A 57,671-nucleotide genomic window follows, 5' to 3' on the forward strand; every position below is an offset into this window, starting at 1 on the left:
GCCTATGGAGGGTGTTGTCCTTGCAGTTGGACCGGGTGCTCGCGATGCTCAGGGGAATCTTATCCCTCTTGACGTTAAAAAAGATGATCGTGTTCTCTTCGGTAAATGGTCCGGCACAGAGGTTTCTGTGAATGGTGAAGAGCTCGTGATCATGAAAGAAAGCGATATTATGGGAATTCTGGGTTAATTGTAATTTCTAAAAAGTCGTTATTCTTTCATTAGTTTATTATTTGTTGGAGTTGGTTTGATATGGCAGCTAAAGATGTAAAGTTTGGCGCAGATGCGCGTCAGCGTATGTTGCGTGGTGTGGATACACTTGCGAATGCAGTAAAGGTAACTTTAGGACCAAAAGGTCGTAATGTTGTTCTCGAAAAGAGTTTTGGAGCGCCAAGGATTACGAAAGACGGTGTTTCTGTTGCGAAGGAAATCGAACTTGCAGATAAGTTTGAGAATATGGGAGCGCAGCTTATTCGTGAAGTCGCTTCAAAAACGAATGACATTGCGGGCGACGGGACGACAACATCAACCGTTCTAGCACAAGCAATTATTCGTGCTGGCGCAAAAAGTGTTGCTGCTGGTATGAATCCGATGGATCTCAAGCGTGGTATTGATATTGCCGTTTCTACAATCGTTGAAGAGTTAAAGAAAAACAGCAGTAAAATTTCTGGTACAGCAGAGATTGCTCAGGTCGGTACGATTTCAGCGAATGGTGAAAAAGAAATTGGCGAAATGATCGCTAAAGCCATGGAAAAAGTTGGTACAGAGGGCGTTATTACTGTCGAGGAAGCCAAAGGACTTCATACTGAGTTGGATGTCGTTGAAGGTATGCAGTTCGATCGTGGATATATCTCACCATATTTTGTTACGAATAGTGAGAAAATGACAGCGGATTTAGATAATCCTTATATCCTTATTTATGAGAAAAAACTTTCTTCCTTGCAACCAGTTTTGCCACTTTTAGAAAGTGTTGTTCAGTCTGGTCGTCCGCTTTTAATCATTGCAGAAGATGTTGATGGTGAAGCCTTAGCAACGTTAGTTGTTAATAAACTTCGTGGTGGCTTAAAAGTTGCTGCAGTTAAGGCTCCAGGTTTCGGAGATCGCCGTAAAGCGATGCTTGAAGATATTGCTGTTTTGACAAAAGGTCAGGTGATTTCTGAAGATCTCGGTATTAAGCTTGAAAATGTGAAATTGGATATGCTTGGAACAGCTAAAAAGATTCACATTGATAAGGAAAATACGACAATTGTTGAAGGTGCGGGTGAAGAATCTGAAATTAAAACACGCACAGCACAGATTCGTCAGCAGATCGGAGATACAACATCTGATTATGACCGTGAAAAGCTTCAGGAACGTTTAGCAAAACTTTCTGGTGGTGTCGCTGTTATCCGTGTTGGCGGAAGCACAGAAACTGAGGTGAAAGAGCGTAAAGACCGTGTTGATGATGCCCTTCATGCAACGAGAGCAGCAGTTGAAGAAGGTATCGTACCAGGTGGTGGTGCTGCATTAGCGCGTGCAAGTGTTGTTCTTTCCTCTTTAAAACTCTCTAATGAAGATCAGCAAGCTGGTGTAGAAATCGTTCGTCGTGCGGTTCAGGTTCCTTTGCGTCAGATCGCAGAAAATGCAGGCGAAGATGGAGCTGTTGTCGCTTCTAAAGTGTTGGAAAATGATAGCTATAGCTTCGGTTTTGATGCTCAGAATGGTGAGTATAAAGACCTTGTCGCTGAAGGTATTATTGACCCTACGAAAGTTGTTCGTGCAGCACTTCAGGATGCGGCATCTGTTGGTGGTTTACTTGTCACAACAGAAGCAATGGTTGCAGATCTTCCTGAGAAAAAAGCAGACATGTCAGCTGCGCCAGATATGAGTGGTATGGGCGGCATGGGCGGAATGGGTTTCTAACCTAAACGCACGTTATGTTGTTAAAGAACCTCTTCTCAGAAATGAGAAGAGGTTTTTTTGTCAATCATGTCAGTTTAAAAATGCTTTAATGTGTTCGGTTACTTCTGAAAGAGATAGTTTTTCGATTTGGATTTCTTTAGGAAGCGCTTTTAGGATACGTGAGGGAGTTCGTCTATCTAAGATAACGAAAACCCCTTTATCTTTAAGATTGCGAATAAGCCTTCCAAAGGCCTGCCGCAAACGTAATGCGGCTTCTTCGTCTTCTAAGCGAATGCTTTCTTTTTGCTTTACATCTTGTTTGCGTTCACGATGGAGGATATCGCTCCGTGGCCAAGGCACTTTATCCATAACAACGAGTTGGAGAGAGGAGCCTACGATATCAATTCCATCTCTCATAGCATCTGTTCCCAAAAGGCAGCTTTTTTTATTTTGTCGGAATGTATCTACGAGCTGTGCATTATCAGCGCTACTAATATGCTGAGCATATAAGTCTATGTGATTTTTCGAAAGTTTAGGAAAAATATATTGATAAACTTCGCGTAATCGTGAGATCGCCGTAAACAATCCTAAAGCTCCCCCCTCAGAGGCTAGAAATAGTTTTGTATAGGCCTCGGCTACTTCTCTGTTAGAGGGGCCAACATCGTTTACGACATAGATTTTAGCCTGTGTTTCATAATTAAAAGGACTTTTTTGAAAGTCTTGAAGTATCTTACCCGATAGATGTTGACTACCTGTCCGTCTTTTCGCTGCTTGCCAAGAGAGATTATTTCCTTCTTGGGATTTTTTGATTTCCGGCTCCTTATAAGGCCGAAAGGTTCCAGAGACATAAGCAATTCCAAGAGCCTGCTTTTTAAGAAGCGTGGACAGTGGAACGGTCGGATCAATCCAATGTTCGCAAAGCCTTACTTTCTGCCACTTTAGATGCGGGTTCTCATCATTGTCCCAATCTCCGCGAATAATACGGATCCATGGCGTTTTTGAGTTTTCATCAGGAGAAGAGAGGGGCGTTAGGAGCGATATCCATCCATTTAAGGCCGGAAAAATATAATAGTTAAGACGTTTGGAAACGATTTCTATCCCTTTGCTTGTTTCAGAATCTTTCTCTTCTGCTTGTAGAGGGAGGTTGGTTAATATGCCTTTTAGGATTTTGATTTTCTCGAATAGGGTTTTGAATTCACTTAAGAGCAAGGATGAAGAAGTTTCCGTTTTAGGCGTTGCTGGATAGAAATCACATTCCCTTTCAAAAAATGAGCTATTGCTGTCACTTAGGCTATAAAGATCAAGTTGAAGGGCAATATTTTGAAAAAAAGTAAGTGAAGTGAAGCTGTTTGTTTTTTCTTCCTCTTTTGAAAGAGAGAAGTTTTTTTGGAACTCGATCGAAGGAAGTGTTTTTTTTGCAATTATTTCTACTTGATTAAGAGCATCTTCCAGTTGAGAAAATTCTATAAGAGCTGTTTTTAGGTAGTGACGTAAGCTTTTAAATTTACGTTTTTTTGTTTGTTGGCTACTTCCTAGAAGTCTATTTCGGAATTCTGTTAAGGCCTTTGAGGAAAGTCTAATAGAAAAAACATTATCAGCAGCCTGTTGCAGATGGTGGCTTTCATCAAAAATGAAATGTCGAGCAGGCATGGATGAAGTTATTTCTTTATCTGCATTTTGAGCCAAACGAATGAGTGTTAAGGCATGGTTAGAGATAATTAATCGAGCATTAAGCGATTTTTGGTTAATACTTTCGAAAAAACAGCGTTGGTAAAACAGGCATCCTGTATGAAGACATTCTCCTTCTTTGTCGGTGAGTTGGAATATATGAGAATATCCGTAAAGGTGGTTAAACCAGCCTGGTAGGTCACCTCCTTTTATGTCACCATCTTTACTTTCTTTTGCCCAATTAAGAATGAATGCAAATGGAATATTGTTCGGGTAAGAAATGTTTGGATTATTTTGTATATGAAGAAAAATTGGAAGGAGTGTTTCTTGTAGCTTGAGTAAACATAAATAATTTTCGCGCCCCTTTAAAACAACAGCCTTTTGATTGCGTTCTACCGGGTCTGGATAAAAACGAGAGAGTTCATTTTCAACTTGCCTTTGGAGGTGCTTTGTATATGTGCTTATCCAGACACAACCTTCATTTTTTTCAGCCCAACGATACGCAGCAGCAACATAACCAAGTGTTTTCCCTGTACCTGTTTCAGCCTCTGCTAGAAGGACGCGAGGAGATTCTTTTTCATTTGTAGGTAGTGAAAAAATGTCTCCAATTTTTTCAGAAAAATTTTCTTGAGAAGAACGGCGGAGCTCATTTGGTTTTAAAAACTTAATGACTGCTTCTTTTGCTTCATTTGGTTGGAGTGGTTTTAGACTGGACTGAGGTTGGTGTGAATCTTCTGACCATTCTGGAAGTGCCTTCCATATTTGTAAATCGTTCCAAACGCTTTTTTTTTCAGAATCCGTTATTTCTCCCAGAAGATGTGTTACAGTGGGCGCCCAGTGCCAATTCCCAGATTTTATGAAATAAAGAAGTTGGCGTAAAAATTTTCCTTTAGAAGTTGTTTTCGTACGTTCAATTTCAGATAGAAGAAAGTCTGCGATTTCGTATAAAAAATCTGGTGTCTTCTTAAAAGAAAGGTTAAGGGCCTGAGAGAGTCCTTCAGGAGTTGGAGAATAGAGGGGTTTGCCTGGGTATATAAACAAAAATAAATCAAGTAGATCTAGCCAAGGTCTAGGAAGGGGAGGAACAGTAAATCCGAGCCTTTCATAACAAAGAACACCATGTACCAAGAGAATGGGAGAGGACGAATTTAAAAACTCTAAAAGAGTATTTCCTTCAAGAGTTACAAATTCTCCATCTTCAGTTAAAATTAAAGCTTTAGTCCCTTGTACAATTAGGGCGGGCGGTAAAAAAGGGGAGCGAGAGATAGGACAACGTATCCTTGGGTTAACTTAATTATTGAGGTGACAGAGAGCGTTAAAGCCTTCCTGATCTTATTATGACAAATAAATCAACATCATTACATTCTTTAGATAAAATTTCTTCTCAATGGCCTTTTATTGAGGCTGCTAAATTAGCAAAAAAGGTTGAGAATCGTCCTCTAGATGAGGCAATTCTTTTTGAAACGGGATATGGCCCTTCTGGCGTTCCACATATTGGCACTTTTGGCGAAGTCTTGAGAACAAGTTGGGTACGTCTTGCTTTTGAAAGGCTTACTGGACGAAAAACACGTTTGTTGGCGTTTTCAGATGATATGGATGCTTTAAGAAAAGTACCAACAAATGTGCCAAATCAGGAAATGCTCTCTGAATATATCGGAAAACCGCTGAGTAAGATTCCAGATCCTTTCGGCACGCATGAAAGCTTTGCTGCGCACAACAATGCGCGTTTATGCGCATTTTTAGATAGATTCGGATTTGACTATGAATTCGCATCAGCAACTGCATACTACACAAGTGGTTATTTTGATGAAGCCCTAAAACGCGTTCTTGAGGAGTTTCCTAAGATTATGAAAGTTGTCCTCCCAACGTTGCGAGAGGCACGGAAGACAACTTATTCTCCAATTCTTCCTATTCATCCAAAAACAGGTGAGGTTATGCAGGTGCCTGTTGAAGTGTTGGATTCTGAAAAAGGTATGATTCGTTGGCAAGACGATGAAGGAGAGATTTTTGAGACGTGTGTGTTTGGTGGCGGAGCAAAAATGCAGTGGAAGGGAGATTGGGCCATGCGTTGGTACGCGCTCGGCGTGGACTATGAAATGGCAGGTAAAGATCTAACGGATAGCGTTAAGCTTTCGTCTAAAATTTGTCGAATTTTAGGAGGTGTTCCGCCTGTTAATTTGATTTATGAGTTATTTTTAGATGCAGAAGGGCAAAAAATTAGCAAATCTAAAGGTAACGGCCTGTCGTTAGAAGAGTGGCTACTATTGGGGCCAGAGGAATCTCTCTCTCAATTTATGTTTCATCAGCCACAAAGAGCAAAACGTCTTCATAAGGGTATTATCGGTCGTTCTATAGATGATTACTTATCTGGTATGGAACGATTACAGTCTTCTGAAAAAGCGCCAGAAGAGCATATTGGATGGTTTCTTCATAAAGGGGAACTTCCAATTTGGGAGGGGTCTCCTGTTTCTTTCTCCTTGCTTTTGAATTTGGCCACCGCTTTGGGAGCTAAGGATGAAGAAACATTATGGAAATTTTTAAGGCGTTATGACGAAACACTCAGTGCTGAAACACATCCCTTTTTAGCGAGTTTATTAGGGTATGTTCTTGAGCATGTGAAAGAACAAGAAAAGTCTGGCGCAAGAAAATGCCGTAAACCAAAAGAAGTCGAACGTCTTGCGATTGAAGAATTAAGAAACTCATTGAAGAGCTTAACTTTAGAGAATGAGGAAAAATCTATTGCGGAAATCGTGCAAAATCTTACTTATAGTGTAGGAAAAAAATATTTTGGGCAAGAAGGTCTGAGGGGATGGTTTTCTTGTTTGTATGAAGTTCTTTTGGGGCGCTCTGAGGGGCCGCGGTTCGGTGTTTTTGTAGCGCTTTATGGGATTCCTGAGGTGGTTGCTCTTATGGATCAAGTTCTTAGTTCGGATGAAAGTCTTTAGGCATGTTTAATAAAAAAGCGGAAATCCTTTGATTCAAAAAGTGAATAATAAAAAAGAGAAAGGCGTAAATTTTTTTCTCAAGAGAAAGAATTTAGGGGCGTTCGCATTACGTGCGCTCCCATTCTTGGTTGCTGCGATTTTAGTTGTTGTTGGCGGTCTTGCTCTTTTTCGTGAAGCTTCGCATTTTTCTATTCATGAGGTGAAGCAGGCAGTTACCTCTCTCCCTGCGTCTTCTTTATTGAAGGCTGCCTCTGCTACTATTTTAGCTTATTTTTTATTATCTTTTTACGATTATTTTGGGGCATGGTACGCTCAAGATCCTCAACCTTGGTTTAAATCAGCTCTTGCGGCCTTTTGCTCGTACGTTTTTGCTCATAATTTAGGCTTTACAGCACTTTCTGGAGCCGCCGTTAGGTATCGTTTATATCGTGTTTGGGGAATGTCGACCGCAGATATTGCTCGCGTCGTCATTTTTTGTACATGGGCTTGCAGTCTTGGTATTTTCTTTTTAGTTGGGATTGCACTTTTGTCCCAGCCGAATGCAGTCCCTATTACCTGGGTAAAGGCTTGGATTACGATCCCTTTGGGCATTATCTGTTTGCTAGTGGTTTTACTTTATCTTCTTTTATCTCTGCGAGGGGGGAAGGTGAAAATTAAAAATTGGGAGTTAGTAATGCCAACTCCTGCCTTAGCACTTGGACAGTTATTGACGAGTGCTTTGGATATGGGAGTGACCGCCCTTATTCTTTGGTGTGTCTTGGGTGAAATGCATATATCTACTTTTCCTCCATTGACTTTTTTTGGATTTATAGGAATTTACCTCACTGCTTATATGGCAGGATTGCTATCAAGCGTTCCAGGAGGTGTTGGTGTTTTTGATGCTTTTCTTCTTACGATGCTTTTGCCGTGGTTTAATACGCCTCAAATCGTAGGGGCGTTGGTTGTTTTTCGTGCTTTTTATTATTTAATTCCTTTACTCTTGGCGGGAGTTCTTTTTTCAGGGCACGAATTTTTTTTAAGGATATCGAAAAAAAAGGAAACTTTTCTCTCAAAAGATGGCATTCATTTTGCTGAAGGAGATTTTACAACGCAGATTGGTTCATTTTTAGAACTTATTTTTGCTTTATGCCTTTCAACTTATGCTTTGTTGGGTCTTCCCTTTGGAAATACGTTATCCTTGAGAGGAATTCTTCTTTTCTTCTTAGGTGCTTTGATCGCAGGTTTGTCTTTTGCTCTTGGACAAAAGGTATTTGCCGCATGGCGAGCATCTGTTATCGTTCTGACAACACTTTTACCGATCCTTTTGTTTTTGAAAGTTGATCGTTTTCTTTTCTTTTTTAACTTATTGGCTCTTTTTATTATTTTGCCTTTTCGGCGTTATTATTATCGGCAGGCGCATATCGTCGCATTTCCCAATGTTCCGAGGACTTTAGCAACCTTTTTATTGATATTAGGGATTTTTTTTGCAACAGTTTGGGCTGCTTTGGGGCGTCGTTCTGGCGAGGTTTTATGGATCTCAAAAGAGACGATTTCATTCGCCCTAGCTGCATCTGCACTTCTTTGTCTTTTTGCAATTTTCTTTTCTTTCCGGCGAACAAGAGTGCATTTATTTGAATGGAAAGATAGTGAAGTGGCGCATTTTTATGCCGTTCAATCTTTTATTCCAGAAGGTTATTTAGTTGAAGCTTCAGGAAATGCTTGGGGGCCATGTCTTCGTTTAAATTTAAAATGGGACGAACACACACTTTTAATGTTAGGTGGGCCTTATGGAGATGAAAAGTATTTTTCTGCTGTTATTTGGCGGATGAGAGATTTTGCAGTTCAGGATGGTCGGAATCTTGCTTGGCTTATAGAGAAGAACAATAAGGGGCAGGTGGATGAAAAAATTTTGAAAAAACTCGGACTGGAAGCTGTTTCTGAAGATAACTGGGTATTATATGCCTCTCCGTCACAGATATCGACCTTATTGCATTTTTTTAACAATAGAGGATATGATTAACCATTCATAAAAAGCGAAAAAGGCATTTTTTAGAGAGGGGCTCAAGAGGGATAAAAAGGAGATATTTCGTATTTTATTTAAAAAAGAAAGTTTTCTGCTATGATGATGCTGTTTATCTGTGAAAAGTAGGAATTGGGAAATGAATTTTAATCAAGATTTTCAATATAATGGCCAGCAAGGTCAAACAGATGAGGCTGCGTTAGATCTGGGTTTAAGAAGTTATCTGCGCACCGTCTATAACTGGATGGGGTTAGGTCTGGTTATCACTGCGATTGCAGCTTGGACGGTTGTGCATACATCGTTATCAATGCTCTTTTTCCATATCGTTGGAGGACAGTTGCAGTTAACAGGGCTTGGTTGGGCTGCGGCCTTTGCTCCACTTATTTTTGTATTTGTATTGTCTGCAGGGATTAATCGGCTTTCTCGTTCTACGGCTGCTGCCTTATTTGTTGTTTTCAGCATTTGTATGGGGATTAGTTGCTCAAGCTTGCTCTTTGCCTATACAGCTTCTTCAGTTGTGCGGACTTTCTTAGTTACCTCGATTATGTTTTTAGGGCTGTCTCTCTTCGGTTATGTAACGAAACGTTCCTTAAGCGGTTTAGGAACTTTCTTATTCATGGCCTTGATTGGTCTTATTGTTGCGAGCGTAGTTAATCTTTTTTTGTCATCTGATAATTTAGATTTTGCAATTTGTTTTATTGGTATTTTGATTTTTTCAGGGCTTACTGCTTATGATACACAGCGCATGAAGGTTTCTTATCAGCAATATCTTACTTGGATGCCACAGGAAGCAGTCGCTAAGCAGGGTATCTATGATGCTTTGTCTTTGTATTTAGATTTTATTAATTTATTTCAGTTTCTTCTTCGTTTTCTTGGAACAAGTAGGAATGATTGAAATATTATAAAAAAGAGCTCCCTTTAAAAGGGAGCTCTTTTTTTATACTCTATTGTTTATAGTGTGTGCGGGTTAGGGGAAAGTAGCTTTTCTTTATTTGGCTTTCCGTTCCATTCTTCTGCGTCAGCAGGCGCTTGACCTTTTCTTGTAATATTAGGCCAAGATTGGGAATATTTTGTATTGATATCGAGCCATTCCTGAGCAGTATCGTCTGTATCTGGGAGGATAGCTTCAGCAGGGCATTCTGGCTCACAAACCCCACAGTCAATACATTCTTCTGGATTAATAACAAGAAAATTCTCTCCCGCGTAAAAACAATCAACGGGACAAACCTCTACGCAATCCATGTATTTGCAACGGATACAATTTTCTGTGACCACATAGGTCATTGTTTTTAACTCTCCTGCTGTCCGGTTATTCAGGTAAACTGAGTAGATAAGGATTATCTCTGGAAACTCTTTATTGTGCGAAATGCTGATATGGAGTCTTCCTATGCTTCTAGACTGTGATAATTCGTTGATTTTATCAAGGCAAGTTTTTTAGCTGAAAAAGAGAACTTTTCCGCCAAAAATAGGCAACAAGACTTCCCCAGATAACTTGTGGTATCAGTAAAAGAATTAGACTTATGGAAAGTGGAAGAAATAACTCTATGATTCCCCCCCATATGGCAAAGCTCCATTGAATAAGAGTGACATAAAAGGGGGAGAGAAAATTTGATCGCACTGCCAGTTGGTATAGATGTGTGTTATGGGCTTGCGTTATAGGATCTTTTTTTAGACTTCTTATGACTAAAGTTATAAAGACATCAAAAAGCATTCCATTTAAGAGCGCTGGTAAAAGAAAGATAATCCTGAGGTGATAAGATTCAGAAAATTGCGTATGGTTTTTTATGAGTATATTAGCGATTAAGCACAGAATAAGTGCGCAGGTCTGACTGCCAACATCTCCCATAAAAATATGTGCCCTTGGAAAATTCCAGGGTAGAAAAGTGAGAAGTGCTCCAGATAAAAGATAACACAAAACATTTGGCGCGCCTGCGAAGGCAAGAATAAAGGAAGAGATGACGATTACGCCAGAAGCTAATCCATTTAATCCATCCATGAAGTTAATTGTGTTTAAATAGATTACGTTAAGTAACGTAAAGCCTGTAGTGTATGTGCTTGAAACTCCAAGGCTCTCAGTAATAAGAAAACTAGAAAGAATTTGTACAATCAGTTTTAACCATACATTTTGTGATTGAATATCATCAATTAATGAAAAGATAGCTAAAGTAAAAATTCCAGTGAATGCGTACAAAGTATTAAATGGAAGCAGTAGCGCTGGGTTAATGAGGCGCCAAATTAGAAACCCAAAGCAAAAGGCAAGGATAATTGCAATACCGCCACCCTTAGAAATAGGAAATTCATGTGCGCTACGTGCTTGAGGAATATCGAGTATGTTGAGCTTTGGAATAAAAGCAAGCCCGATCCCGCACAAGCCTATGGTGAGTATGTATGGAAGGGATTGTATGAAGAGAGTAGACAGAAAAACTATCCAATTTTATTATACGTTAACTTAAAAAATTGCTTTTTATATTTTTAGACGTTGATTACAAAGATCCATCAACGCCTTCAAGGTGCTATGGCTTGTCATACTAGGATACTATTTTCCCTTGCTATTAAATTCAAATGATTCTGTTGCTCATAAAAATGCCCATTTAAAAACGGTTTTTTTGAACAAGAGAATTTTAATTACAGGTGCGGGGGGATCGATAGGAAGCGAGATTTGTCGAGTTGTTGCTTTATTTTCTCCATCAGAGCTTATTTTATTAGATAATAATGAATATTTTTTATGGAAAATTAGAATAGAGCTGTCTGAAAAATTTCCTCATTTAAATTTTACGATTTTTCTAGCAGATGTTTCTTCATTTGCTCGAATAGAGAATATATTTCAGGAAAAAAAGCCACATATCGTTTTTCATGCTGCAGCTTTAAAACACGTTAAAATGGTCGAAGAAAATCCTTGTGAAGGTTTTTTGACAAATGTTATTGGCACAAAAAATCTTTCAGAAGCTGCGCTTAGGCATGATATTGAAAAATTTATTTTTCTATCAACAGATAAGGCAGTTAATCCAAGCAGTAGAATGGGGGCTTCAAAACGTATTGCTGAACTTTGGTTACAATCGTTGCAGGCAAACTCACAGCAGACTGTTTTTAATATATTACGCTTTGGTAATGTTTATGGATCGGTTGGATCTGTCATTCCACTCTTTCGACATCAAATTTCTCAAGGTGGTCCTTTGACGCTTACACATGAAAGCGTCAGCAGATATTTTATCACACATGAAAAGGCCGTTATGGGCTTACTAGAAGTATGTTTTCAAAGTGAATTACGCCAGCAGACATGTACTAATATGCTGTATATTTTAGAAATGGGGCAACCAGTTAAAATTATGGACTTGGCGAAAAATCTTTTGATGCATTCCGGGCAAAAAGATAACATCGAAATTAAAATAGTAGGGCTAGCGAAGGGCGAGAAAATAGAAGAGGCTCTTTTGTATGATGATGAGAGTCAAGAATCTATCCTTGGAACAGATTTATTAGCTGTTCACTCTAAAAGACAGATTGTTAATTTAGAGAGTATAAAAAATCATCTTGAGAAGATAGAACAGGCTTGCCGGCAAAGTGATGCAGGAGAGTTGTTGAAGATAACGTTAAAAATGTTACCAGAATTTTCTTGTTCAGAAACTTATGTTGGGGATTGAAGCTTTGAAGACACGAATAAGCAAAGACTTAGCTGTTAAAATGTTGGATTTAGAAAAGCAGCGTGAGTATTTGGGGGGACGGATAGAAAAAGCTATAGAAGGCGTTTTACGTCATGGTCATTTTGTTGGTGGCAAAGAAATAGAACTTTTTGAATCTTGGCTTGTTGAACATACGGATTTTGAATTTGCTATTGGTGTTTCTTCGGGAACAGATGCTTTAATCATAGCTTTGATGGCTGATGGGGTAAAAGCAGGGGATGCTGTTTTTTTGCCTTCTTTTACCTATGTCGCAACAGCAGAAATTGTTATCTTGTTAGGAGCAACTCCTGTTTTTGTTGATGTCGATCCAGAGACTTATCAAATCTCTGCGCAAGATTTAAAAGAAAAAATTAAACTTACTATAAAGTTAGGCAAGTTAAGGCCTGTCGCAATTATCGGTGTTGATCTTTTTGGACAGCCAGCACCGTGGTCTGAATTGGTTGATATTGCAAAGACATACAGATTAAACCTGTACGCAGATTCTGCGCAATCTTTTGGTGCCACATATAATAACAAAACCTCTGGCAAATTAGCACGTGCAACGATTTTATCCTTTTTTCCAGCGAAGCCTTTGGGTGCTTATGGAGATGGTGGTGCTATACTGACAGATTCTGTGGATTTGGTTGAAAAATACCGTTCAATACGTTCTCATGGAATGGGGGAAAATCCCTATGATATTATTCGAGTAGGTTTGAATGCCCGATTAGATAGCTTACAGGCGGCTATTCTTCTAGCAAAAACGGTTTCATTTGAAGAAGAATGTCAAAAGCGACAAAGGAATGTTGAACTTTATAATAAATTTTTACCAAGTATTTATAGGCGTCCTTCTTGTTCAACAAATGGAAAAGGGGCTTGGTCTGTATATACCATTTTACTTCCAAAGTGGATGGATCGCAAAAAGTGCTCTCAATATTTATCTCAAGCGAATATTCAGCACGCTATTTACTATGAAAAGCCTTTGCATCTTCAGGATGCTTATAAAAAATTTCATGATAAATCATCCTCTTTGATCGTTTCCGAAACTTTATCAAAGCATGTTCTTGCGCTTCCTGTACATGCTTATCTAGCTCAGAATGAACTAGATAAAGTTATTTTGATTTTAGAAGAGTTTTCTAAACAAGAAAGTCCATTATAAAGGGACAATTCCTTTTTATTTATGAGATTTTTTCGTATATCTTAGAACTCTTCATAAAAAGGTCTTTAAGGCCTCTTTGTAATTTTATTTTAAGTAGGAAGTTTTAGCGTGGCTATTGAACGTACACTCTCAATTATTAAGCCAGATGCGACACGTCGCAATCTCACAGGAAAAATCAATGCGATGATTGAGGATAAAGGTTTTCGTATTATCGGACAACGTCGTATTCGTTTAAGTAAAGAGCAGGCAGGGGCATTCTATGAAGTTCATAAAGCGCGTCCATTTTACCAGGATTTGGTCGCTTCAATGACTTCTGGACCTGTTGTTGTGCAAGTTCTTGAGGGTGAGAATGCGGTTGAAAATTATCGAAAATTGATGGGTGCTACAAATCCTAAAGAGGCAGAAGCTGGTACAATTCGTGCAGCATTTGCTGAAAACATTGAATCAAACAGTGTTCATGGATCAGATTCACTTGAAAATGCAGAAAAAGAAACGGGATTTTTCTTCTCTGCTGTTGATATTCACCAATAAGGATTGTGGGCCATGTCAGGAATTATTTTAGATAGAACAAAAAAGTTTTTTTGTTCTGGATTTATGCTTTTCTCTTTTGCTGTTGCTTCGTCTCTTTGTCAAAATGCGAATGCAACGAATTCTGCTATGGAAAAGCCTCATGAAAATATTTCTGATTTGGCCTCTTCTCTTGTTCGTTATCATGAGAATGGGCAGTATTTACGTGATTTTGATAAAGTAGTTCATCAAGCGACTAAATATTTAGAGAAGAATGCTAAACTTTCTAAGAAACAGGCAATTGTCCTTGATATTGATGAAACAACTCTCTCTCAATGGGAGGTTATAAAGGCAAATCAGTTTGCATACTTTAAGAGTGGGGGATGTCATCTGCCCAGTGGCCCTTGTTCTGAAAAAGGTTGGATTAAAAAAGAAAGGGCTGTTGCTTTCGACTCAACGAGATCTTTAATTGAAGAAGCTCAAAAACGACATGTTGCAGTTTTCTTTATTACGGGCAGATCTGAAAAATATCGTTCTCATGTTATTAAGAATCTACATAAAGAACATATAAATAATTGGACCTCCCTCTATATGCGGGGCATTGGTGATGTCCGTTCAGCCATTGACTATAAAACACCTTTACGCAAAAATATTGAAGCTCAGGGATATCAAATTATTCTAAACATGGGAGATCAACCGACAGATCTAGTCGGTGGACATGGAGGGAAAACTTTTCTTCTTCCAAATCCTTTTTATAAAGTCCCTTAATTTTAAGAAATCCAGTCAGGAAGCGTTTCGTTTGATAAAATATCTTCAATCGTTTGACGTTTCCTGATGATGTCCCATTTCCCATTATGGGCAAGAAGAATAGGGCTCAATGGATGACTGTTATAAGAAGAACTCATAACAGATCCATAGGCGCCAGTGTCCAAAATAGCTATATAATCTCCTGGAGATAGCTGAGGGAGGGTATAATTTCTCCTAAAGAAATCGCTGCTTTCACAAATGGGTCCAACAACTTCATATTTATTATTTGGCGTATTTTCTTTTTGTTTAAGAGGTAGAATTTCGTGTTGAGCGCCATAAAGTGCAGGACGAAGCAGGTCGTTCATACCAGCATCTAAAATTAGAAATTTTTGTGATTCTGTTTGTTTAATTTCGATAACACGAGAAATTAATATGCCTGCCGGACCACTAATGTAACGGCCAGGTTCAAAGCGTAGCATAACATTAAGAGGAGATAGAATCTTGTGAATGATTTTTCCTAATTTTCTAAGATTTAAAGGCTCTTCATTGAAAGAATATGGAATTCCAAAACCGCCACCGCAATCTAAACTATCAATTTTAAGTCCTTGATTTTGCCAAGTTTTAATGAGTTGTGCGATGCGTTGATAAAAATTGAGAAATTTCTTTTCATCAAGAATCTGGCTTCCACCATGAACGGCAATGCCTTTTAGTTGGATGTTAGGCATCTCTTCTGTAATTTTCGGCCAAAGAGAGAGAATTTCATTCCATGGAATTCCAAATTTGTCTGTTTTATTCCCTGTCGTGATTTTCTTATAGGCTCCATAACCGAGGTCAGGATTAATTCTTATAGCGATAGGGGCGACCATATTTGCTTGGGAAGCAATTTTGTTAAGGCGCTTTAATTCCCCTAAGGATTCAATATTAATTTGGGCAATATTTGATTGAAGAGCAAAGTTAAGTTCTGAATCTGTTTTTCCAACACCAGAAAATACAATTTTATGAGTTGGGAAGCCAATATGTAAGGCTCTGGAAAGTTCTCCAGAGCTCACAATATCTAGACCAAATTCGATATTTTTTAAAATTTTGAGAATGGCAACATGATCTAAAGATTTAACGGCAAAGTGGCAATTTACACGAGGACAGCTTGTTTCAAGCATTTGATAAAATTGCATAGCACGATACTTGAAGGTATCGGCACCAATGACCCATGAAGGAGAATCAAGATATTTAGTTAGATAAGGAAGATTCACGCCATCTAAGCAGAGATCTCCAGAAGCGGAGTAGGCTAAGCCTCGAGAGTTAAGAATATCAGTAGGAAGAGAAAGAAATTTTTTCATAATAGCCATACGAAACGCATCAAGCCCAATTTGAGAAGTATATGCGATTTATGGGAATGGTGCACCCGAAAGGACTTGAACCTCTAGCCTCCTGATTCGTAGTCAGGTGCTCTATCCAGTTGAGCTACGGGTGCTTATGTAAGTGGTGCACCCGAAAGGACTTGAACCTCTAGCCTCCTGATTCGTAGTCAGGTGCTCTATCCAGTTGAGCTACGGGTGCTTACAGGGAGTTTTATATGGGGTATTTTCTTTTCATGCAACTCCTAAAATAATTTTCTTTTGAAATTACCATCTTCTCAAAGTGATATGAGCTCGGCAACGCGGTGTGGCATATACACCTTTTATTGTTGCGCCATCCGGCCATCCGTTAAAGAGCATGTGAAAAGGCTGATTGTCCATGCCCTGTTGTGTTAGGCTAAGGATAAAATGTGTGTCTTTTTTGAGATGTTTTCCATGGAGGATTAAGGGACCATTGGCTGCGGCAAACACCATGTCCTGTCCGTAAATGCGTAAAGTAGAGGGCGAGTTAGTTGGACAAAACCCTTCATCTGTCTGCAAGGTTCCAAACCAAGTTCCGTAAGGGTCAGGCATGGCAAGATCTGGGCCACAGGCTGAGAGAACAAGAAAAGAAGATAATAAAAACGTTCTTTTATCCACAGTGTTGATTGTTCCAGATGTGTTCAATAAGCGGTTATAGGATTTAATTTTTAGTCTTTTCGTGAAAAAAAGATAGGAATTATCTATTTGTTTTTCTATTTTGCTAGTAACTGAATAGTTTTAATTTATTTCATTGTAATTTTTGAAGGTCTTATACTCTCGTGAACCAGTGCAATGCATCCCTTTCGACTGCTGAGGAATCCAAATTTAGTGATTCTATATTAATTCTAGATTTTGGTAGTCAATTCACACAGTTAATTGCGAGGCGAGTGCGAGAGTGTGGCGTCTATTGTGAGATATGGCCTTACAATGCAAGTTTAGAAAAAATTAAGTCTTTTGCACCTAATGGGATCATCCTTTCGGGAAGTCCTGCAAGTGTTCTTGATGCCAATGCTCCTAAGCTGAAGAAGGAAGTATTTGATTTAGAAATTCCTTTTTTGGGCATTTGTTATGGGCAACAAATTATGTGCCAGATGTTTGGAGGAAAGGTAGAAAGCCATCACCATCGTGAATTTGGAAGTGCGGAAATTAAAATTGAACAAGAGTCTAAATTCTTCCCAGAAAGTTGGAAAGACGGAACAACGCATGAAGTTTGGATGAGCCACGGAGACAGGGTGGTTGCTATTCCTTCAGATTTTAAAACTTTGGCAGCTTCTGAAGGGGCGCCTTTTGCTGTTATTTGGAATGAAAAACGTCGTTTTTATGCGGTTCAGTTTCATCCTGAAGTCGTTCATACTCCAGATGGAGCGGTGCTTTTACGTAATTTTGCTTTGAATATTTCCGGCTGTACTGGCAAGTGGAGTATGGAAGTTTTTAGGGATGCTGAGATTAAACGCATACAGGATAAGGTTGGTGAAAATGCTCGGGTCATCTGTGGCTTGTCGGGTGGGGTTGATAGTGCTGTTGCTGCGAAATTAATTTATGAAGCAATTGGGGATCGCTTAACCTGTATTTTTGTGGATACAGGATTGTTGCGTGAGGGGGAGGCAGAAAATGTCACTCGACTTTTTAGAGATGACTTTCATATTCCGCTCATTCACTGTCAAGCGGAAAAGCGTTTTCTTTCTGCTTTAGAAGGGGGGCGGGATCCAGAGACTAAAAGAAAAACGATAGGTAAACTCTTTATCGATATTTTTGAAGAAGAAGCTAAGAAAATAGGGGATGTAGATTTCCTAGCACAGGGAACGCTTTATCCAGATGTTATTGAAAGTGTGAGCTTGGTTGGCGGAAATGAAGTTACTATCAAATCTCATCATAATGTTGGCGGATTGCCAGAACGTATGAATTTGCGTTTACTTGAGCCTTTGCGGGACCTTTTTAAAGATGAAGTGAGGCTGTTGGGTCGTGAGCTTGGCTTGTCCGATGCTTATGTTGGCCGTCATCCTTTCCCAGGGCCAGGATTGGCCATTAGGATTCCAGGGAATGTTACATCCGAAAAGCTAAGTTTACTTAGGAAAGTAGATGTTATTTTTCTAGAGGAAATTAGAAAAGCTGGTTTGTACAATAAAATTTGGCAGGCATTTTCTGTCTTGCTCCCTGTGAAAACTGTTGGGGTGATGGGGGATGCCAGAACGTATGATCAGGCGTGTGCTTTAAGAGCTGTAACAAGTTCTGATGGTATGACGGCACGTATTTATCCTTTTGAAATTTCTTTTCTTGAAAGAGTGGCAGGTCGAATCATTAATGAAGTTCGTGGAATTAACCGTGTTACATATGATATTACATCTAAGCCACCAGGTACGATTGAATGGGAATAAGGGAAACTCCTTGAGATGATGGTAAAAACACAAAGCTTTTTTCAAGTTCGCTTTCCTTATTATTTGTTGTCTTTGTTTATCCTGTCTTTTGTATCAGGACTTCCCTTGTCGGCTTCAGCATCTCAAAAGGATTCGGATAGAGAATCTTCAATAAATTCAAAATCATCGCATGCTCTGAAATCAAAAAAATCTCATAACTCAAAGACACAGGGTAAAAAGATAGAGAAAAAAGAGAGTTCAAAATCAAGCGTATCTTTACCACCTGCGCCAATCGCAGCTGAGGAAACTTTTCAGCCGTATTTCGCCGCGTTGAGGGGGCGAAAGGTTTATATGCGCCGTGGGCCGGGCTCTAATTACCCTATTGATTGGGTATATTATCGCAGAGGGCTTCCTGTGAAAGTTTCAAGAAAGTTTCAAAATTGGTGTCAGGTGGAGGATAACTTTGGAGAAAAAGGATGGATGCATCAAGCAACATTGCGGTCTTCTCGCAATGTTGTTGTTTTATCTTCTTCAAAGAATAAGGAAGAGCCTAAATTAGATGCACCTTCTCCAAAAAACAAAGCAGATTCAGAAAGGCAGTATGATTCTCATGTGGTGAGTTATTGTTCTTCTTTTGATAATAAGTGTGCTTTGGGAAGCTTTCCTATATACTCATCTCCAGACTCCAAAGGGCGTCCTGTTGCTTTTTTGTTGCCAGGTGCTGTTGGGCGGGTCTCAAAATGTGGTGGGGAGAAATGGAAAGCATGGTGTGAGGTTAATATTGCTGGCTATAAGGGATGGATTGAAAAATCTCATCTCTGGGGAGCAGTAGATGAAGACTCAGAACCAAAATAAAGTCGAAAGAAAACGTAGAAAAACAACAATACAGAACATTTTAAAAATGTTTGTTTTTTTAAGGATTAATGTGAATGGATATTCGCTTTCGAAATACTAAGATTGTGGCTACGGTAGGCCCTGCTACTTCAGGATCAGATAAAATTGAACGTCTTGCACGCACAGGCGTTAATGTTTTTCGTTTAAATTTTTCTCACGGAACACACGAGGATCATCAAGCTCGTTATAACGATATCCGCGCTGCGGAGAAGACGTTAGGTCGTCCTTTGGGTATTCTTGCCGATATGCAAGGGCCTAAGTTACGCGTCGGACGTTTTGAAAATTCTTCTATTATCTTAGAAAATGGACAAACATTTACGCTGGATTTGAATGAAGCTCCTGGAACACAGGAACGTGTTTGCCTTCCACATCCAGAAATTATTGCAACGGCTAAAATTGATAGTCGTTTGTTGCTTGATGATGGAAAACTTGTTTTAAAAGTTACAGGAAAAACGGATAATTCCATTGAAACAGTCGTGGTTGTTGGTGGAAAGCTTTCAGATCACAAAGGTGTGAACGTTCCAGATGTCACGCTTCCTATTCCTATTTTGACAAAAAAGGATAGAGCAGATCTTGATTTCGCACTTTCATTGGGTGTGGATTTTATTGCAATTTCTTTTGTTCAGACAGCCAAAGATGTTCAGACCGCACGTGATATTATCAAAGGGCGAGCTGCTATCGTCAGTAAAATTGAAAAACCTCAAGCACTAGAGGAAATTAGTGGGATCGTTGCTCTCTCCGAGGCAATTATGATTGCGCGTGGTGATCTTGGTGTTGAATGCCCTGCTGAAACGGTTCCATTGAGTCAAAAGAGGATTTTGAAAGAAGCTCATAAACAGGGGCGTCCTGTCATTGTTGCAACTCAAATGCTCGAAAGCATGATATCTTCGCCATCACCGACACGTGCAGAAGTTTCAGATGTTGCGCAGGCTGTTTATGACGGTGCTGACGCAACAATGCTTTCTGCAGAAAGTGCTTCTGGGAGTTTTCCATTTGATGCTGTTGCAACGATGGATCGTGTTATTCGCGAAGTTGAAACAGATTCAGAATGGCGTGATCGTATGAAGACACTTCGTCCTGAGGCGGAAGAGACAGCTGAAGGAGCATTGCTGGAGGGAGCTGCTAAAGTTTCTGACGTTTTTCCACTATCTGCGATTGTAACAGAATCAGACGATGTGAAGTATGCAAGACTTCTTTCAAACAAGAGGGTTTTGTCTAAAATCATTTCTTTTACTTCTCCTGAAGAAGCTCGGCGTTTATGTCTCTATTGGGGAGTTTGGGCGCAGTCGAAGACTGTTGCGCAGTCAGTCATCCGTGATTTCTCTATTGAAAAATGGTTGAATGAAAAACTTAAAAAACAAGTTATTCAAGGAGCAGCTCTTTATCTTGAAGAAGAAAAAAAGCAGCTTTCTGGATTTAAAATGATTAATAACTGATCGTTTTGAAATTTGAATAAAAGGCTCGCAGCAAAATTCATTTTTGTTGCGAGTTTTTTATGAGTTGTCTAATTTCCCAGAGTAAAAGGATTGGGGCTCCAATAAAAATTTCTCGTCCACGGCGTAAAAGCGAGAGAGAAAAGCTTACCTCGGCAGGTACGCCAAAGAGATATCCTAAACTAATATAGGCTCCTTCTTGAATTCCAATGGAGGTTGGGACAAAGAAAAAGGTAGAAATAATCCCGCAAGAAATGCCTTCGAATATAAAGCAATCCTTCCAGGAAATAGGCATTTTAAGCAGATGTAAGGCGGTCCAAGTTAAAAAAGCACTATATGTCCATGCAATATAATGAAGGAAAATACCTTTTAAAATATTGTGTGGATTTTTCCATATTTCTAAAAATTGATAATTTAATTGAGAAATTTTTTCTTTTAAGAGATTCTTCCATTTTTTAGATGTGATGTATTTATTTAAGAAGTTCGTTGTTGTTTGTAGGTTTCTTTGTATTAAAATAAAAAGGTAAAGACCTAAGCTTAATAAGAGAGCGCTAACGCCTACTGTTTTAAAGTAAACATCTCCATTTTGATGCGATATAAGTAAGAGGAAGAGAGCCGTAAAGATAAAAAGGACTTGAGCGATGGCTTCTAGGGTTACATCCATTAAATTGGATGTTGCTGCTAAATTTTCTTTTTCAGCGTCTGTTAGTTCATGTGCCTTCTTTTTTTGGAAGAGTGTAATTGTTGCGTATGTGCCGATTAAAATACCGCCAATTTGAGAGAGTGGTAGGCATGAACCTGCTGAATCCCTTATCATTCTTGATAGAATAATTTGAAAGAAATTAAGTTTTTTTGAAATGCTTTTCCAAGCTAATGCAAGAATTAGATAGTTTATTAAACTTAAGAAAAGAAGAAAGAAAAAGCCTAAAAAACCTACTCGTAATAAGGCTTTAAATATGGCATTAATATTATTGTTTATTGCTAAAAAAATAAAACATGCGGAGCCTATGGCAAAGAATAATGGTGGGAGTGATTTTTTCAAAAAAGGCTTCTCGATAAAATAAAAGAAATTATCCATAATTAATTGGGATAATGTTTTAAAAATAGCCTGTTAGAATTTAGATATAAATAATTTTTTGCGAAAAAAAAGAATTTCTTTTGATAAATTTTATTTCGTTAAAATTTCATTGGGGTTGTAAAGGGAAGAGAGTGAATGGAAGATAAAAAGCCCTTAGCCTTGATTACAGGTGCCACAGGATTCGTTGGTGCGGCTGTTGCAAGAGCCCTTCAGAAGCAGGGATATCCTTTGCGGATTTTAGTTAGGCCTAATTCTAATCGACAAAATATTCAAAATATTGATGCAGAAATTGTTGAGGGAGACCTTTTAGACCTTTCTTCTTTGGAAAAAGCAATGGTCAATGTTGGCGGACTGTTTCATGTTGCCGCGGATTATCGTCTCTGGGTTCCTGATCCTGAGCGTATGAATAAAGTGAATGTGATAGGAACGAGAAATATTATTCGAGTGGCATTGAAGGCTCATGTTAAAAAAGTTGTCTACTGTTCTTCTGTTGCTACGATGCCTACAGCTCTTAATGGGAGACCGACAGTTGAAACAGATAACGTTTCTTTGAATAAAATTGTTGGTGCTTATAAGCGCTCCAAATATCAGGCGGAGCAAGCAATTTTAAAGATGATTGCTGTTGAAGGGGCGCCTATTGTTATTGTAAATCCATCTACACCTATTGGTTGGGGTGATATAAGGCCAACGCCTACAGGGCAGGTTATCTTAGATTGTGTTAGAGGAAAAATGCCGGCCTATGTGGAAACTGGATTGAATGTAGTTGATGTTGACGATGTAGGGAGAGGGCATGTGCTTGCCTTTGAAAAAGGTAAAATCGGGGAGCGATATATTTTGGGTGGAGAGAATATAATGCTCGGGGATTTGTTTTCATTGGTAGCTCGAAAATCGGGGCAGAAACCTCCTAGATTTTGTGTTTCAGCTACAGCGCTATATCCTTTTGCACTTCTTTCTGAGCTTGTTGCCAGAATATCTGGAAAGACGCCTAGGTTGCACCGCGATACATTAGCGATGGCGAAAAAGCTTATGTATTTTTCTTCTGAAAAAGCTTGTGAAGAACTAGGTTATAAACCTTCATCTGCTGAACAGGCTGTTTCGTCGGCTGTTTCCTGGTTTAAACACTTTCCAAGATAATAATATTTGAGGACATTTTATGCGTTGGTTATCCTATGCAGTTTTAGGAATATGGAGTTTTTTAATCACCTCTTGGGGCAAGTATTGGATAGGAGGCCCTTGGCTTTCATATACAAACGAAAATTTTTCTGAGAGTTTACCTGATGTTTTGATTGTTGTCCCAGCACGAAACGAAGAAGAACACGTTTCTATTAGTTTGAAATCATTGTTGAATCAGGATTATTCTGGAAAGTATACTGTTTTACTTGTTGACGATGAAAGTACTGATAGGACAAGAGAGTTAGCAAATTCTATTGCAAAAACGAATCCTTCTTTGAAGGTACTTGCTGGAGATCCTAGACCGGAAGGGTGGAGTGGAAAGTTATGGGCTTTGCATCAGGGATTGGTTGATCCTGATATCAATTTGTCTGAAGATGCGCTTGTGTTGTTTACGGATGCAGATATTTTACATGCATCTGATCATATTTCTTCGCTTGTACACAAGGCTAGTCAGGATAATTTAGATCTTGTTTCAGAAATGGTTATGCTTCAGTGCAATAGCTTGCTTGAGAAAACATTTATTCCCGCTTTTGTTTACTTTTTTGCTCTTTTGTATCCATTTAGAAAAGTAGCAAATCCTGATTCATTTATTGCAGGAGCTGCCGGAGGAACTGTTCTTTTGAAAAAGAGAACATTAGATCGCATTGGTGGTATCGCATCTATTCGAGGGGCATTGATTGATGATTGCGCTTTAGCTGCGAGAGTTAAAAAAATGGGGGGGAGATTATATTTAGGCTGCAGTAAGCAGGCATGGTCGTTGCGTAAATATGAAAACATAAAAGACGTTTGGAATATGATTTCCAGAACGGCTTATGTTCAGTTGCATTACTCAATAATTTTATTGTTCTTTGTCCTATGCGGTATGATGCTCATTTGGTTTGCTCCGCTATTTTTTATGTTGAGAGGACGTGGACGCACACGTATTGCTGGCGGACTAGCATATCTCATGGCGTGTTGCAGTTATTTCCCAACTTTAAAATGGTTCGGCTTATCTCCTTGGAGGTCTTTACCATTACCTTTAATCGCTTTTTTTTACAGTTTAGCGACAGTAGGATCAGCTTATAATCATTATTTCGGAAATGGTGTTGAGTGGCATCAACGTACATATAGTGAGAATTAATGAGGTTCACTTACGTCTGTCGTCTGTGAACCCAATGAAATCCTAAATTGGAGAGGGAATCTGTGTCATCCATGAATAAGCCGCTTTCTAGAGACAAAAAGAGTGAAAATTTTCCGGTTGGATCTTTTTTAATTTCCTCTAACTTTCGTAAAGTTATTCATCTTTACTATCATTTCGCACGCATCTCAGATGATATAGCAGACGATAAGATACTTTCGTCTGAAGAGAAAATATCTCGATTATTCGGGATGGAAAAGGCTCTGACTTCTGGAGTTTTTTCTATTGATAGTGAAGCCGTTGCCGCTGATTTAGGGCGAGTACTTTCAAAGAATAAAATTGAACTTTCAGTTGCGAGCGATTTGCTAAAAGCTTTCAGGCAGGATGCAGAAAAGCAGCGCTATGATAATTGGAAGCAATTAATGGATTATTGCAGATATTCTGCAGCGCCTGTTGGGCGTTTTCTACTCTCTCTTCACAACGAAAAGGAAGATACCGTAAATGCATCGGATGCTTTGTGTGCATCTTTGCAGATTTTAAATCACTTGCAGGACGTTAAAGTAGATTTAAAAAAACTTAATCGATGTTACATTCCACAAGATTGGATGCAAGATGCAGGTATCTCTATAGAAAATTTCTTAGAACATCGCTCTTCTAAGGGTGTAAGGCACATTTTTAATCGTATACTTGATCACGTGGATCTTTTAAATAAAGAAGCAAGTTCTCTTCCTAAGAAAATTAAAAACCCACGTCTAAAAATGGAAGCTGCTGTTATTGTGAGCATAGCACATTCCTTGGCCAAACGACTGCGGAATGAAGATCCTTTGGAGAAACCCGTCTCCTTAAGTTCGTTCGATAAAATAAAAGCGCTTACTCATGGTATTTTAGAAAAATTTTCATATTCTGCACATGAGACAAAAGTACATTTAGATGGCCTGCCTTGTTCTTATAAAGATATTGAAGCAGTAGAAAAAATTGTCATTCTATCTAAGACCTCCTTTTATAAGGGTATGCGTATTCTTCCGCGCGCACGAAGAGAAGCAATGTATGCGCTTTACGCTTTCTGTCGAGAGTTAGATGATATAGCTGATGGAGACAGTTCTGCTGGTCGTGATATAAAGAAGTCTCTTACATTACTGAATCACTGGTCTTCTAGGATTGATCATCTTTACGATGGAAATGCGCAAGATGCTTTGGAACGTGTTCTCTTGGCTGCAATTAGGACTTATGGTCTCAATAAGGTGGATTTTCAAGAAATTATTGAGGGTATGAGGATGGATTTGGAAGGGCCGATTGTTTTTCCAGATGAACAAATTTTAGATCTTTATTGTGATCGTGTCGCATCTGCTGTTGGACGGATTTCGGTAAGGATTTTTGGTGCAAGAAGTAAAAATGCAGATCAAGTTGCCTATTACTTAGGAAGAGCCTTGCAACAGGTTAATATTTTAAGAGATTTAAATAGTGATATATCTTTAGGGCGTTGTTATCTTCCTAAGCAGCTGGTCGGTCGATTTCAAATTTCTACAAATATTCACTCTCTTTTGGAATCAGATGATATCGGAAGTATTTGTAAAATTTTAGCAGAAAGAGCTAAGGATAATTTTAAGAGTGCAGAATATTATATGGGTCTTTGTCCAACAGAGGCAATGAAGCCAGCGCGCTTAATGGCCGCTTCCTATAAAGCAACCTTAAAGTCATTAGAAAAGCAAGGGTGGAAAAATTTCAAAACACCTCTAAAAAAATCCTTAGCTTGGAAAATCATTTTCTTCACAAAGGCCCTGATTGGGAAATGAGTAGAGTTCATATTATTGGAGGAGGGATTGCTGGCCTCTCTGCGGCTGTTGAGCTAGCTCCTCAAGCAGAAGTTTTTTTATATGAGGCTGCATCTATTGCTGGTGGAAGGGCTCGTTCTTTTTATGATTCCGCTCTTGGCTGCAAAATTGATAATGGTAATCATCTAGTACTTTCAGCCAATAAATACCTTTTGCGATATGTTGATCTTATTGGTTCACGAAGTAGGTTACGTATCGCGCAAAGACCACTTTTCCCATTTTTTAATTTAAAAACGCAAAAGCTTTGGAAATTATCTCTTTCGTCTGGAAAAGTTCCTTTTTGGATGTTTTTTAACTCTCGTCGTCCTCCTAATATGGGATTAGCAGAATTATGGTCTTTTTATAGTTTTTTAAAGGCGGATGAGAATACGACAGCCATTGAATGCTTGAAATCGGGGGGACTCACAGAGTTTTTACTGAAGCCTTTGATCATTTCTGCTCTGAATACAAGTGTTGAGTCTGGGAGTGCAAAATTATTTGCTAATATTATAAGGGAAAGCCTTTTGCAGGGAGGGAGAGGGTGTCATCCAATTTATCCTTTGGAATCTTTAGAAAATGCTTTTGTTAATCCAGCACTTTCTTACTTGGATAAATTCAAAGTTCACATGAATTTTAATATGCGTATTCGAGAAATTATTTTTGAAAAAGGGCGTGCTGTTGCTTTGAAAACAAATCACGATTTATTGCACTTATCTCAAGATGATTTTGTTATTCTTGCCACTCCAAGCTCCATAGCTAAGGGGTTATTGCCAAATTTAAATGCGCCAGATGAGTATGAAAGTATTTTAAATATACATTTCCATCTTCCGTTCATGCCTTCGCTAAGGGGTATCATTCAGAAAACGGGTTTTCTGGGTGTAAATCTTGGGATTTCAGAGTGGATTTTTGTAAAGGATAGAGTCATCTCAGTTACGATCAGCGCTGCAAATAGGTACGCTTCAATCTCAAAAGAAAGGCTTGTTTCGCGAGTGTGGCAAGAAGTTGTATTGGCTTTAAGAAAAAATTTATTAGAGAATATTTCTCAATTAAAAATGCCAGAATATCGTTTAATTAATGAAAAGCGTGCTACTTTTGCCGCGACATCTTCACAGAATGCGAAGCGGCCAGGGACAGCAACGCAATTTTTAAATTTGGTGTTGGCAGGGGATTGGATTTCTACGGGGCTACCCTCGACCTTAGAGGGGGCAGTTCGTTCTGGATTAGCTGCCGTTGGTGAGCTGGGATTTCGTTCAGCTATTTCACAAGGCTATTTGCCAATCAATAATTGAATCTAATTGTTGAATTAATATTGTCTAAAAGGGTTTTAGTAAAAAAATGTCTATTCTAAGAGAAAAAGAAGCTCATAAGCTTGGAAATGCATCTTTAAAAATTAGCTCTTTTAGTGAGTTATTAAACGCCAAACTCCAAGCCGCACAAAAGGCGCTTTTTCAGCTCCAGAATGAAGATGGTCACTGGGTTTTCGAATTGGAAGCAGACGCTACCATTCCTGCAGAATATATCTTATTGGAGCACTATTTAGATAGAATTGATCCTCAGAAAGAAGAGAAGATTGGGGCTTATCTTCGCAGGATACAGGGAGAGCATGGCGGTTGGCCCTTATATTATGATGGTAACTTTGATTTATCTGCGAGTGTGAAGGCTTATTATGCCTTAAAAGCTCTTGGAGATTCTCCTGATTCTCCTCACATGAAAAAGGCTAGAGAGGCTATTCTTCAACATGGTGGTGCTGAAAGAACAAATGTTTTTACCAGAATTTTGTTAGCCTTATTTGGCCAGGTTCCGTGGGATGCTGTTCCTATTATGCCTGTAGAACTGATGCTTTTGCCTCGAAAATCATTAGTCTCCATCTGGAATGTATCTTATTGGTCTCGTACGGTAATTGCTCCATTGCTTGTCTTAGCAGCCTTAAGACCTTTGGCAGTCAACCCGAGGGGTGTTCATATTGAAGAGCTTTTTAGAACACGTCCCTCTAAAGTAAAAGATTGGATTCGTGGGCCGTATCGCTCTTATTGGGGATATTTTTTTAAGGGATTGGATGTTCTTTTACGAAAGGTTGAACCATTCTTTTCACCTCGTTTGCGTCGCAAAGCAATTGCTAAGGCAATTTCTTTTATTGAAGCGAGATTGAGTGAAGGTGGTCTTGGTGCAATATATCCTGCAATGGCTAATGTTGTGATGATGTATCGTGCGCTAGGTGTCAGTGATAAGCATCCTTTAGTGCAGGAAGCATGGCAAAGTATCCAAGATTTATTAATAGAGACAGACAAAGAGACTTATTGTCAGCCCTGTGTTTCTCCTGTTTGGGATACAGGATTAGCCAGTGTTGCATTGATTGAAGTGCTTGACGGGGATCAGGAAGATTTAAAAAAACAAACACGTCATCAGCTTGAGCTATCAGCAGATTGGTTGAGGAAGTATCAAATTCTTGATGTTAGAGGAGATTGGGCGATAAATGCCTCCGATGAAATAGAACCTGGCGGATGGGCTTTTCAATACGAAAATCCTTATTATCCAGATGTAGATGATACAGCAGTTGTCGGTATTTTTCTGCATCGTCTTGATCCAGTAAAAAATGCCTTTTCAATTGAACGGGCAAGAAAATGGATTATAGGCCTTCAATCAACAAATGGCGGTTGGGGCGCTTTTGATATAGATAATGATTTAGACATTCTTAATCAGGTTCCTTTTGCAGACCATGGGGCATTGTTAGATCCGCCAACCGCGGACGTTTCGGCGCGATGTGTGTCTTTTCTTGCCCAATTGGGGAATGCAGAAGATAGAGATTGTCTTCGGAAAGCGGTCAATTATCTCCGTGCAGAACAAGAAGAAGATGGTTCTTGGTTTGGGCGTTGGGGGACAAATTATATTTATGGAACATGGTCTGTTTTGTCAGCCTTTAATGCACTTAATATATCCTCTACGGACCCTGCTATAAAAAAAGCTGTTAATTGGTTAAAGCTCGTACAGCGTGAGGATGGCGGTTGGGGAGAAGATTGTGCAAGTTATGAAGGTGCTAAGCCAGGGACTTACAGGCGCAGTCTGCCAACGCAAACAGCTTGGGCTTTATTAGCCCTGATGGCTGCTGGAGAAATTAACTCTAAGGCGGTACAGCGTGGTATTGATTATTTAATCTTAGAACAGAATGAGAAGGGGGAGTGGGAAGAAGGTTTCCATAATGCGGTTGGTTTTCCAAAAGTATTTTATTTGCGTTATCATGGTTATAAACATTTTTTCCCACTCCTCGCTTTGTCACGTTTTAAAAATTTGAAAGAAAATGGCCGAACAAGAACATCTTGGGGTATGTAGAATTTATGATGGGGATTGTCACAGGATTAAAAGCAGAAGCGGATCTTGCTCGCCATTTTTTTCCAAATGCAATGATTGCTATGAGCAACTCAACGCACCAAGGTGCGATTCAAGCCGTTGATTATTTGAAGGAAAAAGGGGTTACGCAGCTTTTATCTTTTGGTTGTGCTGGTGCATTAGCTTCCGAATTAAAAGTTGGTGATATTTTGTTACCAACAACGATTATCGTTGACGGAGAGAATGTTGGCGTCTCCCTATCTTTTCCATCTGCAATCATTGAAAAAAAGAAACTTTCTAAAGAACCGCTACTCGCTGTTACTGGGATTATTTCTCGAAAGGAGATGAAAAAAAAACTTTTTGATGAAACGGGTGCTTTTTCGGTAGATATGGAGAGTGGTGCTGTCGCAACAAGTGGCTTGCCTTTTTTTGTTTTACGAGTTGTGTGTGATGAGTCTTCAGAAGATTTACCTCCAGTTGCTTTGCTTCCATTTGGTAAAGGTGGAAAAATTCCATGGCACTTAATTTTTTTGTCTTTGATTAAGCATCCTATTCAAATTCCTTCGTTGATTTTGCTTGCAAAAAATGGGTTTGTTGCACGCTCAGCTATGAAAAAATATTTAAAAAAGGTTGTCTCATAAGTTTTGACTGTAAGGTTCTCTTGTTTTTTTTAATAAAAACTTATAGAAGAAAATAATATTTTAATTTGCCTAAATACACATGCATAATATTTTTTTGGTGGTGTCATAATTATGGCGTTTGATGATTGTGCAGAGGCTTAACCAGAGGAAAATAGAATGGTAGATCGCGCATTTACAATGCGTCAGCTTTTAGAAGCTGGCGTTCATTTTGGACATCATACACGTCGTTGGAATCCAGCGATGGGAAAATACATTTTTGGTGTTCGTAATAATATTCATATTTTAGATCTTCAACAGACAGTTCCATTACTAAATCAAGCTTTGAAAGCTGCGCATGATGTGGCTGCTGCTGGTGGACGTGTCCTTTTCGTTGGCACAAAGCGTGCAGCTGCTCAGCCCATTGCAGATGCAGCTCAGAAATGTGGACAATATTATGTGAACCACCGTTGGTTGGGTGGAATGCTTACGAATTGGAAAACAATTACAGGTTCTATTCGTCGTTTAGGGGCTATTGAAGAAACCTTGGGTGAAAATGAAGTTGGCTTGACGAAGAAAGAGCTGCTGGAATTAACACGTAAGCGTGATAAGCTTGAGCGCTCTTTGGGTGGGATTAAGCAGATGGGAGGTTTGCCAAGTCTTCTGTTCGTTATTGACACAAATCGTGAAAAATTGGCTATCGAGGAAGCAAGAAAGCTTAATATTCCTGTTGCCGCAATTTTAGATAGCAATTCAGATCCTAGTGGTATTACATATCCTATTCCAGGCAATGACGATGCTATTCGCGCAATTAATTTTTATTGTGACTTAATGGCTGGTGCTGTTTTGGATGGTATTTCTGCAGAAATGGCTGCTTCTGGTGCTGACTTGGGAGCTGTTGAGAATATTTCTGAAGAAGTCCAAGAAACTGAAGAAGCTCCTAAAGAAGAGGTTAAAGCTTAACTTCAGGAATTAAGTGGTAATTAATTTGGTATCTTCAAGGGAGTTTTAAGGATGGCTGCTATTTCAGCTCAGTTAGTTAGAGATCTGCGTGATCGTACTGGCGCAGGTATGATGGATTGTAAAAAAGCTCTTTCAGAGAGTAATGGTAATATTGATGAGGCAATTGATTGGCTTCGTACAAAAGGTCTTTCTCAGGCAGCGAAAAAATCAGGCAGAGCTGCCGCAGAAGGTCTTGTTGCAATTGCAGCTGATGGCCATCGTGGTGCGATGGTTGAAGTCAATGCGGAAACAGATTTTGTTGCTCGCAATGAATCTTTTCAGACGTTTGTGGAGCAGGTTGCGCAGGCAGCATTGAAGGTTGGGGGTGACCTTGATGTATTACGTCAGGCGAAGCTTCAATCAGGCCGTACGGTTGCAGATGAATTGATACATCTTGTTGCTACAATCGGTGAGAATATGGTTCTTAGACGCGCCAAAGTTATTGAGGTTCAAAATGGTGCTGTTGCGAGTTATATTCATGGTGCCTTAAAGCCTGGTGTTGGAAGGATTGGTGTTCTTGTTGGACTGGAAGGTTCTTCTGAGGCTGACGTTATTGAAGACTTAGGACGTCGCGTTGGAATGCATGTTGCTGCTTCTCGTCCGATGGCACTTTCTACTGCAGATTTAGATCCAAAAGCTTTGGAGCATGAAAAGTCTGTATTAAGTGAACAAGCAAGGGAATCTGGAAAGCCAGAAGCCATTATCGAAAAAATGGTTGAGGGACGTATTCGTAAGTTTTACGAAGAGGTTGTTTTGCTTGAACAAGTTTGGGTGCATGATGGTGAAAGCAAAGTGAATAAAGTCTTGGCAAAAGAAAAAATTTCTTTGAAAGCTTTTGAGCGTTTTCAACTTGGTGAGGGTGTTGAAAAAGAAGAAGATGATTTTGCATCAGAAGTTGCTAAAGCTGCTGGCAAATAAGCTTCTTTAATAACTTTATAAGAAGTCGTAAAAAGTCCTTTGCTTTATTGGGTAAAGGGCTTTTTGCTATTTATTCTGAATGATGATCTCTTCTTGAGAGGAACTTAATGCTTGAGTGGCGTTCTTCAGCTCTAATTTTAAATGTGCAGCCATATACTGAAAAGGGAGCGCTTGTTAGTTTCTTTACGCAAGATTACGGCATTAAAAATGCTTTTGCTTATGGTGTCTTTTCAAAAAAAAATAGACCAATCTGGCAGAATGGAAATTTGGTTCAATTAAATTGGAAGGGAAAAGGGCAGGGAGACCTTGGCGTAGCTAAGGTGGAATTGTTGCATAATTATGCAACAATTAATTATGATAACTCCATTGTTTTGGCTATTATTGGTAGCATAGCATCTTTGCTCTCTTTGGCTTTGCCTGAAGAGGATCCTTGTTTCCCTTTATTTCTTGAAACTGTAAGCTTTCTTTCCATTCTGTCTGATTTTTCGGACCATCTTCTTTTGGAAAAATATATAAGATGGGAGCTTTCTTTGTTGTCCCATCTCGGTTTTGGTCTTTCGGTTTCTTCTTGTATTTTAACAGGAGAGACGAAGGAACTCTTGTACGTCTCACCTAAAACAGGATGTGCAGTTTCGTCTGCGGTAGAAGAAAAATGGAAAGATAAGCTTTTTCGTCTTCCAAAATTTATGGGGGGGGCTTGGGCGGAAAAAGATTATTTTTCTAACGAATGGGGATTACTTTTAACAGGACATTTTTTAGAAAAAATATTGTTAGAACTGCGGCAAAAACCACTTCCTTTTGAACGAAGATTTCTTTTGGAAATTTTTAAAAATTATAGAGATATGTAAAGATATAAAGTAAAGATATCTATAGATATTTTTAGAGTACTATGATGGATGCAGTATAGGAGAAGTTTGTGGGTAATTTGACGGTTGGGCAAATTGAAGATTGTACTCTCTCTAGGGCTTTGAGTGAGAGATATCTTGCATATGCCATGTCAACGATTATGTCACGTTCTCTTCCAGATGTGAGAGATGGTTTAAAACCAGTTCATCGTAGACTTTTGTATGCGATGTACGAGTTGAAACTTAATCCCGAAAATGGTTTTAAAAAATGTGCTCGTGTTGTTGGTGATGTTATTGGCAAATTCCATCCACATGGCGATGCCTCAGTATATGATGCATTGGTACGCTTAGCACAGACTTTTGCTGCGCGATATCCATTGGTTGAAGGTCAGGGAAACTTTGGATCTGTCGATGGCGATGGTGCTGCGGCAATGCGTTACACGGAAAGTAGGTTAACTTCAACAGCAATGCTAATGTTGGAAGGTTTAGGAAGCAATGCGGTTGATCTCCGTCCGACATACGATAATGAAGATCGTGAGCCTGTTGTCCTTCCGTCTCTGTTTCCAAATTTATTGGCAAATGGAATTGCTGGAATTGCCGTTGGAATGGCAACAAGGATACCGCCTCATAATGCTGCAGAATTATATAGAGCAGCACAAAAGCTTATTGAAAAACCAGAGATAACGATTCAAGGCTTGGTAAAATATATTCAAGGTCCTGATTTTCCAACAGGCGGCGTTTTGATCACCCCAAAAGAGGAAATGGTCGAGGCGTACGCTTTAGGTCAAGGAACATTCACTGTTCGAGCCAAATGGAATGTCGAAAAAAAGACGAAAAAGAATTGGAAAATAGTGGTAACTGAGTTGCCATATGCAGTTCAAAAGTCGGCATTGATACAAAAAATTGCGGATCTTATCCTCCAACGGAAAGTGTCTTTTTTGGAGGATATTCAGGATGAAAGCACGACAGATATTCGTATTATTTTAGAGCCAAAAAGTGCTGAACTTGATCCAGAGCAAGTTATGGAAAGGCTTTTTCAATTAACGGATTTGGAAAGTCGCTTTAATTTAAACATGAACGTTTTAGAAAATGGTAAACTTCCGCGTGTCATGTCTTTAAAAGAAGTTCTTCAAGCTTGGATAGATCATGTACACGAGGGATTAATACGTCGAAGCTCCTATCGTTTAGATGCAGTTAATCGTCGAATTGAAATTTTAGAAGGTTTTCTCAAGCTCTTTCTTAACTTAGATGAAGTCATTCGTATTATTCGGGAAGAAGACGAGCCTAAGAAGGTTATGATTCAGACTTTTAAGCTAACAGATCTACAGGCTGAATATATTTTAAATATGCGATTGCGATCTCTGCGACGCCTTGAAGAATTTCAAATTCGCGAAGAGCATGCTGTGCTTTTGGGAGAGAAGGGAGAGCTAGAAAAATTATTAGCGTCGGATCAGCTTCGACTGGAACATGTTAGCAAAGATTTCCTTGAACTAGAAAAGCGTTTTAAAAAACGCAAAGAAGATAAACGCTTGACGTTGATAGAGACGGCTCCTGAGGATCTAGATTTAAGCGGATTGGAAGAGATTGATAAAGAGCCGATTACTGTTTCATTTTCTGCAGAAGGTTGGGTAAGGGCCTTCAAAGGCCATGGCTTGGACACTTCTTCATGGAGTTTTAAAGGCGGGGATACAAACGCTTTTTCTATTGAAATTCAAAATACAGATAAGTTTTTTCTTTTTGACAGTTCTGGACGGGTGTTTACGATTGCGGCTTCTGATCTCCCAGGAGGAAAGGGCTTTGGTGTCCCTGTACGTACTTTGATTGATTTGCATGTTGATTCTTCGGTTATTGGAATTTTGCCTTTTTATACAGAAACGCAAGAGATTTTGTTCGTTAGTGATAATGCACGAGGTATGATTGTTGCAGCGGATGCCTTGGGGAGTGAGAAAAGGACAGGACGTCAAGTTTTTAATCCTGATAAGGGACATAGTCTTTCTTATATTTTCGAGATAACAGATGAAAATCATATTCTCTTTTTAAGTAAAGCCGGAAATATGCTTATTTTTCCATTGAATCAAATTCCAAAGATGCAACGGGGAAAGGGGGTCTCTTTACAAAAAACAAGAGGCGCTTTGATAAAGGCAATTAAACTTTTTAATCTTGAGAAGGGGTTAGTCTGGAAAGATAAAAAATCTCCAAAGATGGAGAAAAATTTAAAACTTTGGATTGCTAATAGGGGACAACAAGGACGCAGATCACCTGATTGGATATAAGTTTTGGATAAGAGGGACCTCTTGATTTGGATTATTAAAATATGAGCATTACGATACTTCAATCAGTGTGGTGGAGTCTTTTTTTCCTCACATTACTGCGTTTTTGCGCTGTTGTTGGTGTGACTGTTCATGTTTTATTAACGCGCTTGAATTCTTCTGCCGCTGTTGGATGGATTGGCATTTGTTGGTTTAGTCCACTTCTAGGTGCTTGTTTATATTGCTTGTTTGGTATTAACCGCGTTAGACGGCGTGCTATTCGTCTTATGTCAGGGGAACATGCTGAAAGGCATCCATTTCCAGAGTATTTTACGCATAAAGTTGAAGGTCGTTGGGAAGGCCTAGAAAATATGGGAGAAAAAATAACAGGGCGGCAACTCCTTAAAGGTAATTCCACAAGACTTTATTACGGAGGCAGTGAGACATATCCTCAAATGTTGCAGGGAATTGCTCGTGCAGAAAAATCTGTGTTGATGGCATCTTATATTTTTAGAGGTGATGAAGAAGGAGAATTGTTTGTCTCTGCTCTAGTAGCGGCTCATAAGGCTGGTGTGAAAGTACGTATTCTCATTGATGGGGTGGGGAGTGGTTATTTTAATTCTCGCATCAGAAAATCTTTGAAAAAACATGGTATTCCCTGTGAACGTTTTTTACATTCATTTCTTTTGTGGAAGACACCCTTTGTAAATTTAAGAAATCATAGGAAACTTCTTATCATTGATGGTAAAGAAGCCTTTGTCGGTGGAATAAATATTGGAAGTGAAAATTTAGAAAGCTTTTATTCAAAGAAAAAATGTGTTGCAGATACGCATTTCCACGTTCAAGGGCCTATAGCACGGCAATTGGTGGAGGTTTTTGAACGTGACTGGGCATTTACAACGAAGGAACACCTTAGAGGTCTTGATTTCTACCCAGAAATCGATTTTAAGGGAGATGTCCCTATGCGCGTTATAACTTCAGGGCCCGACACTGATCTGGAAAAGCTGGAATATATTTTACTGCAAGCTATTTCTTCTGCTCATAAAAAAATAATGATTATGACACCGTATTTTTTACCAGATAGTCGTTTAATTACAGCTTTAGGATTGGCTTCTCTTAGGGGAACTAAAGTAGATATTTTCTTTCCTGAAAAAAGTAATCATCGTTTTTTAGATTTTGCCAGAGATAGTGGGATTTTCCCTTTATTACAAGCAGGTTGTCGAGTATGGCGTGTCCCAGCTCCGTTCAATCATTCTAAATTGATGGTCGTTGATAGTTTATGGAATTGTATCGGAAGTGCAAATTGGGATTCACGATCTTTACGTTTAAATTTTGAAGTAAATTTAGAAATATACAGCGGTGAGTTAGCTGTTGACCTCGAAAATTATATGTATCATTTTGCAGTTCAGCCTTTCACCTTAGAGGATCTGAAAAAGCGTCCAATTCTCTTGCAACTTAGAGACTCTGCTTGTCGTCTTTTGTCACCTTATTTATAGCCACTAAATTAATTAATACGATGTTGGTATGAGATCTATCATGATAGGATGGTGGTCAGATCCTAGTTGTGGCAGTCTTCCAGCTTGGATGCAATTTAGACCTTTGACTAAGCAACGATCTAAGCGCAACGGAAAGTGGTTTAACATTCGATGAGTCGGAATTTGTGGGCCTACTTCCTTAAAGCCTTTGAGTAGAACGGGGCCAATTAAATTAAAATCACCAATAATCATACAAGGGCTTTCTATTTGAGGAGATATTACTCGTAATTGTCGGCGGTTTAAAAGCTGTCCATGTGAAAGATGAACATTTGCGATTGAAAATGGGCCAAAGTTAGTTTTGATTTTTAAAATAAGTGCTGTTCTTTCCACAATTATGCCAGAAGGTAGAATACATGAGACAGGAGGAGAAAGTGTTTCATATCTGCTCCAACATGCAAGGCCGTGTTCGCGTCCTGGCAGTGCCGTGCGTGTAAAAAACCCGCCTAGTTTTTTGTGAATTTCTTCGATGTTGATGCGAGCTTCTTGAAATGTGATAATATCAGGGTGTATTCGTTCAATAATGTTGTAAATATCTTCAACAGATGCTCCTTTCTTGTGTAGAAGATTCCAGCTAAGAACACGAATTTTTGGCAAAATAGTCATTTTCTTGGCTATTTAAAGGAGTCGATAATTAAGAGCTTCTGCGACATCTTCGATGGCGATACGTTCTGAATGATTTAAATCTGCGATTGTTCTAGAAACTCTAAGAAGTCTTGTTATCCCCCTTGCAGAAAGTCCCATTTTTGAAGCAGCTTTTTCAGTGAAGTGTTGAGCATTTTCATCGAGAAAAAGTTTTTCAAGAGGGGCGTATGCATTAACGCAACCTTGCCTTTGATATTGCCTTTCTCTTGCTTCTTGCACTCTAATACGTATATTTTCGGAAGATTCTCCAAAAGGTGTTTGTGTAATATCTTTTGGAGACAAAGGGCGCAATCCTACACGCATGTCTATGCGATCAAGTAAAGGTCCTGAAATTTTAGAAATATAGCTTTCTGCACAACGAGGTGCATTGGCGCATTCTTTTCCTGCCAGACCTAAATTGCCACAACGGCACGGATTCATAGCAGCAATAAATTGGAAACGTGCTGGAAAAGTAAGATGTCCTGTCGCTCTCGCAACCGTTATTTTCCCCTCTTCTAAAGGCTGCCTGAGAGATTCTAATGCTGAACGAGAAAATTCAGGGAGTTCATCTAAAAACAGAATACCGTTATGGGCTAGACTTATTTCTCCAGGAAGGATTTTGGCGCCTCCTCCAGTTAAAGCAACGCCTGAAGCTGTATGGTGAGGAGCTCGAAAAGGAGGTAATGAAACGAGATGTCCAGCTTCTAGCGTTCCAGCAATACTATGAACGCGACTAGCTTCTAAAATTTCTTCTTTTTTAAGAGGTGGTAGCAGGCTAGGAAGGCGAGCGGCAAGCATTGATTTTCCAGCACCTGGTGGACCAGACATTAACAGAGAATGCCTCCCTGCAGCGGCAATCTCGAGGACACGCCTTCCTAAAGGCTGCCCTCGAACATCTTTCATATCAAGATTGTTTTTATGTATTTGCGGTTTAGGATCGCCTATCGGTGGTAGAATTTGCCGCCCATGAAAGTGGTTTACTAGGCTAAGCAAGCTAGGAGCTGCAAGAACTTGCATTTCTGAATGTCCCCATCTCGCATCAGAGCCCTGTTGTTGAGGACAAATCAAAGAGAAGTCTTGAGCAGCTGCTTCCAGAGCAGCGCAAAGAATTCCACGAACATTCTTTATTTCACCAGTTAGAGATAGCTCACCAATCGCTGCAGTGTTGTGAATGAGATCAATAGGAATAACCCCCATAGCGGCTAAAAGAGCTAACGCAATGGGAAGATCTAGGTGAGCCCCCTCTTTAGGTAAATTACTAGGAGCTAAATTAACCAAAATTCTTTTTGTCGGAAGCGCTAAATTCATAGAATTTAGGGCGCCACGTACACGTTCTTTTGCTTCAGCAACAGCACGGTTAGCCATGCCAACAATGATAAAAGCAGGAAGGCCTTTTGTAAGTTGAACCTCTACTGTCACGGGGATCGCATCAATACCTTGAAAAGTAAAGCTGTGAATAAGTGCAATCGTAGAGGATGTGGATGAAGTTTCCATGATATTAAAGGGCATACTTACTTTTTAGTTATTACACAAAGGGAAAATGATTATATTTTTTAAATTATTTGATAATAATGTGTTATCTTGAAAATTTTAATAAAGCAGGAGGCATGAGCAATGCTGCCCGTTGTCTGTATTCCAGCAAGAATGAACTCTTCACGGCTTCCCAAAAAAATGCTCGCAGACATTGGTGGAAAACCTATGATAGTTCACCTTGTAGAAAATATAGCAAAAGATTCCGTTTATCCTATTTTTGTTGCAACGGATCATCTTGATATCTTAGCAGTTCTTTCGGGAATTCAAAATATTTCTACTGTGATGACAAAAGATACATATGAAAGTGGATCGGACAGAATTTGTGCTCTTCTCCAAGAGGTTGACCCACAGAAAAAATTTGACGTAATCATAAATCTGCAAGGTGATATGCCGTTTGTTTCTTCTTCTTTGATTTTAGAGGTTTTAAAATCTTTAGAAGAGAAGGATACGGATTTAGGAACTTTAGTCGCTCCTTTATCAGTGGATTTTGTTCATGAAAAATCGAGGGTAAAGGTTGCTTGTGGATTTAGAGACAATCAAAAAAATACAAGAGCGCTTTATTTTTCAAGAAATGTTATTCCACATGGTCAGGAATTTTGGGAACACATTGGAATCTATGCTTGGAGAAGAAATTCTTTAGAGCGTTTCGTAAAGGAACAGCCAACAGTTTTAGAAAAACAGGAGCGCTTAGAGCAACTTCGAGCTTTGGAATCCGGAATGAAGGTTGTTTGCAGAAGAATTAAAGAGGCTCCGATAGCCGTGGATGTTGCACAGGATTTAGAAAGAGCGCGTTTAATTTTTGCTCAAAAAAAAGATACATAATAAAGGAAAAGTTATGAAAGATTTTCGAGGTTATATAACGGCATTAGTGACACCATTTTTAGAAAATGGAAAGCTGGATATAAAGTCTTTTCAAAAATTGGTTCAATTACAGAAAAATGCAGGAATTCATGGCCTCTTAATCGCAGGGACAACAGGAGAAAGTCCATCTTTATCATTGGAAGAGCGTCAGATTTTAATAAAAGAGACACTTTCTATTACCCAAAGCAAAATCCCATTACTGGTGGGAATTGGATCCAACAATACAGATTATGCGATTTCCTTGGCAAAACATGCTGAGCAAAATGGTGCGGATGGCTTACTGGCTGTAACGCCTTATTACAATCGTCCAAGTCAGAAAGGATTATATGCTCATTTTATTCAAGTTGCAGATGCAACTTCACTCCCTGTCTGGTTATATGATGTTCCAGAAAGAACAGGAGTAAGATTGTCGATTGAAACGATTGAGCGACTATCTAAACATCCTAATATTGTTGGGATTAAGGATGCAACGGGCGATTTGGAGCAACCAATAGCGATAGCTAATTTGATAAAGGGATTTTCTCAGTTAGGTGGAGAGGATGCCTTAGCGCTTCCATATTTTATGGCGGGTGGTGATGGCTGTATCAGTGTTTCTGCAAATGTTGCTCCTAGACTATGTGTTAGCATGTATGAAGCATGGCAGAATAGAGACATTGAGGAGGCTCAACAACTACAAAGGACACTTTTCCCCCTTCATAAAGCCATGTTTATGGAAAGTAGTCCCTCTCCTGTAAAGTCGGCCTTAGCTGATTTAGGAGTAATAAAAGAGTATTTGCGCCTTCCTTTAGTTGCTGTAGAAGCCTCTTCTAAGAAAGTTATACGTAATATTTTAAAAGACTTAGAGCTGTAGGAGTTTTTTATGGGTAAAAAACAGATAAAAAAGAATTCTTTGATTACAACAGGTATCGCAGCTCAAAATCGTAAGGCTCGCCATGATTACGATATTGGTGAAAAATTTGAGGCAGGTTTAGTCTTAAAGGGACCCGAAGTTAAGAGTTTACGTTTAGGACGGGCAACCATTGCAGATGCTTATGCAATGGAAAGGGAGGGGGAACTGTGGCTATTAAATTCGTATATTCCTCCTTATCAGGGAGGAGTATTGTCTTATTTTGACTCGAAAGCTCCTCGAAAGCTTTTATTGCATAAAAAGCAACTTAGGCAGTTATTTGGCGAAATAAGTAAGGCGGGTGCTTCTCTTATTCCTTTAGATTTTCATTTTAATGAGAAGGGTAGAGCAAAAGTCACTTTAGGTGTCGCAAAAGGCCGTAAGAAAGTAGATAAACGTCATGCGTTAGCTGAAAGAGATTGGAAAAGAGATAAGGCTAGATTATTGAGAAACTCTGCTAAAGAGTTTTAAAAAAGGAGGCATTATGCCTCCTTTTTTAATCGTTATTTATAGCTAGAATTAATTAGCTTCAACGGTGACAGCTTCGGGACCTTTTCCTCCTTGGATAACTTTCATCGTCACAATTTGCCCTTCGTGAAGTTCTTGTAATCCAGTCTTTCCAAGTGCTGAAACGTGTACGAAGACATCTTTTCCACCATCTTCAGGAGCAATGAAACCAAATCCTTTTGTGGAATTATACCATTTAACTTCCCCACGTTTGCTTTCAGCTGTAGAGAGGTCTGGGGTGAAACGAGGAGCACGAGGTGCAGCGTTACCATTTCCCATAGGGCGGGTGGATTTCATACCAGATGCTTCAGCCGTCGCAGTGCTGGCATCTAAAGAAGTGATTTGTGAAATTTGGCGTCCTTTTGGGCCTTGGCCAATTCTAACGCGTAGAGTAGTTCCAGGTTCAGGAGCTTGGTGACCTGCTTCATTTAAAGTATTGATGTGTAAGAAAGCATCTCCGCTTCCATCGTCAAGCCCAACAAAGCCAAAGCCACGTTCACCGTTAAACCATTTTACAGTACCATTAATCTCAGGACCTGATGGTGCAGCACTGCTGCGGGGAGAAGGGGAAAAGCCTCCAGAGCTACGGCCACCGAAGTTGCCTGAGTTATCGTAAAAATGTCCAGCATCAGAAAAATCTGGATCGAATCCTCCACGGCGAGGAGAAAAATTATTACGGTCGTTTCTGTTATTATTCAACGCACTAGTTCCACAATATTCGGACTTTAATTTCTAAGGTCATCAATTTACTAACTTGAAAATCTTTGACCATTTGGCCGGAAGATTAAAGAAATATAAAAATTCTATCTAGCCGACACCTTATAAGGGCATAAAGAGTGAAGCACAACTATTCTGTCTCTGCAATGAGATTACGTCGGTGAAGAATAGATTGGCTTGTATTTGCACAAAGAGTGTCTTAAAAGGCTCACATTGTTTAAAGACAAGATTAAAAAATACAATTTATTTAAAACGTCAACCAGAAATGAGAATAGTTTCAGGGGCAGTTTTTTCAAATAAATACATAAGTCCTCTAATAGCATCACCTCTTAAAGATATAAGTTTTGGGTCTTTTTGGAGAACCAGAGCGGCCTCTTGTGAAGATTGTGTAATGAGAAGGTCTGAGGGAGAATTTTGGCAGAGGCGAAAAATTGGGATTCCAGATTGTCGGGTTCCTGTAATTTCACCTCCACCGCGTTGTTTATAATCTTCTTCTGCAATTTTAAAACCATCAAGACTGCTACGTAATAATGAAAGTCGCTGGAGTCCATTACTTCCCTCTGTTTCTTGGTAAAGCAAGAGACAGTAAGAGTCTTCTTTGCCTCGTCCAATTCTTCCGCGAAGTTGGTGCAGCTGTGAAAGTCCAAAACGTTGAGCATCCTCGATAACCATAATAGAAGCTTCAGGGATGTCTACGCCGACTTCTATCAGCGTTGTTGAAACTAAAACTTTAATCTTTCCATTTCTAAACGCTGTTAAAGATTTTTCTTGCTCTTCTTTTGACTGTTGTCCATGGACGATGCCAACTGTTTCTATTCCTAAAAAAGATTTAAGATCTTCATAACGCTCTTCTGCTGCTGAGATATGCTTGCTCTCTTTTACAGCAGGACATACCCAGTAAATTCGTTTATCTGCATCTAAAGCACGTTTTAGGGAATGTTTAATTTCAGTGAGGCTATGATCGGTATGATGAAGGGTTGTTTTTATGATCCCTCTCCCCGAAGGTTTGGTAAAAAGGCGACTGACGCCCATCTGTCCCCAGCGTGTTAGCTGTACACTGCGGGGAATGGGGGTTGCACTCATTAAAAGAAGGTTGGAACCTGGGCTTTTGTTACTAAAGGATATTCTCTGATCGACACCAAAACGATGCTGTTCATCTATTACGGCTAATCCGAGATCTTGAAACAGAACTTCTTTTTGAAAAAGGGCATGCGTTCCAACAATGAAACGTGCTTTCCCACTTTTGATATCAGCAAGAGCTTCTTTTCGATTTTCTGAAGTTAGTTTTCCCGTGATGAGTGTTGGTTTAATAGGAGATATTTTTAGGGCAGATTGAAAATGTTGTTGGGCTAAAATTTCAGTTGGCGCCATAATTGCAGCCTGTTTTCCTGCCTCTATTGCCGTGAGCATTGCAGAAAAAGCAACGAAGGTTTTTCCGCTCCCGACATCTCCTTGGAGCAAGTGTTGCATGGGGTAAGGAGCTGCCAATTCTTTATTAATTTCAGAAATAGCAGTTGTTTGATCTGCGGTAGGGGTATGTTTAAAATTTTTTAATAATTTTTGTTGAAGCAATCCGTTGCCACGAAGAGATTTTCCTTTTCTGCGATAAGCATAGAATTGTGCCAAAAAAACGCACATTTGATGCGCAAAAATTTCATCGGCTTCGAGGCGTTCTCTTGCTCGTTGAAAGGCAGTCTCCCTTTCTTTGTTATGCAGGTGTTCGACTGGAATATGCAGCGTACGGAGCGCTTCGTAAAAAGTGGGATAGCCTTTTTTTTTAATGAGAGATTTATCGTGCCATTCTGGAATTTCTTTTGCGAAATTAAGAGCTTCTTTTAAAGCTTTAGAAATGCTTTTGCTTGTTAGGTTGGATGTAGAGGCCCAAGTTGCTTCAACCCATGGAAAATGCAATTTGTTGGAGGCAAGTACAAGATGGTCTAAGGGGGAGATTGTAACTGTATTTTTGAAAAAATGAACTTTTCCAGAAAGTATAACTTCATTTCCACTTTGCAACAGGGAATAATAGTATTTCCCAAAAACAGAAATATTTATTTTTCCAGTATTATCTAGAAAATTGAAACGTGTTGGAGAACGTGACCTTCCATAGGGACGTCTTACAGACAAGATCTTACCTTCTAATGTGACGAGAGTCCCTTCAGCCAAGGATGAGAGGTCTCTAATTTTGAAGAGCTGATCTCTTTGTGTAATTTTTGTAGGGAGAGAAAGGAGAAGATCTATAATTTTTTCTCCGCCTGCGGCTTTTTCGAGAAGTTTTGCCTCTTTAGGTGTAATTGTTTTTAAAGTTTCTATTTTATTTAAGAGAGGAAAAAAGCTCTTTGGAGGTTGTGCAATAGGCATTGTTCTTCTCTTTATTTTTTGGAATACATGATAATGATGTCACAAAAAAATATTTAAGGCAGAATTTTTTAGAAGTCTAATGGCTATGCAGAAGAATACCGATTTACCCTTTTTTTCAAAAAATACATTTCCTGCAAAGATTATCGCAGGAGCTCCAGATGGCTCTATTCCTTTTTTATTACTTAATCGCTTACGAGATGTTGGTGAATCTCAAACATTGCTCCACGTTTCTTCGAGAGAAGAAGATCAATATCTTTTAAAAGATATTTTGAATTGGCTAGACTCAGAAGTAGAGATTGTTGTCTTTCCAGCTTGGGACTGTCTTCCATATGATAGGGTTTCTCCGTCAGCAGAAATTTCTGCCCAGCGTGTTTCGTCACTTTTAAAAATGCTTTCTTCGGTGCCTAAAAAAGGTAGAATTGTTTTGACAACAATTCCTGCTTTTTTGCAGCGTGTACCATCTCGTGCTTTTTTACAAAAAAATGCGGGAACAATAAAAGTTCATGATAAAATTGATCCTCAAGAGTTGATCTTAAAGCTAGAGAAATCTGGTTATCATCGAGTTGATACAGTACGTGAGAGGGGGGAGTATGCTGTTAGAGGGGGGATATTAGATCTTTTTGGAGCTGAAACAGAAGAACCACAACGGATTGATTTTTTTGATGATCTTGTTGAAGAAATTCGATTTTTTGATCCTATAACGCAAATTTCTAAGGCGCATTCAGAAACCTTGCATTTTGGTGCTGCTTCAGAATTGTTTATGGATAGCGCTTCATTAAGTCGCTTTCGGAATGGATGGGTGGATCAGTTTGGATCTGAAGCCATGGAAGATTCTCTTTTTCAAAATGTTATGGAAAAAAGAAGTGCTGTTAGAATCGAGCATTATCTTCCATTATTTCTTGAAGATCATACGTATCAGATGGAAACAATTTGTGATTTTCTTCCAAACGCTTTTATAAGTTTTGATAGAGAAGCTATTGGAAGCTTTTCAGCACGTTTGGAAATGATTTCGGACCATTTTAAAGAACGTTTATCCTCCGCTACTGGGGATGTGACAATTTATAGAGCATTACCACCGCACAGGCTTTACTTGGGAAAAGATGCGCTGAATAGTATTGCGGAAAGAAAAAAGCCTGTCATTTTTAATCCTTTTGCGCCAACAAATGAAACGCAGTTAGATGCTGGGTATAGGGGAATAGCGCCTTTTGTAAAAAAAGAAAAGGAAGGTAGAGAACAGCTTTTTCAACGATTTAAAGAATTTTTTGCAGAATGGTCTGTGAAAGGAAAAAAAGTTTATCTTTTACTTTCTAGTAAGGGAGTAAGAGAGCGTTTAACTAGATTATTCGTCGAAATTGATATTCCAGTGGTTCAGCTTGAAAATTGGGAAGAGAGGAAGAAAAATTCTTGTAAGATTTTGACATTAATTTCTTTAGAAATGCAAAATGGCTTTCAAGGTAAATCAGAGGTTTTTGTAACAGAAGAAGACCTTCTTGGAGAAAAGTTAACCCGTTCACGAAGAAAAAAGCGCAAAAATGCTTCATTTATTACGCAGATTGGAGAGATTGAGGCGGATGATCTCGTTGTCCATGAAGAGTATGGGGTTGGAAGATATGTAGGGCTTGAGACTGTACGGGAAGGTAGATTAGCGCATGATTATCTCGTCATTCGTTATGAAGAGGATCAGCGCCTTTTGCTTCCAGTTGAAAATATTGACCTGTTAAGCCGCTTTGGAACGGATACGGGGAATATTCTTTTAGATCGATTAGGAGGAGCGTCTTGGCAAGCAAGAAAGGCTAAGATGAAATCCCGTTTGCGTGAAATGGCAGGTGAACTCATTAAAACTGCTGCAGAACGTGCTATGAAAAAAGCGCCTATTTTGGAGCCAGCGGAAGCGTTGTGGGATGAATTCTGTGGGCGTTTTCCTTTCGTAGAAACAGAGGATCAGTCCAGAGCTGTATTAGATGTGTTAAATGATTTGGAGCGTGGTGTTCCTATGGATCGCCTTATCTGTGGAGATGTCGGGTTTGGCAAAACTGAAATTGCTTTAAGAGCTGCTTTTGTTGTTGCTCTTTCTGGTTATCAGGTAGCTGTCGTTGTCCCAACAACGCTTCTTGCCAGACAACATTATAGAGGATTTTTAGAGCGTTTTGAAGGGCTTCCCGTGCGGATATCCCAATTGTCCCGTTTGACATCTTCCAAAGAATCTAGGGAGATTAAAAAAGGATTAGCGGATGGAACTGTGGATATTGTTATTGGAACGCATTCATTATTGGCAAATAGTCTTTCTTTTAATCGTTTAGGACTAGTCATCATTGATGAAGAACAGCATTTTGGTGTGGCACATAAAGAAAAATTAAAAGCTTTATCTAGCAATGTTCATGTGCTGACGTTATCAGCGACGCCTTTGCCACGAACTCTTCAGCTTTCATTATCTGGAGCACGTGAAATGAGCCTTATAGCGACACCACCAATAGATCGTTTGGCTGTCAGAACTTTTATTGCACCTTATGATCGGTTGATGATTAGAGAAGCACTTCAGAGAGAACGCATGAGAGGAGGGCAGGTCTTTTGTGTTGTGCCACGGCTTCGAGATATGGAAAAAATGGAGGAGAGACTTAAAGCCGCCTTACCAGAAGTAAAAATTGCACGGGCACATGGACAATTAGCTCCAAGCGTCCTTGAAGAGATTATGCAGGATTTTTCAGAAGGGAAATATGATATTCTTCTTTCAACTAATATCGTTGAAAGCGGTCTAGATATGCCTCGTGTTAATACAATTATTATTCATCATGCAGATAGATTTGGATTGGGACAGCTTTATCAATTAAGAGGTCGAGTTGGAAGAGGAAAAAATAGAGGTTATGCCTATTTAACATGGCCACATGAGCAAAGTTTATCCAAATCCTCAATGCGCCGTTTAGAAATTATGGAGACACTTGATTCTTTAGGAGCCGGCTTTACTTTGGCATCTCATGATTTAGATATGAGAGGAGCAGGGAATCTTTTAGGAGAAGAGCAGTCAGGTCATATTAGAGAAGTTGGAATAGAACTTTATCAGCAGATGTTATCGGAGGCTGTAACAGACTTACGCCAACGTCATCGTGAGAATGAGGATGTCGTTGAAAAATGGACGCCTCAGATTATGCTTGGATTGCCAGTTTTACTTCCAGAAAAATACGTTCCAGATCTTTCCTCACGATTAAATCTTTATCGGCGGATTGCCGTTTTAGCTAACGAGGAAGAGGCAGAGTCAATACGAATTGAATTAGGCGATCGTTTTGGGCCTTTACCAATCGAAGCCGAAAATCTTTTAGAAGTTGTGGCTCTAAAAAGATTATGTCGGCAAGTCGGGGTAGAACGTCTAGATGCAGGTCCGAAGGGTGTGGTTTTACAATTTTTTCAGAATAAATTTTCTCATCCTGAAAAGCTTTTAAATTGGGTACAAAAAAAAGAGAAAGCGGGAGTAAAAATCCGCCCAGATCATAAGCTGGCTGTTGTGGGTGAGCTTACAAATGCAAAACGTATTCCTCGGTCTCGAAAAGTTTTAGAAATTTTACTTAAGCTCTCCTCGTAATTTAAAGGGAGAGGTGAGGATCACTGCTTTTTTTTGTAGCCTAATGCTAAAACATACATCTCTCTAGAATCTTTTCTGGAAGCTGGGGGCTTAACATGTTTAACAATTTTGAAGTTTTTTTTGAGTTGATTAAGAAGCTCAATTTCTGATCCTCCCTGAAGAACTTTTGCAACGAAATTTCCACCAGGATTTAAAATTTCTTCTGCAAAGCAAAGCGCTAACTCTGCTAGCGCCATAATACGAATATGATCTGTTTTTGCATGGCCTGTTGTATTTGGAGCCATGTCAGAAATAACAGCATCAGCGCCACCGTTAAGAAGTCTTCGGAGTTTTTCGGGCATTTCAGGATCGGTAAAATCTCCTTGGATAATTTCAGCACCTTGCAGTTTTTCGACTGGTAAGAGGTCGATTCCAATCACTTTTCCAGCTTTTTCTTTAACGGCAACCTGTGACCAGCCTCCAGGGGCAGCACCTAGATCTATAATATTTCCCCCAACAGGAATTATTTTATTTTTTTTGTTCATTTCTAGAAGTTTAAAAGCAGCCCTAGATCTCCAGCCTTCTTGATGGGCGGCACTTACATACGGATCGTTTAGCTGTCGGTTTAGCCATCTTTGTTGTGAATTCGTACGTCCGTGAGCTTTTTTTAATTTAACAGTAGGGGCACGGGTCACAATACAAAAACTCCAAGTTTAATTTTTATTAATTATCTACATAATAAGGTTTTCTAAATGAAAAATACAGTCAGAGCTCTTTTGAAGAAAAGTTATATTTTCTCTTGATATAAAGGATTTATAGCTTTATAAGCTAAGACAATAAATTGCTTCGATCGCTTGGGAGATAGTTTAGCGGTAGAACTTCCGGCTCTGACCCGGACAGCCCTGGTTCGAATCCAGGTCTCCCAGCCAACAATTTAATTTTCATTTGAAATTCTGAGTTTATCAATATCTATTTATGATTGATAAATATTGTTGTTTTAGTGATATTCTCATAAAATAATAGTACTTCAATCTAGAATTTTATAGATATAGATGGAATGCTTATTGGAAATTAAGGGGTATAATCTTCAGAAAAGATTATGGAGTCGGACGGCGACCTGTTGAGTAGATATTTTCCGCAGAAAAAAGCCATTATTTAAAATAGTTTTTCTTTCGATACCCCCATAAATACCCCCAAATTTATTCTTTTTTGTTCCGTTTTATTCCCGCAAGGAATGGTGGGTAGGGTGATAACGAGCTAAGTATGTTTTGAGTGCTAAAATCTAATAAAAATATTGTTGATAAAATTAAGATACTCTTTTTCTGACAGAATCAGAAGTTTCTTTTGACTCTATCACAATAAAGGTTCCTACTCATTCTGCACCGATTGGTGCAGCGGATCGTTTAAACGTGCGTTTGTATGGACGCAGATCAATTGTTACTTCAACTTGATCTTTCGTATTTTTAAGAGAAACTAATTTCTAAAATTTTGCTTTTCTCTGGGGGGATTCAATGTTTGAAAATAATTTTATTAAACTAGCGGTTGTTAGTTTTCTTCTATTCCTTGGAATATTTATTGTAAATCGTAATAATCATGGGGATTGGAATTTTAAAACGTATCCAATTCTGAGCTATTTAAATACTGATTTGACACCAGTAGTTACTCCCATGATGTGGATGGCTCTACTTATATCTATAATAGCGGTTACCTTTTATTTAATGTCCAGATTTAAATAAAAGATATTTGTAAACCACAAAATGCAAAATGTGGTTCACAAACTATTTTGTGTTTCATTGGTGGATAGCAAATTCTATTTGCTGAGCTTCTCGCATTGATCGCCAAGATTATTTTCAGAGCAAAGCTCAGCCCTTAGAACCAGATAATCATTTAACATATTCCACGCTGGGCTAGTTGCTGGCACAGTCTTCATATCAGAAGCCGCCTCCTGATATTCTGAAGGTGTAAGGTATTTTGGCGTTGGCATGTACTTATTTTCGATTGCGTGAGAGCAACCAGCCAGAAGTACAGCACATGACAAAGAGAGAAGAATTTTAAACATTCGCTTGGCCTTTGCTTTCTAAGTAAGAGAGGATTTCATCTTTTGTTTTTGGAATGCCTCGTGCAGCGTTTTCTGCTTCTTTCTGTGTTGTTTGAAAGGATTTTGCTGCGCTGTTCTGAGCGCTTTCTGCACCGAGCCGAAACCCTGCAAGAAAGAGTGCCATGCCAGCGCCAACTTTTTCTGTTGTCTGAATTGTGTCAGCTACTGCCTTCACAGCAGCAGGGACATCATAAGGGCCTGAGATTTCAACCATTTGTTATTCTCGATATGAACAATTGAATAATGCTCAACAGTTCGGAATTTCCGAAATGTTGGCCAACTATCCGGAAATTCCAGAGAGTTCAATTTATTGGTGGGTTATTGATTTCGAAGGGGTTCTCATAAAGAAAACCCCTGAAAGCTCTTAAAAAGTTGTTGATAGCTTGTTGATTAAGCTTCTTTTTTCTTTAGAGCTGCGATGACTTGCTGAGTTCCAGCTTCAAGAGAAAGCAGACCGTCATTGACTTTCGAAAGGCCATTTTCTAAAGCCTGCACATCAAGCTTATCTTTTGAAAGATCAAAGAGTGCACTGATGATGGGGGATGCAATAGTGCCAGCAAGACGGATTTTTGCTTTAACAGCAGCTGACTCAGAGCTGGAAAGATTTTCAAAAATGTCTTCAACCTGAGAAATCAATGTAGAGGCTGTTGCGTTCTCAGATGCTGCTGGTGTTGCATCAAGTTTTGTTTCGCTGAAGGCGAGTGGATTGGCGTTTGTATTCATATTATTAAGTTCCTTCATTTCTTTGAGGATTTTTAAAACTGTCATTAAAGACAAGGAATTTGCTGGCTTTCTGCATTGCAGTCCTGACAGCGAGGAATTGGACAAAGAAAAAGCCCCAGGAGTGGGGCTTTCTAAAAAGGGGATTTGGTGTTGTTTCGAGGCGGTTGTTTAAGCAGTGCTTTTTGCTTGATCTGATGCACAAGCAGAGGTGCAACAATTTCAAGGATTTTGTGAGCGAGGGGACTGTTTTCTGGAATGAGACCGCCAATTCCCATTATGATCAGCATTGTTGCTGTGCCTTCATCTATCAGGTTGCAATAAACGCCTGAAACTGCTCCAAGAATGAGGCCAAGACCGAGATATGTACTTCGTTGGTGTAAAATTTTAAGCATTGATTACCTCTTTAAATAGAGGAATGTTGCGCTCTACATCGGCTTTTCCGAGGGCGGTGTTGTAATATCGTTTATGGTATTCAGCGAGTGCCTGTGCATCGGTTGCTGATGGCAAGCTTTCTTTAATCCGCAGATAAAATACTCTGCACATTGCCGCAGCATAGCTGAGATTGCCAATCATCTGACATGCTCTTGGCATCGTGCGTGTTATGAAATAACCGCCACAGGCAATCTTTTGCATTTTGATAAATAATGCTTCTCTTGATGAAAGGTAATTTTTCCAGATGTCATCATGCGTAGCAGGTTCCATTTGGAAAGGACCCAAAGCTGGTCCCTCTATCTGCTCGAGATAGCAAAGGCCACTTTCAACAAGCGCTGTACCCGTAACCAGATTTAAAGCGCTTTCACTAAATAACTCTAAATCTTGTTTTAAAACTGGGCGAACAATCAGCTCTTTAAATTGCTTGATGTTTAGTCCCATCTTCCGATCCATCCATCTTTATTTTTCATTGTATTCTCCATAAAAAAAGCTCTCAAAATGAGAGCAGAAATGAGTAGGTTGCTTTAAGTCGAATTTAAAATGTGGTCGAGAAATTTAATGAATTGCGGAAAGTATTGAAAAAAAAACGCCACCAACCGTTCCAGCAAGTGTTCCTGCACCCCAAATTGCTTTTTTAATCCCTTTAAATAGGCCAATAAGCTCATTCACTTGTTTTTCAAATCTGCGTTGATTTTCACAGACACGGTCAATGCGTTCATTAGTTGCTTGGGCAAGGCTTTCAAGCTTTAAAATGCGATCTTCTGTCATTTTACTACTTCCACCATCCAGAATTAAAATTATTTAATTCGCTTAATGGAAATGGAGGAGTGGGCAAAGTTACTTCGTTAACGACTGGTGCACTTTCTGATTTCGTTTCAGTACTTGTAGAAGCTAAGACAAAAGCCTCAGTTGTTTTTTGGACTGGAGGATTGATAATGTTCTGCAAATCTTTTGCATAAGAAACTGCTTCAGGAGAGGGTGATGCGCCAACTGGAAGTCCATTCACGGCACTTTCTTTGAGTTGCGTATAAATGACTTTTGCTTGTTCCTGCGCGTTTGGCTTCGGTGGTGCATAGCCATATTGCAAAGCACCATTCTTATCGAAATAAGGCGTTTTTGCCATAAATTCACGAAGCTCTTCCTGATTTGTTACAGGAATGCTTACGTATCCGTCAGGCACGGGAATATCTTTGCCAGTTGCATCAGCTATTTTAAGACGCCAAGGTGTGATTAGACTGTTACCAGCAGAATCTGGGTTAAGCCTTTTTCCGAAATAAGCATACTTTGTTAAGTCGGGTGCTTTAGTATTGTCAGGTTGTTCAATGACAACTTCTGGAGGAGGGGTTACATTGATAGAAGTTCCTCCTGCATATACTTTTTCTTTTTGTGCATCTGTACTGGTTTTTTCTGCACTCGTTTTATCAGTCATATTAAATTTCTCCTATTGCCATCCACAAAACGCTTTCAGGAAGGCCTCCTGTTTGAATCCAAAAACCTGTGGTTGAAATCCCCCAAATCTTATAATTGTCATTTTTAAGGTCTCCAGTATCAACAAAACCAATTGTGACATCTGGTGTGGACGAAAATGCCTGAGGGAATGTAATGAATTGCTTTGCAGATGAAGTGCTGATATCAGCATCGGTCAATGCTGTTGTGCCACTTTGAATGAACTTGTTTGTTTCTCCATTCGGAAGTTTTGCGTAGGAGGATAAATCATCAAAAGACGGAATAGTTTCGATTAAATTTCCAGAGCCACTGCCGCCTGCAGCGAGGAGGTTCGTTTTTCCGTTGACGGTATGAAAACCAAACCAGTCTAATCCTGAATTTCCGTTTTTGTCGGCAGCTGAATCAGGCGCATTTGTCGATACATAGTTTCCCTCTGCCTGATAATCGCCTTTGGGCTGATAATTGTCCAAATCCTCTAAATTAGCACAGGTTGCAACAACGCCTGCGATCCCATCGGTTGCTCGGACACGGGTGACGTTTTTGTCATCAATCCATCCGCCGATCCAGCTAATTCCGATATTATTATTTTCATCTGGCTTTGTAATATCTGCATTCGTGATTGGATAAGAGCCTTTGGGTTGATACCCATTTAAATCACTCAGGTTCGCAGCTTCGATGAGATCACCTGCATCGTCTTTTGCTAGAAGATGTGCTACAGATGAATTTTTATTCAGACCAATCCAACCAACACCAAAATTCCCACTTTCGTCTGGTTCGGTGAGGCTTTCATTAGTCTTAACGTAGTCACCTTTCGGCTGTAGATTGGTTAAGTCATCTGTGCGAGCGGATACATAAGTTAGCTCGTTACCACCGCTCCCGAGAGTGACTTGAAGTCTGTCTTTTCCGTCACTAGAACCATTCCAAGAGCAGAAATTGGCAATGCCTACCTGTTTATTCTCATTGCGTGCAGCGGAAGGATCAAAAGTCGGTGTGTAAAAGCCTTTTTCCTGATAATTATCCAAATCGTCTAAATTAGCACAGGTAGCGACAACCCCTTCAATCCCATCGGTTGCTCGGACACGAGTGACGTTTTTGTCATCAATCCATCCGCCGATCCAGCTAATTCCGATATTATTATTTTCATCGGGTTTTTTAATATCCGCATTTGTGATGGGATAAGCGCCTTTAGGCTGATAATTGTTTAAATCAGACAGGTTCGCTGCGGTGACAATATCGCCCTCTTCGTCGGTTGCGAGAATACGGGCTGTTGAATCATTTTTGCTGAGACCAATCCATGAAAGGCCGACATTTCCATTTTTGTCTGGCGGTGCATCAATTGCGTTGGTGTAAGCATAGTTTCCTGCTGGCTGAAGGCCTTTTTTAATGCTCACCCAGCTTGTCTGGTTTGGATCAGATGGATCATCAAGATTATCGTCTTTGATTGAGACAAAAATGTCGGGAATACCGCCTTTTGTATATGCAATTTTGGCGTTCTGCGGATAACCGCCGATGGCATCCGAAAAAGATTTGCTCCACCCAGGTACCAATCCCATCTCGATCAATTGAGCCGCTCTTGATAAATAGTTCAAAATACCATTAAAATCTTGCCCAAAAGGCGGAACACCACCAGCGGCAACGGGTGTCATATTAGTTGCTGTAAATCCTTTTTCGAGAGAGGCTGCACCAGCCTCTGTGGCTTCGGATGCTTTTTGTGGAATTTGGCGGAGTGTGTTGGGATCAGCATTAGCTGCCCAGACAGTAAAGAAGAGTTGCTTGCTATCTGACTGTTTCATAAAATTTCCATAATTTGGACATAAAAAAAGCGCCTAAAAAGGCGATTGAAAAAAGACATGGAGTAGGGAGGTTATTTATGTGGAGACGTATTTAAAATTTAGCTGAACACCTGATGGTCGAATGAAATTCCCAGCCTGTTCAATGAGTGTGAACTCAATTGATGTCGGTCGAAAATCGTAGCAAATTGTCATATTGCAATTGAGATGATCGTCAATGAACTTGTTGTAGAAAACGCCATTATTGAATGGCTCTGCACTATTTCCTGCTTCTTCAAATCCGAAGAAGGGGCCAGCCTCTGGTACATCTTCAATCCAGATGTTTTTGCCATTTCCACCAAATAAGATCATCAAAGCCCCATTGAGAGATTGAATGGATCCATCTGTGATGTTTGCAGCGGCCTTGCAAAAGATCAGCTTTCTAAAAGCATCATCTGTCAGGGCGTAGTTTTGCGTTAGAGGAACGCCTTCTCCCTTATAGAAGGGGCCCTGATTAAATCCTGTAATGTTAAGTAGGCCAGTGCCTTTTTCTGCCTCTGCAAAGCCAAGATATTCGTTTGCAACAGAGACTTTTATAACTCGGCCAACGCCAACAATACGTCCCCAAACATCTAATCCCCAGCCTGTGGCTGTTGAGGGGGCAAACACGTTCTGAAGAAAATTCTCAATGAGATTTGTTGGGTCAATTGCTTTATTAAAGCGCTCAAGAAGACCCGTTAAAATCGGACTTGTTGCATACTGAGCAAGGAAGGTTTCATTCAAATTTTTCATTGGAGCGAGACTTTAATAAGATTTTGGTAAGTCACACCAACTTGATTCAAATTGAAGTTGATTTCATTTTGAGAAGCACTGTTGTCTGTTCCAACGCCGAGGGAAAGCACACGACACCATGAGCAAGCTTCTTTGACAGCGTAAATAATGTCTGTTGCATACAGAATATCCCCGAGCTTCGGAGAAGTGTCTGGAGATTCAAAATAGGCAATAATTGCTTGAGCGATTATATTTTGAGCATTGTTTGGAACATTCGGACTGTTGGCCAGAACGATGTTAAAGAACACTGAAACAGACTGCGCATAGTCAAAATTGAATGTGTAAACTGGTGGATTGTCTCCATAAGCAGGGTTATTATCCGTCACCGTTACAGACTGATTTCCAGATGTTTGAACACCTGGTGGCTTTTTTGCCAGAATGGCTTTTCCAATATCTTGAGCATTTCCACCTTGCACAACTGCATAAACAGAGTTTGGCTTTAATGTAACGCCGTCAATCGTCAATTCAATTGCAGTTGGATTATCACGAACCTGTGCATCTGTTACGCCATTAAGCGCTAGTAATGCGCCGAGTAGCGAGGCATTCTGCCCCATGCTGTTTTTTGCAACAGAAGCAGATCTGCGGTTTTCAAAGTCGATACGCCCTTCAGCTTCTTGGCCAGTTGCGCCTGCGCTTGGATTATTGAGCGAAGCAATCCCTAAATTCCCCTGATAGAGCAAAAGACTGTTGGCAGGACACTCAATTGCGCCAGCACTCAAGCAGTAAAGCTCAACCGAAACAGGTGAGGCTGTACCAGCAGGAAAGTATGTATCACTGAGTAATGCGTAAAGGTTACCGCCTGAAATAGCATCTGTTGCGACAACCGTCCCAGCTTTTAAAAGTGGTAAGCCATTTCCAGTCAATGTGAGTTGCACTTCCACCGTGGTTGGTGTCGCTTGTTTTCTATTCATAAAATAGATACGGCCGAGTGCATCTTGCATGCGTCCGCTTGCCTCTGACGGATCCATTCCGTTAAAAACCTCAAGAACACTGCTCAGAAAGTCGCCAAGAATGGCTGTTTCAGAAATGGCGATTTGTCCCTGTGGCGTATTTAAAGCTGGATTAACATTACCGCCAAAGGCGGCATTGATGTCTGCCTGTACACCTGAGAGAATATCTTGTTCGCTCGGTGCAGAATATCCTGCGGCGGTTAAAGTCGGAGCAGGCACATTCGTTGTGATATTAGAATCCGACACGTTGTACTTCTCCATCTTCAAATTGAACGACAACATAGCCATTCAATTGTCTTTTGCTGTTTAATTGATTTGGAAAAATTTGAACGTCAGCAACGCCTGGAACTTTAAGTCCTGCCTCCCTTGCTAAAGAGCAAAAGATTGGGATTTCGTTTTGGTTTCCGAGAATACCTCGGTCATATGGCAAGCCTTGCTGGAGATCGTACCAAATTTCACCAATCCATGTTTGAATGGCAGAGGAAACATCTTGAAGCGTTGCCTGCTTATCAGAAATCACCTCAATATTTCCGCTGCTATCAAGCTTCAAATCCCAGTTTGTATTATCGAGAGCAAGTGAAGTTGTCATCCTATTGCTTCTCCCGTGTTTGCGCCCATATTTCCGTTACTGTGAACATGTTTTTGAAGGGAAATTGAGCCTGAGATGATGTCTCCATCAGCTTGTATTTCGCCAGAACAGGTGATTTTCCCTTGAACTGTTAAGTCCTTCTTGCACGTTAGATTGCCTTGAATTTCGACATCGCAGGTGATGACAGCATTTTTGCTTGTTAACGTGAATTTACTGTCTTTGACATCGAGCTGGATTTGGTTGTTGTCGCTTGCGTGAATCCGCCATCCTTTATCTGTTGCGAAGATATATTGCTCAGGTGCGGAGCAGAGCATCGAAGGGATATACACAGCATCATTAAAGTGGTTGATGCGGTAAGAGGCAGGGGCAGATACGTCTTTTGAAGAAAGGACGTTCTGAATATCTCGCCCAGCGATGGCAATGAAACCGATGTCATCCTTTTGTGGATCAATGACGAGCGCTGATTTTCCTGCCTGTTGGCGGAAATAGGGAACTCCATAAATTATACCGTGCTCAACAGTTTGCCCTGCGGCATCTTGCATCGAAACCATCGGCTGAACATCAACAGTGCCGACATCAGCAGGGCTGCCGTCACCGTTCTTTGTGATGTTTACAGCAACGACTTTGACAGGAAGCTGTGGCGCTTGGTAGGCGAGTTTAGCTCTGATCAGCTCGTTTATTTTTGTTTGTTGAGAGTTGTCTGATGTAAGTTCTCGAAAAGAACTAAGCCCTAGTGTATCCATTGACAGAGTGATCCGTTCTGTTTGCTTCGAAGTATGTGAACCATTCGCCATTTGGCAGTTCGCAGCTTAAATTGTGAGTGAGTTTGTAAGGAACCCACATTCCATCCCAGGGTGATTTTAGCGATCCAATATTTTGTCCAGCTTCATTTGTTGTTTTTGCAGATAGTTGGGCTGGGATATATCCAGAATTTAAGACAAAAGGTTCCCAAAAGTTCAGTGCTGGATTGAAAAGGCAAGAGCCTGTAACACGGAGCCCAGAGCAAGATGGGTATCCTCTAAGACCAGTTTCAGGACCTATAATAACTGGAGGAAAGTCTTCATTTTTAAAATTTCTTCCCCAGACATGAAGAATTTGAGCATATCTTTGTTTATCAATGCGAAATTGTCCTTGTCCACAATCGCGCACAACGCGTTGAATCATGTCTATTGCAGATCCGTGGCAGTAATAATTTCTAAAATTTCCTTCAATTCCGTGATCTACAAATCCAGTAAAACCTGCCTGAATTGCAATATCTGAGCAGATTTGAGATGCAGAAACGGGACCTTTGTATGAAAGAGGTTTAATACTCTTCGTGTTTATACCAAATGCACTACTTGCTTTAAAAATCAGTGCTGCATCTGGCGATTTTGTGTAGTCAGCCATGCTGTTTGTAATAGCACCCGAAAATATAGTCTGAATTCCTCCTTGTTGGTTAGGAACTTTAATATCTACATAATCGTCAGAAACATTTCTGATCGTGCTATTCTGCGCCGTGACAAGCCCATCTGCGTA

The 57,671-nt window shown here is 39.7% G+C and carries 51 protein-coding genes, 3 tRNA genes and 1 pseudogene (2 of these 55 cut by a window edge); 29 read left to right on the forward strand and 26 right to left on the reverse strand.

Features of this window, described 5'->3' with window-relative positions; all coding sequences use genetic code 11:
* Together FAI40_09750 and groL are read left to right on the forward strand one after the other, a co-directional pair.
* On the forward strand, positions 1 to 187 hold the 3' portion of the coding sequence (locus tag FAI40_09750; GenBank protein QCE35586.1) for a co-chaperone GroES. 104 nt of this gene lie to the left of the window's left edge; the window shows 187 of its 291 coding nt (coding positions 105-291); its start codon lies beyond the left edge, outside the window; it ends in the stop codon at positions 185 to 187.
* A gap of 62 nt (positions 188 to 249) precedes the next feature.
* Complete coding sequence (groL, locus tag FAI40_09755) at positions 250 to 1,899, forward strand: chaperonin GroEL (protein QCE35587.1); 1,650 nt, start codon at positions 250 to 252, stop codon at positions 1,897 to 1,899.
* 69 nt (positions 1,900 to 1,968) lie between these two features.
* Here the strand turns inward: groL and FAI40_09760 are convergent, their stop codons facing one another.
* Complete coding sequence (locus FAI40_09760) at positions 1,969 to 4,587, reverse strand: ATP-dependent DNA helicase (protein QCE35588.1); 2,619 nt, start codon at positions 4,585 to 4,587, stop codon at positions 1,969 to 1,971.
* 296 nt (positions 4,588 to 4,883) lie between these two features.
* Here FAI40_09760 and FAI40_09765 point away from each other — a divergent pair, with 296 nt between their 5' ends.
* The 3 genes from FAI40_09765 to FAI40_09775 all read left to right on the forward strand — a co-directional run bounded on the left by FAI40_09765 (position 4,884) and on the right by FAI40_09775 (position 9,385).
* On the forward strand, positions 4,884 to 6,491 hold the full coding sequence (locus tag FAI40_09765; protein ID QCE35589.1) for a lysine--tRNA ligase: 1,608 nt from the start codon (positions 4,884 to 4,886) through the stop codon (positions 6,489 to 6,491).
* Between the two features lie 28 nt (positions 6,492 to 6,519).
* Entirely contained in the window at positions 6,520 to 8,490 is a 1,971-nt protein-coding gene (locus FAI40_09770; protein QCE35590.1) for a UPF0104 family protein, read from the forward strand.
* A gap of 139 nt (positions 8,491 to 8,629) precedes the next feature.
* The gene (locus FAI40_09775; GenBank protein ID QCE35591.1) at positions 8,630 to 9,385 is read left to right on the forward strand and encodes a Bax inhibitor-1/YccA family protein; all 756 of its coding nucleotides are present in this window, start codon (positions 8,630 to 8,632) and stop codon (positions 9,383 to 9,385) included.
* A gap of 56 nt (positions 9,386 to 9,441) precedes the next feature.
* Here FAI40_09775 and FAI40_09780 read toward each other — a convergent pair whose 3' ends face one another.
* Together FAI40_09780 and FAI40_09785 are read right to left on the reverse strand one after the other, a co-directional pair.
* Positions 9,442 to 9,774: a ferredoxin family protein gene (locus FAI40_09780; GenBank protein QCE35592.1), complete on the reverse strand. Its 333-nt coding sequence runs from the start codon at positions 9,772 to 9,774 to the stop codon at positions 9,442 to 9,444.
* A gap of 136 nt (positions 9,775 to 9,910) precedes the next feature.
* Complete coding sequence (locus FAI40_09785; GenBank protein ID QCE35593.1) at positions 9,911 to 10,918, reverse strand: hypothetical protein; 1,008 nt, start codon at positions 10,916 to 10,918, stop codon at positions 9,911 to 9,913.
* Between the two features lie 67 nt (positions 10,919 to 10,985).
* On the opposite strand from FAI40_09785, the gene FAI40_09790 reads away from it, so the two are divergent.
* From FAI40_09790 to FAI40_09805, 4 genes are all read left to right on the forward strand, one after another.
* Positions 10,986 to 12,128 (forward strand): polysaccharide biosynthesis protein, encoded by a 1,143-nt coding sequence (locus FAI40_09790; GenBank protein QCE35594.1) that lies wholly within the window; start codon positions 10,986 to 10,988, stop codon positions 12,126 to 12,128.
* Between the two features lie 40 nt (positions 12,129 to 12,168).
* Positions 12,169 to 13,302 (forward strand): DegT/DnrJ/EryC1/StrS aminotransferase family protein, encoded by a 1,134-nt coding sequence (locus FAI40_09795; GenBank protein QCE35817.1) that lies wholly within the window; start codon positions 12,169 to 12,171, stop codon positions 13,300 to 13,302.
* A gap of 108 nt (positions 13,303 to 13,410) precedes the next feature.
* Positions 13,411 to 13,833, forward strand: coding sequence for a nucleoside-diphosphate kinase (locus FAI40_09800; GenBank protein QCE35595.1), 423 nt, complete (start codon positions 13,411 to 13,413; stop codon positions 13,831 to 13,833).
* Between the two features lie 12 nt (positions 13,834 to 13,845).
* Positions 13,846 to 14,577 (forward strand): acid phosphatase, encoded by a 732-nt coding sequence (locus FAI40_09805; GenBank protein QCE35596.1) that lies wholly within the window; start codon positions 13,846 to 13,848, stop codon positions 14,575 to 14,577.
* Between the two features lie 2 nt (positions 14,578 to 14,579).
* Here FAI40_09805 and lysA read toward each other — a convergent pair whose 3' ends face one another.
* From lysA to FAI40_09825, 4 genes are all read right to left on the reverse strand, one after another.
* Entirely contained in the window at positions 14,580 to 15,902 is a 1,323-nt protein-coding gene (gene lysA / locus FAI40_09810) for a diaminopimelate decarboxylase (protein ID QCE35597.1), read from the reverse strand.
* Between the two features lie 48 nt (positions 15,903 to 15,950).
* Positions 15,951 to 16,027: transfer RNA gene (locus tag FAI40_09815), tRNA-Arg, on the reverse strand.
* A gap of 9 nt (positions 16,028 to 16,036) precedes the next feature.
* Positions 16,037 to 16,113: transfer RNA gene (locus FAI40_09820), tRNA-Arg, on the reverse strand.
* Between the two features lie 65 nt (positions 16,114 to 16,178).
* The gene (locus tag FAI40_09825; GenBank protein QCE35598.1) at positions 16,179 to 16,484 is read right to left on the reverse strand and encodes a hypothetical protein; all 306 of its coding nucleotides are present in this window, start codon (positions 16,482 to 16,484) and stop codon (positions 16,179 to 16,181) included.
* A 227-nt stretch (positions 16,485 to 16,711) separates the two neighbouring features.
* Here FAI40_09825 and guaA point away from each other — a divergent pair, with 227 nt between their 5' ends.
* The 3 genes from guaA (at position 16,712) to pyk (ending at position 20,616) form a co-directional block, all read left to right on the forward strand.
* Positions 16,712 to 18,307 carry a glutamine-hydrolyzing GMP synthase gene (guaA, locus tag FAI40_09830; protein ID QCE35599.1) on the forward strand — a complete coding sequence of 532 codons (1,596 nt, stop codon included), beginning with the start codon at positions 16,712 to 16,714 and terminating at the stop codon, positions 18,305 to 18,307.
* 15 nt (positions 18,308 to 18,322) lie between these two features.
* Positions 18,323 to 19,141 (forward strand): hypothetical protein, encoded by an 819-nt coding sequence (locus tag FAI40_09835; GenBank protein ID QCE35600.1) that lies wholly within the window; start codon positions 18,323 to 18,325, stop codon positions 19,139 to 19,141.
* Between the two features lie 74 nt (positions 19,142 to 19,215).
* Complete coding sequence (pyk, locus tag FAI40_09840; GenBank protein ID QCE35601.1) at positions 19,216 to 20,616, forward strand: pyruvate kinase; 1,401 nt, start codon at positions 19,216 to 19,218, stop codon at positions 20,614 to 20,616.
* Positions 20,617 to 20,653: 37 nt separating this feature from the next.
* Here pyk and FAI40_09845 read toward each other — a convergent pair whose 3' ends face one another.
* Positions 20,654 to 21,691 (reverse strand): hypothetical protein, encoded by a 1,038-nt coding sequence (locus tag FAI40_09845; GenBank protein QCE35602.1) that lies wholly within the window; start codon positions 21,689 to 21,691, stop codon positions 20,654 to 20,656.
* 135 nt (positions 21,692 to 21,826) lie between these two features.
* Between FAI40_09845 and FAI40_09850 the strand changes: the two genes are divergently transcribed.
* The 12 genes and pseudogenes from FAI40_09850 (at position 21,827) to FAI40_09905 (ending at position 36,243) form a co-directional block, all read left to right on the forward strand.
* Positions 21,827 to 22,825: an NAD-dependent epimerase/dehydratase family protein gene (locus FAI40_09850; GenBank protein QCE35603.1), complete on the forward strand. Its 999-nt coding sequence runs from the start codon at positions 21,827 to 21,829 to the stop codon at positions 22,823 to 22,825.
* Between the two features lie 19 nt (positions 22,826 to 22,844).
* Complete coding sequence (locus tag FAI40_09855) at positions 22,845 to 23,984, forward strand: glycosyltransferase (protein ID QCE35604.1); 1,140 nt, start codon at positions 22,845 to 22,847, stop codon at positions 23,982 to 23,984.
* A gap of 71 nt (positions 23,985 to 24,055) precedes the next feature.
* A pseudogene (hpnC, locus tag FAI40_09860) lies at positions 24,056 to 24,853 on the forward strand (squalene synthase HpnC).
* A 138-nt stretch (positions 24,854 to 24,991) separates the two neighbouring features.
* Entirely contained in the window at positions 24,992 to 25,774 is a 783-nt protein-coding gene (locus FAI40_09865) for a squalene synthase HpnD (GenBank protein QCE35818.1), read from the forward strand.
* Entirely contained in the window at positions 25,771 to 27,081 is a 1,311-nt protein-coding gene (locus tag FAI40_09870; protein QCE35605.1) for a hypothetical protein, read from the forward strand. Before FAI40_09865 ends, FAI40_09870 begins: the two co-directional genes overlap by 4 nt.
* A 46-nt stretch (positions 27,082 to 27,127) precedes the next feature.
* Positions 27,128 to 29,119, forward strand: coding sequence for a squalene--hopene cyclase (gene shc, locus FAI40_09875; protein QCE35606.1), 1,992 nt, complete (start codon positions 27,128 to 27,130; stop codon positions 29,117 to 29,119).
* 5 nt (positions 29,120 to 29,124) lie between these two features.
* Positions 29,125 to 29,757: a hypothetical protein gene (locus tag FAI40_09880; protein ID QCE35607.1), complete on the forward strand. Its 633-nt coding sequence runs from the start codon at positions 29,125 to 29,127 to the stop codon at positions 29,755 to 29,757.
* Between the two features lie 156 nt (positions 29,758 to 29,913).
* Positions 29,914 to 30,696, forward strand: a complete 783-nt coding sequence (rpsB, locus tag FAI40_09885; protein ID QCE35608.1) for a 30S ribosomal protein S2 — start codon at positions 29,914 to 29,916, stop codon at positions 30,694 to 30,696.
* A gap of 51 nt (positions 30,697 to 30,747) precedes the next feature.
* Positions 30,748 to 31,653: an elongation factor Ts gene (locus FAI40_09890; protein ID QCE35609.1), complete on the forward strand. Its 906-nt coding sequence runs from the start codon at positions 30,748 to 30,750 to the stop codon at positions 31,651 to 31,653.
* Between the two features lie 107 nt (positions 31,654 to 31,760).
* The gene (recO, locus tag FAI40_09895; protein ID QCE35610.1) at positions 31,761 to 32,501 is read left to right on the forward strand and encodes a DNA repair protein RecO; all 741 of its coding nucleotides are present in this window, start codon (positions 31,761 to 31,763) and stop codon (positions 32,499 to 32,501) included.
* Positions 32,502 to 32,569: 68 nt separating this feature from the next.
* Positions 32,570 to 34,771, forward strand: a complete 2,202-nt coding sequence (parC, locus tag FAI40_09900) for a DNA topoisomerase IV subunit A (GenBank protein QCE35611.1) — start codon at positions 32,570 to 32,572, stop codon at positions 34,769 to 34,771.
* 41 nt (positions 34,772 to 34,812) lie between these two features.
* Complete coding sequence (locus tag FAI40_09905) at positions 34,813 to 36,243, forward strand: cardiolipin synthase (GenBank protein QCE35612.1); 1,431 nt, start codon at positions 34,813 to 34,815, stop codon at positions 36,241 to 36,243.
* Between the two features lie 12 nt (positions 36,244 to 36,255).
* Here the strand turns inward: FAI40_09905 and FAI40_09910 are convergent, their stop codons facing one another.
* Both FAI40_09910 and FAI40_09915 read right to left on the reverse strand, forming a co-directional pair.
* Positions 36,256 to 36,885: an endonuclease/exonuclease/phosphatase family protein gene (locus FAI40_09910; protein ID QCE35613.1), complete on the reverse strand. Its 630-nt coding sequence runs from the start codon at positions 36,883 to 36,885 to the stop codon at positions 36,256 to 36,258.
* A gap of 12 nt (positions 36,886 to 36,897) precedes the next feature.
* Complete coding sequence (locus FAI40_09915; protein ID QCE35614.1) at positions 36,898 to 38,397, reverse strand: ATP-binding protein; 1,500 nt, start codon at positions 38,395 to 38,397, stop codon at positions 36,898 to 36,900.
* A gap of 120 nt (positions 38,398 to 38,517) precedes the next feature.
* Between FAI40_09915 and kdsB the strand changes: the two genes are divergently transcribed.
* Genes kdsB through smpB form a run of 3 tightly spaced genes read left to right on the forward strand, consistent with a single transcriptional unit; the run spans position 38,518 to position 40,654 of the window.
* The gene (kdsB, locus tag FAI40_09920) at positions 38,518 to 39,258 is read left to right on the forward strand and encodes a 3-deoxy-manno-octulosonate cytidylyltransferase (protein QCE35615.1); all 741 of its coding nucleotides are present in this window, start codon (positions 38,518 to 38,520) and stop codon (positions 39,256 to 39,258) included.
* A 13-nt stretch (positions 39,259 to 39,271) separates the two neighbouring features.
* A complete protein-coding gene (locus FAI40_09925) occupies positions 39,272 to 40,147 on the forward strand; it encodes a 4-hydroxy-tetrahydrodipicolinate synthase (GenBank protein QCE35616.1) in 876 nt (291 codons plus the stop codon).
* 9 nt (positions 40,148 to 40,156) lie between these two features.
* Positions 40,157 to 40,654, forward strand: a complete 498-nt coding sequence (gene smpB, locus FAI40_09930) for an SsrA-binding protein SmpB (protein QCE35617.1) — start codon at positions 40,157 to 40,159, stop codon at positions 40,652 to 40,654.
* Between the two features lie 48 nt (positions 40,655 to 40,702).
* On the opposite strand, the gene FAI40_09935 is transcribed toward smpB, so the two are convergent.
* The gene (locus FAI40_09935; protein ID QCE35618.1) at positions 40,703 to 41,389 is read right to left on the reverse strand and encodes a cold shock domain-containing protein; all 687 of its coding nucleotides are present in this window, start codon (positions 41,387 to 41,389) and stop codon (positions 40,703 to 40,705) included.
* A 273-nt stretch (positions 41,390 to 41,662) separates the two neighbouring features.
* A complete protein-coding gene (locus FAI40_09940; GenBank protein ID QCE35619.1) occupies positions 41,663 to 43,765 on the reverse strand; it encodes an ATP-dependent DNA helicase RecG in 2,103 nt (700 codons plus the stop codon).
* 85 nt (positions 43,766 to 43,850) lie between these two features.
* Here FAI40_09940 and mfd point away from each other — a divergent pair, with 85 nt between their 5' ends.
* A complete protein-coding gene (mfd, locus tag FAI40_09945; GenBank protein QCE35819.1) occupies positions 43,851 to 47,339 on the forward strand; it encodes a transcription-repair coupling factor in 3,489 nt (1,162 codons plus the stop codon).
* A gap of 20 nt (positions 47,340 to 47,359) precedes the next feature.
* On the opposite strand, the gene FAI40_09950 is transcribed toward mfd, so the two are convergent.
* Positions 47,360 to 48,016: an RlmE family RNA methyltransferase gene (locus FAI40_09950; GenBank protein QCE35620.1), complete on the reverse strand. Its 657-nt coding sequence runs from the start codon at positions 48,014 to 48,016 to the stop codon at positions 47,360 to 47,362.
* Positions 48,017 to 48,173: 157 nt separating this feature from the next.
* On the opposite strand from FAI40_09950, the gene FAI40_09955 reads away from it, so the two are divergent.
* A tRNA-Gln gene (locus tag FAI40_09955) sits at positions 48,174 to 48,247 on the forward strand.
* An 881-nt stretch (positions 48,248 to 49,128) separates the two neighbouring features.
* Here the strand turns inward: FAI40_09955 and FAI40_09960 are convergent.
* From FAI40_09960 to FAI40_10020, 13 genes are all read right to left on the reverse strand, one after another.
* Positions 49,129 to 49,377: a hypothetical protein gene (locus FAI40_09960; protein ID QCE35621.1), complete on the reverse strand. Its 249-nt coding sequence runs from the start codon at positions 49,375 to 49,377 to the stop codon at positions 49,129 to 49,131.
* Positions 49,370 to 49,630, reverse strand: coding sequence for a hypothetical protein (locus tag FAI40_09965; GenBank protein QCE35622.1), 261 nt, complete (start codon positions 49,628 to 49,630; stop codon positions 49,370 to 49,372). Before FAI40_09965 ends, FAI40_09960 begins: the two co-directional genes overlap by 8 nt.
* A gap of 176 nt (positions 49,631 to 49,806) precedes the next feature.
* Entirely contained in the window at positions 49,807 to 50,244 is a 438-nt protein-coding gene (locus FAI40_09970) for a hypothetical protein (GenBank protein QCE35623.1), read from the reverse strand.
* A 26-nt stretch (positions 50,245 to 50,270) separates the two neighbouring features.
* Positions 50,271 to 50,531 carry a hypothetical protein gene (locus FAI40_09975; protein ID QCE35624.1) on the reverse strand — a complete coding sequence of 87 codons (261 nt, stop codon included), beginning with the start codon at positions 50,529 to 50,531 and terminating at the stop codon, positions 50,271 to 50,273.
* Positions 50,524 to 51,024, reverse strand: coding sequence for a hypothetical protein (locus tag FAI40_09980; protein QCE35625.1), 501 nt, complete (start codon positions 51,022 to 51,024; stop codon positions 50,524 to 50,526). Before FAI40_09980 ends, FAI40_09975 begins: the two co-directional genes overlap by 8 nt.
* Positions 51,025 to 51,126: 102 nt before the next feature.
* Positions 51,127 to 51,339, reverse strand: a complete 213-nt coding sequence (locus tag FAI40_09985; protein QCE35626.1) for a hypothetical protein — start codon at positions 51,337 to 51,339, stop codon at positions 51,127 to 51,129.
* Positions 51,340 to 51,343: 4 nt separating this feature from the next.
* A complete protein-coding gene (locus FAI40_09990; GenBank protein ID QCE35627.1) occupies positions 51,344 to 52,000 on the reverse strand; it encodes a hypothetical protein in 657 nt (218 codons plus the stop codon).
* Between the two features lies 1 nt (position 52,001).
* Positions 52,002 to 53,810: a hypothetical protein gene (locus FAI40_09995; protein QCE35628.1), complete on the reverse strand. Its 1,809-nt coding sequence runs from the start codon at positions 53,808 to 53,810 to the stop codon at positions 52,002 to 52,004.
* A gap of 75 nt (positions 53,811 to 53,885) precedes the next feature.
* Positions 53,886 to 54,578, reverse strand: a complete 693-nt coding sequence (locus tag FAI40_10000; GenBank protein QCE35629.1) for a DUF2612 domain-containing protein — start codon at positions 54,576 to 54,578, stop codon at positions 53,886 to 53,888.
* Entirely contained in the window at positions 54,575 to 55,813 is a 1,239-nt protein-coding gene (locus tag FAI40_10005; protein QCE35630.1) for a hypothetical protein, read from the reverse strand. The genes FAI40_10000 and FAI40_10005 overlap by 4 nt, the downstream gene beginning before the upstream one ends.
* On the reverse strand, positions 55,800 to 56,156 hold the full coding sequence (locus FAI40_10010) for a hypothetical protein (GenBank protein ID QCE35631.1): 357 nt from the start codon (positions 56,154 to 56,156) through the stop codon (positions 55,800 to 55,802). Before FAI40_10010 ends, FAI40_10005 begins: the two co-directional genes overlap by 14 nt.
* On the reverse strand, positions 56,153 to 56,899 hold the full coding sequence (locus FAI40_10015; GenBank protein ID QCE35632.1) for a hypothetical protein: 747 nt from the start codon (positions 56,897 to 56,899) through the stop codon (positions 56,153 to 56,155). The genes FAI40_10010 and FAI40_10015 overlap by 4 nt, the downstream gene beginning before the upstream one ends.
* Positions 56,880 to 57,671: the 3' portion of a hypothetical protein gene (locus FAI40_10020; GenBank protein ID QCE35633.1), read on the reverse strand. 186 nt of this gene lie beyond the right edge of the window; 792 of the gene's 978 nt are visible here — the last part of the coding sequence; the start codon falls outside the window, past its right edge; it ends in the stop codon at positions 56,880 to 56,882. The genes FAI40_10015 and FAI40_10020 overlap by 20 nt, the downstream gene beginning before the upstream one ends.

This window comes from Acetobacteraceae bacterium (genome assembly GCA_004843345.1).
Taxonomy (GTDB): Bacteria; Pseudomonadota; Alphaproteobacteria; order Acetobacterales; family Acetobacteraceae.

What these genes read in the sequence shown, in the direction of transcription:
- FAI40_10015 (QCE35632.1), bottom strand. Translation starts at nt 56,899, where the DNA reads ATGGATACACTAGGGCTTAGTTCTTTTCGAGAACTTACATCAGACAAC.
- groL (QCE35587.1), top strand. Translation starts at nt 250, where the DNA reads ATGGCAGCTAAAGATGTAAAGTTTGGCGCAGATGCGCGTCAGCGTATG.
- FAI40_09915 (QCE35614.1), bottom strand. Translation starts at nt 38,397, where the DNA reads ATGGAAACTTCATCCACATCCTCTACGATTGCACTTATTCACAGCTTT.
- rpsB (QCE35608.1), top strand. Translation starts at nt 29,914, where the DNA reads ATGGTAGATCGCGCATTTACAATGCGTCAGCTTTTAGAAGCTGGCGTT.
- lysA (QCE35597.1), bottom strand. Translation starts at nt 15,902, where the DNA reads ATGGCTATTATGAAAAAATTTCTTTCTCTTCCTACTGATATTCTTAAC.
- FAI40_09880 (QCE35607.1), top strand. Translation starts at nt 29,125, where the DNA reads ATGATGGGGATTGTCACAGGATTAAAAGCAGAAGCGGATCTTGCTCGC.
- FAI40_09940 (QCE35619.1), bottom strand. Translation starts at nt 43,765, where the DNA reads ATGCCTATTGCACAACCTCCAAAGAGCTTTTTTCCTCTCTTAAATAAA.
- FAI40_09845 (QCE35602.1), bottom strand. Translation starts at nt 21,691, where the DNA reads ATGGATAATTTCTTTTATTTTATCGAGAAGCCTTTTTTGAAAAAATCA.
- recO (QCE35610.1), top strand. Translation starts at nt 31,761, where the DNA reads ATGCTTGAGTGGCGTTCTTCAGCTCTAATTTTAAATGTGCAGCCATAT.
- FAI40_09990 (QCE35627.1), bottom strand. Translation starts at nt 52,000, where the DNA reads ATGACTGATAAAACGAGTGCAGAAAAAACCAGTACAGATGCACAAAAA.
- FAI40_09835 (QCE35600.1), top strand. Translation starts at nt 18,323, where the DNA reads ATGATGGTAAAAACACAAAGCTTTTTTCAAGTTCGCTTTCCTTATTAT.
- FAI40_09780 (QCE35592.1), bottom strand. Translation starts at nt 9,774, where the DNA reads ATGACCTATGTGGTCACAGAAAATTGTATCCGTTGCAAATACATGGAT.
- FAI40_09825 (QCE35598.1), bottom strand. Translation starts at nt 16,484, where the DNA reads ATGCCTGACCCTTACGGAACTTGGTTTGGAACCTTGCAGACAGATGAA.
- FAI40_09855 (QCE35604.1), top strand. Translation starts at nt 22,845, where the DNA reads ATGCGTTGGTTATCCTATGCAGTTTTAGGAATATGGAGTTTTTTAATC.
- FAI40_09985 (QCE35626.1), bottom strand. Translation starts at nt 51,339, where the DNA reads ATGACAGAAGATCGCATTTTAAAGCTTGAAAGCCTTGCCCAAGCAACT.
- shc (QCE35606.1), top strand. Translation starts at nt 27,128, where the DNA reads ATGTCTATTCTAAGAGAAAAAGAAGCTCATAAGCTTGGAAATGCATCT.
- kdsB (QCE35615.1), top strand. Translation starts at nt 38,518, where the DNA reads ATGCTGCCCGTTGTCTGTATTCCAGCAAGAATGAACTCTTCACGGCTT.
- FAI40_09795 (QCE35817.1), top strand. Translation starts at nt 12,169, where the DNA reads ATGTTGGATTTAGAAAAGCAGCGTGAGTATTTGGGGGGACGGATAGAA.
- FAI40_09965 (QCE35622.1), bottom strand. Translation starts at nt 49,630, where the DNA reads ATGGTTGAAATCTCAGGCCCTTATGATGTCCCTGCTGCTGTGAAGGCA.
- FAI40_09765 (QCE35589.1), top strand. Translation starts at nt 4,884, where the DNA reads ATGACAAATAAATCAACATCATTACATTCTTTAGATAAAATTTCTTCT.
- FAI40_09975 (QCE35624.1), bottom strand. Translation starts at nt 50,531, where the DNA reads ATGCTTAAAATTTTACACCAACGAAGTACATATCTCGGTCTTGGCCTC.
- FAI40_09850 (QCE35603.1), top strand. Translation starts at nt 21,827, where the DNA reads ATGGAAGATAAAAAGCCCTTAGCCTTGATTACAGGTGCCACAGGATTC.
- mfd (QCE35819.1), top strand. Translation starts at nt 43,851, where the DNA reads ATGCAGAAGAATACCGATTTACCCTTTTTTTCAAAAAATACATTTCCT.
- FAI40_09865 (QCE35818.1), top strand. Translation starts at nt 24,992, where the DNA reads ATGCGTATTCTTCCGCGCGCACGAAGAGAAGCAATGTATGCGCTTTAC.
- FAI40_09890 (QCE35609.1), top strand. Translation starts at nt 30,748, where the DNA reads ATGGCTGCTATTTCAGCTCAGTTAGTTAGAGATCTGCGTGATCGTACT.
- FAI40_09805 (QCE35596.1), top strand. Translation starts at nt 13,846, where the DNA reads ATGTCAGGAATTATTTTAGATAGAACAAAAAAGTTTTTTTGTTCTGGA.
- FAI40_09995 (QCE35628.1), bottom strand. Translation starts at nt 53,810, where the DNA reads ATGAAACAGTCAGATAGCAAGCAACTCTTCTTTACTGTCTGGGCAGCT.
- FAI40_09905 (QCE35612.1), top strand. Translation starts at nt 34,813, where the DNA reads ATGAGCATTACGATACTTCAATCAGTGTGGTGGAGTCTTTTTTTCCTC.
- FAI40_10000 (QCE35629.1), bottom strand. Translation starts at nt 54,578, where the DNA reads ATGAAAAATTTGAATGAAACCTTCCTTGCTCAGTATGCAACAAGTCCG.
- pyk (QCE35601.1), top strand. Translation starts at nt 19,216, where the DNA reads ATGGATATTCGCTTTCGAAATACTAAGATTGTGGCTACGGTAGGCCCT.
- FAI40_09775 (QCE35591.1), top strand. Translation starts at nt 8,630, where the DNA reads ATGAATTTTAATCAAGATTTTCAATATAATGGCCAGCAAGGTCAAACA.
- FAI40_09980 (QCE35625.1), bottom strand. Translation starts at nt 51,024, where the DNA reads ATGGATCGGAAGATGGGACTAAACATCAAGCAATTTAAAGAGCTGATT.
- smpB (QCE35617.1), top strand. Translation starts at nt 40,157, where the DNA reads ATGGGTAAAAAACAGATAAAAAAGAATTCTTTGATTACAACAGGTATC.
- FAI40_10010 (QCE35631.1), bottom strand. Translation starts at nt 56,156, where the DNA reads ATGACAACTTCACTTGCTCTCGATAATACAAACTGGGATTTGAAGCTT.
- FAI40_09870 (QCE35605.1), top strand. Translation starts at nt 25,771, where the DNA reads ATGAGTAGAGTTCATATTATTGGAGGAGGGATTGCTGGCCTCTCTGCG.
- FAI40_09910 (QCE35613.1), bottom strand. Translation starts at nt 36,885, where the DNA reads ATGACTATTTTGCCAAAAATTCGTGTTCTTAGCTGGAATCTTCTACAC.
- FAI40_09960 (QCE35621.1), bottom strand. Translation starts at nt 49,377, where the DNA reads ATGTTTAAAATTCTTCTCTCTTTGTCATGTGCTGTACTTCTGGCTGGT.
- FAI40_09925 (QCE35616.1), top strand. Translation starts at nt 39,272, where the DNA reads ATGAAAGATTTTCGAGGTTATATAACGGCATTAGTGACACCATTTTTA.